Here is a 55,832-nt window from a genome sequence, read left to right as displayed (position 1 = left end):
TGAATTAAATAATGATAGATTGAAACCAGCATTCCGATACCGCTTAAGATCAATCCAGGGAAAGCCATATTCAAATTCTTCTTTAATAAAGCTGAACCGTGAATAATCACCAGCGGATACATTAAAATCCTTTGATACCAGCATAGTTCACACGGGGTATAGCCTAGTACCTGAGAAAAAAACAAACTTCCAAGTGTTGCTATAAGGGCGGCTGCCCACATTAAAAATAGTAAATTTTCATTCGCAGATTTCATGTCTCACGTTCCTTTCAACCTCTCCCAATGCTATTATACTAGGTATGAAAGGGAAAACAAATACTTGCTATAGAAATTCGAATGATGTAACCAAACTGTCACAAATGTGAACGTTCTTATTTAATGAAAAGCACTGGTGAATTTTCATTAGGGCATTTTTTGGAGATCTCCCTCTAAACCACTTCCGTGAATTATTTTTAGATGGCCGATCCACCATCCCACTTGCGAATAAAAAAATAATACCGGCCTATAAGCAGCACCGGCAGAATGAACCTTGCTAAAATGCACGCTACAGTGTTTTATTCAAGGCTTTCTTACTAATTGGTTGCGGTGAGCATAAACAGCTGCCTGCGTTCGATCTTGTACATTAAGCTTGCTCAAAATACTACTCACATGAGTCTTTACCGTCTTGATTCCTATATAGAGTGACTCGCTAATCTCCTGGTTGGTCATCCCTTCCCCGATACACATAAGCACTTCGAGTTCCCGCTTCGTAAGCTCATCATGAAGCTTCTTATCAGGATTTTGGAATCTAGTCATTAGTTTAGTCGCCACTTTGGGCTCTATGACGTTTTCTCCTCGGGCAGCTTTTTTAATTGCTTGAGCAATTTCATCGGCAGACGATGTTTTCAGCATGTAACTGAATGCTCCTGCTTCAAGCGCAGGAAATACTTTTTCGTCATCATAATAGCTCGTTAAGATAATAATCTTGCATGTCTCTGTATTCATAATTTCCTTAGTAGCTTCGATTCCTGTACCGTTTTCCATGATCAGGTCCATCAAAACGACATCCGGCTTTAGTTTCTTAACTAGTTCTGTTCCTTCAAAACCACTCGATGCTTCCCCAACTATCTCTAAATCTTTTTCCGTATTTAAATAAGCAATAACTCCTTTTCGAACGACATCATGGTCATCTACCACTACTACCCGAATCATGGGCCACCCTCCTCTAGTTGAGTTTGCATCGGAATACGCATCTCAATGTAAGTACCCTCTCCCACTCTGGAGCGGATTTTGAAATCTCCTCCAATTTCTTCGCATCGCTCTCGCATTGTTTTCAATCCATAAGACGTTTTATTAGATTTTTTCTCTTCAATTTGAAATCCAGTTCCATTATCACTAATGTGCAAGAATACTTCTCCCTGATAGGGAACCATTTCAATGGAAGCTTCACCTGCATTCGCGTGCCGGAGGATATTAGAAAGAGCCTCCTGGACCACGCGGAATACTTGTTCTTCCGTACTTTGCGGCAGCCCTTGTACGTTTTGAATATCCAGCTTAAATTCGAGCTTACATTTTTGTTTCAATTCTTCAATAAGTTTAATTATTCCTTCTGACAACGTGTCTCCCGATAAATGGACGGGTCGTAAATGGAGGAGCAGGGCCCTCATTTCTGTTTGTGCCTGAAGAGCCATTTGTGTAATTTCGTGAAGCTGTTCTTTCGCTTGTGATTGATTCTGATCAAACGACCGCTCACAGGCTTGTGCCATCATCGATAGAGCAAATAGCTGCTGACTCACCGCATCATGAAGATCTCTGGCCAGACGTTGACGTTCTTCAATGGTCGCTGCTTTATGAGCACTCCTGGCTAAATCACTTTTTTCATTGGCAAGCTTTAATAGTGACTTTCTTTGCTGATCCAGCTTTTCCCCAAGGCCATTCAGCTCGTCTCCAAGGTCGGCTATTTCATCATTTTCACTAAAATAAATTCTAGATGATAATTCACCTAGCGAAAATTGAGTGATCATGGTAGAAATATAATCGATTCGCTTTTTTAAGTCCCCGCTTGACCGGAATCCTGCATACAAAGCCATGACAAAACCTATCACTACATAAATAAGAATAAAGAAAAGGATGGCTCCAGCCGTAAGCCATTGCGGCTGAAACCAAACGTAAATCGATAAAAACACAGCAAGTAAAATAAAAATATTTAAAGTGAGCCCATAGAGATGCGAACGAATGTACATATACCGGATACTATTTAATTGTTTCAGCATTCACTCCATCCCCTTACACTTGATCAATACGAATTGAACCCACACTAAACTCGATGTATAAACTCAGCCGTCTAGCTGCTTGTTCGTAATCTTCCGTTTCATAAGTCAATTGGCGCTGAAGTCCGTTCGTACTCTCATTCACCACTTTGATATCCCCTGTGCGCATTTTGGCTTCCACTCGAAATGGCACATTTTTTGGAATGATCATTTTCACATCTCCGATCCAGCCTCTTACCGTGATCGGTGTATCCTTATCGGGAATAAAAGCTTTGGTGAAATCAAATTGGTAATCCCCAATTCCATTCCATAGATCCATAGGTTCGACTTTCCAATTGTCCTGCTTATATTGCTGACTTCCGATGAACATCTTATTTGATTTCGCGGCTGACTGCTTCCTTTTATTTTTTTTAAATGGATCTTCTTTTCCTTCCGAATCATAGTGAATCTCTAACCGTCTCTTCGTCTTTCCCCCCTGAAAAAATAAATGAAAACCAATATAAATAAATAGTAACGGCCAGAGCTTTAACACATCGCCAAGAGTGAAAGTAAGAACTTGTAAACGATCTAAAATTAACAATACTCCCAGCACCGTCAAGAAAGACCCCCATACCCATGATCCCCCTCTTCCACTCAAATGATCAGCCCACAGTTTTATCCCTGCCCCCGCTAGCAAAACAGGATAAATATTTTCCCAGCTGAAATTCATTTCCAGGGAAATAATGCCTACATTAGCTAGAAGCAGGAGTACCCCCACCGCTACTAGACCTAATGCTAATAAATAATTGCCCAGTCTATGCCTCATTTTAATCACCCTTTATCCATCCTTCTATAGTTGTTATTCTATTGATCGCCTTCCTACTCCTTTTATTTATTCGTAGGAGAAGCTTAAAATTTTCTGATTTTTAAAGTAAAGAAGAGCTATAACAGCCACTACTAATCCACCAGTAATGGTAATGAACTGAATACTTATACCGGCAGCAATTAAGCTTGAGGTGACCAGATAAGAAATGGGTACCAGTCCTGTAGATACTGTCATTAATAAACTGAGCACCCTGCCAATCATCGCCTGGTCGGTTGTTTGCTGGACCATAGTTATTAATGGAACATTAACAAATTGAAGCAAAAATCCAATACACAGAAACAATCCAGCATTGATATAAAGCCCAATACCTAAACCGCTTATTGCATATAATCCGCCAAATAACGTAATACTTGCCAGCATAAGATAGCCGGGTTTCTTTATCGCTCCAATTGAGGCTAATAAGATGGAACCGAAAAGAGCCCCTCCACCTAATGATACTTCTAAAGTGGTTAACCCCAAAGCATCTGCATGGAATACATCTTTAACCATGAGGGGGATTCCGATACTTAGCGGACCAGTTACAAAAAAATTCAAGAAGAGAGCCATTACCATGACGGATGCAAGAAAATTATGGTTTCTAACATAGGCGATGCCTTCTTTAAATTCGGACCAAGCCCCGATATTGTTTAGTCTTTCTTTCGTTTTATTCACTCGTATTTGAAAGACGGTGAGCGAGGAAAGCAGCAGCATAGCACCCGCCAGCATAAACACCCCTTTGAAGCCAACCAGATAAATAAAGCTTCCCCCTGCAAGCGGGCCTAAAATCGGGCTGATTTGATTGGTCATTTGGATAAGTGCATTTCCCTTTTGTAATTGCTCCCCTTCCAAGATAGTGGAAGTCAAAGAATTCACAGCTGGATGACTGAACGCATCACTCACCCCAAATAATGCCGCGAATGTTATAAGGTGCCAAGGAGCAATCTGATTGTTCATCACTAATATGAGAATGACCCCTACCAAGCAGGCTCTTGATAAATCTGAAAGGAAAAGGATCGTTCGTTTATTAAATCGATCAGCAATAATTCCTCCGGTAGTCATAAACAACAGTCTTGGAACAGAAGCTGCTAGAAATAAAAATCCGAATAACGAACGATTGCCAGTGATTGAAAGCATCAGCCACTCTACACCAATAAGATAAACATAATAACCTGGAGCAGAAAAAAACGCCCCTGTAAATAAGAATAAAAAATTCCGATTTTTAAATACACTCGTATTTTCTGAAGAAATCATCCCTGTCTGCTCTGCATTCCTCATCGTAATCGCGCTCCCCATTAGTTCTTACTCTTACTATAAGAAAATCTAGTAATCATTGTAACGAGCGCCAGTTGGTCCTCTTCTCCGTCTTGAGGCTGATTTTTTCAGAATTTCAGGTACATCTTGTCTGTCGTGTACGTTTAAAGGAACTAGATCCGGGAATATTGATTAAGGTACAATACTTACTTATGAAAGGATGTAGTTTTATGGATGAAAAAATGAAAGCACTAATTGACGGACTGAACGAAGATTTAGCTAACGAGTATTCTGCATCTATTATGTACACATATAACGCCGCGGTCGTTTCTGGACTGTACCGCTCTGTATTAAAGCCTTTCTTTGAAAGTGAAGTGGAAGACGAACAGGGGCACGCGCTTTACTTAGCTGAAAAGATCAGCACTCTTGGCGGAACTCCAACTACGACGCCTGCTGAGGTCAAACAATTTAAAGATGTAAAAGACATGCTGCAAGAAGCAAGAAATGCAGAATATGATACCATTAAACGCTATGAAGAACGCAAGCAGCAAGCGGAGGAATTAAATCTAACTGAGCTTTCTGTTAAGCTTGATGATTTAATTTCAGACGAAACGGGTCATATGGAAGAAATCGATCGTCTATTACAAGATTCCCGCTTACATTCTTAATCGAAAACCTTTAACAAAACCTAAATAAATGAATTTACTGATTAATAAAACCCGGACCACCGATTCTGATGGTCCGGGTTTTATTTCATTTACTAGTTCTCTTTATTTTGTATTGGCCGCCCAGCCCCTCGAGTCATAAGTCAATCGCCTGCGTGGATAAAGAGCGATCCACTCCGCCGCTTGATTTATGCTTGTCGGGCCTCCCAGGTCGGTTTCGCTTTTGACTTTTATTTTTCAGAATGCTCTGATATATTGTGGAGTATAGAGGGGGAAAAAATTTATGTGGGATAATTTATTTCAAGCAATAGATGAACACTATGAAAAAATGGTTCAGACTCGGAGGTTTTTACACCAGCATCCTGAGCTTTCCTTTCAAGAAACTGAAACAGCCAATTTTATTGCAGATACATATAAACGACTGGGCATCTCTTATCAAACACAAGTAGGCGGCAATGGAATAGTTGCGACTCTTGAAGGCGGCAGACCTGGTAAAACGGTCGCTCTGCGTGCGGATTTTGACGCCTTGCCTATCCAAGAAGAAAACGATGTAGCGTACAAGTCTCAACGTGAAGGTGTTATGCATGCTTGTGGACACGATGGTCATACTGCTGCTTTATTAGGACTTGCCGAAGCTGTACTTCCTTTTCAAGACCAACTTCCCGGTGCCCTAGTATTCATCCACCAACATGCAGAAGAAATGCCCCCAGGCGGTGCCAAAGCGATGATTGAAGACGGGGCTTTAGACCAGGTTGATGCAGTTTTTGGCACTCATCTATGGGCTAGTACACCCTTTGGGACGATTGAGACCTCTAAAGGAGCCTTTATGGCGGGAGCTGACAAATTTGAAATTACGATTCAGGGTAAAGGGGGACACGGAGCACAGCCTCATTTAACGAAAGATGCCATTGTTATTGCATCACAACTAGTTACTTCCTTACAGCAAGTAGTAAGCAGGAGAGTCGATCCATTAAGTACTGCTGTGCTTACGATAGGAGAATTGCAAGCTGGAAGGGCATTTAATGTCATTGCGGACACTGCTAAACTTACCGGAACAGTCCGGACTTTCGATGAAACGGTGCAGAAGGACATCTTAGAAGAAATGGATAAAATCATTCAGGGGACATGTCATGCAAGCGGCGCTGATTATAAATTTGACTATGATAAGGGATATCCTCCTGTGGTTAATCATAAGAAAGAAGCGGAAATCATTCTTAACCATGCTGATCAGGCTGACCCCGGACTAACAACCAGAGAAACAGCCCCCGCCATGGCAGCAGAAGATTTCGCTTATTATTTGCTCGAGAAACCCGGCGCATTTTATTTTACAGGGGCTCAGTTACCAGACCATAATTATCCTCATCACCATCCGAAGTTTGATTTTGATGAAAGAGCTCTGCCTCACGCGGCCAAAACGCTTATCCAAGCTTATCTTAATTATCAGGAAGCTAATAACTAATGGGACAGCAGACGGAGACGGCAGCCATTCATTGCCGTTTCCCCTAATTGGGAAAGCAGCCGGCCATTTGCTACGTAACCTACAAAAGCACCGATTCCCGGTACAAGTTGAAGAATCTTCACTAAATCCAGCGTATCTCTATATTCAATTTGCAAAGATTTCCAGTCCAGTTGTTTTCTTTCCAAAGGAACTTGATCCCAATTCAAAACAATTTCCCGGACTCGATCTCTTTCCCGATCACTCGAGAACGCCAGCATAAAAAGGTGAAGAAGATAAACTCTTTCCTCATATTTATTTACATCAAGTCCATAGATTTGACCCATATCAAATAAAAACTTCATTTTAATACTTAACAATAATGGAAAGTCCGCTGCTCCAAGCCAGAATCCTCCAAGTCCCGTACCTGCTCCCTCCCATGAGGCCAGCTTTTTGTATTGATTTAACCGTTCTTTAATCAGTTCCTCCTTTTGAGCAAAAGACCAGTCTGGATTCAATGAAATTGGCCGGATGTATTCCGATGAGGTCAAGGATAGTTCTATCATTTTCCTTATACTCTCCGTTACAATGACATGGACTTTGTCCGGAATCCGATTATTGATTGAAGACTGCACTCGCTTAGATGTGCGCTTCACTAGAGAGGACCTTTTTTCTAAAGAACGGCTCCACCGTATAGCTTCTTTGTAAACTTGAGTTTGATAATCCACGACTACCTTCTCCTTTTACTTAATTTCAAGAATCATGAGGATGCCTTCAATTAACGGGGATGTGGCCCTTTACGCTTTTTTATCATTCGTTCATTTGCTTACAACTGACATCAGAATTTTCGTGTTTCTTGAAGGGATTCGAAATCTTTTTATGGTCAATGTACGGAGGGAATCGGTGAGACTCCTAGGGGAATTGCGAGACCCCGAAGAGCATTGCTCAAGGAGGCTCAGCGAACGTCCCGCGAAAAGTGGAGTCCCTATACACTTACTCCAGTCTTAAATCTTCATACCAATTTTTGCTTAATATACCCTTGGACAAATGCCAGACTGAATAGTCCTCCTCCGATCCATACTACTAGCAATCCCGTCAAATTCCATTGAAAGATAAACAATAAACCAAACAACAGTGTCTGGAACAACATAAGCTTCCTTAGCCAATTTAATAACGCTGCTTGTTTCCATTCTTTTTTCAAAGGATATATATCAAGCCAGGCAATCGTGCGATGATGGTTCCATAGAGACATCATCTGAAATGCAGTTAAGTACAAGAATAGAATGGCAAATGAGATTTTCACCCATAAATTGGGAACAAACCATATTGCCAGTCCCCCAATTACTAGTAGCCTCACATACATCCCCAGATAATCACTGCTTCTTATAAAGGTAATCCTATATAAATAATCATACGTCCGGTCTTGACGAAAGTTCACGGATGACAAGAGCACCTTTACTATTCCGTGACGTTTCTTTACCGTGTTTTTCAGATGAGGTACATCTGTAAACATATTAGCAATCCGGTAAAATGCCCTCATTCTCGCCTGGTCTTTACTCACCAACAGATCCCATGGCAGTCCCGCTTTCTGGCGTGCCAGATAATACGTGTAGAGCATAAGGACCACAAGCAGTATTGTAAGGATACTTGCAAATACCCATTCTCCTATCGTCAAAAAGTAAAAAAGAGCACAGCTCAAAAGGAACTTAGCCACTTGGTCAAAAAATCTTGTCCGGGGATTCCTTTCTTTCAGCATCCACCAGTTGGACATCATATTCCACACTTTAACGACTAGCACAATTCCGATCATGATTAGATAGTACTTCCCTGCCTCAGGATAAGAAGCATGATAAAGCGGACCGAGAGCAGCAGCGATTAAAACTACGATATATAACTGGATAATAAAGCTGTAATATAAGCACCTTCTAAAATAATCCTGAAGCTGGTACTCCGCTGGCAGAAGAAACACAAGATCAGGTTCCTTTAATAACGTCCTTACCGGGCTGTAGCTTGCGATAAAGCCAAAGGCTATACCAACTACCCAAGCCGTCGGAAAAGAGTCAGGAAGCTCTGTGAGCCACCTCTGATAATAGAAAGAAAGAGCAGAAATAAAAAAAATCATAGCTACTGCAATATGGCCGTTAAATATATAGCGAAGATACCGGCTGGTTTCTTTCAAGTGGTCGGAAAATCGCTGGGTCCAAAACTGCTTCGCTTTAATCATTGGGATCTTCCTTTGTGAGCTGTACATAAATTTCATCCAAAGAAGCTCCAGGGGCTTTAAATGATTGCTGTAATTCAGCCAGTGTCCCCATTGCCCTGATCACGCCGTCGTGTAAGATAACAAAGCGGTCACAATATTTTTCAGCCGTAGCTAATATGTGAGTAGACATTAATATGCCGGCCCCTTTTTCTTTCATTTCTTCCATTAAATTCAAGTAAGACTGAATACCTAAAGGGTCTAAACCAACAAAAGGTTCGTCCACAATATAAAGCTCTGGTTCGATCAAAAAAGCACACATGATCATCACCTTCTGCCGCATTCCTTTTGAAAAATGAACTGGAAACCATTTTAATTTCTTCTCCATTCGAAATTCCTTTAGTAAAGGGGGCAGCCGCTTTTCAAACGTGGCCTCCGGTATGTTATAAGCCATAGCAGTAAGCTTAAGATGTTCATGCAGGGTAAGTTCATCATAAAGAATGGGCATTTCAGGGATATAAGCTAACTGCTGGCGATAAGTTTCAGGATTCTCTTCAAACGAAGTACCATTAATGGAAACTTTGCCTTTCTTCGCTTCCATCATTCCTATGACATGCTTAATTGTGGTACTCTTGCCGGCCCCATTTAAGCCAATTAATCCAATAATTTCTTTAGGGAAAACGTCAAAAGATATGCCATGTAAGACATTTTTATGGGTATAACCTCCATGAAGGTTATCAATATGTAATAACGATTGCATTTTAGAATCCCTCGTTTCATAAGCTTCACATTCTTTACAAATTTTATCACACTTTTATTAGCGCTTGTACTAAAGAACAGAAGTAGGTCTTAATCGAGTATTAATCCTTCAATATGATACAATGATACAAAACTTTACAAGGAGATGAGCACATGCCAGAACATAATGACTGTATCTTTTGCAAGATTATTAACGGAGAAATTCCTTCCGCTAAGGTTTATGAAGATAACGAGGTATACGCCTTTCTTGATATTAGTCAAGTAACAAAAGGTCATACGCTTGTTGTGCCTAAACAGCACACGAAGAATATTTATGAAGCAGACGACAAATTAGCGGAAAGTTTATTCGCCCGTATCCCTAAAATTGCGAACGCTATTAAGAAGACGTACCAGCCTGCTGGCATGAACATATTAAATAATAATGAAGAACCAGCTGGACAATCCGTCTTCCATCTCCATATCCACCTGCTGCCTCGTTACGGAGAACAAGATGGATTCCAGGCAAAGTGGAAGGTACATTCAGACGATTATTCCACTGAAGACTTGCAGGAAATTGCAGAAAACATCCACAATAACATTTAAGCTGCACTATTTTGTTTTTGAGATAAAGATTTGCTATAATCCATATATGCGCTCGCTTGCGGTCGACAGGACACGTTAGGAACGCAGAATAGAGTTGAGACTAGTTTGAGCTGAGGAGAGATGATTAAATGAATACAAGAATTTTAGTAATGCTTTCATTACTCATTGGAATTGGTACCGTTCTGCACTATATTATGCCGCCTTTTTTCTTTGGAATGCGGCCGGATATGATGTTAGCCATGATGTTTTTAGGAATCATGTTTTTTCCGGGTCTGCGTTATGTCATAGTTCTTGCAGCTGCTACGGGAATTATTTCAGCACTGACCACTACTGTTCCCGGCGGACAGCTAGCGAACCTTATTGATAAGCCAGTTACTGCCCTGACATTCTTTGGGTTGTATCTCCTGGTTAAGAAAAAAATGAATGATAAATGGACCCCGTCCATTCTTACAGCAGCTGGCACCATGGTCAGCGGCGGAGTGTTCTTGAGTGTCGTATTATTTGTTATCGGATTAATGCATGCCAGCTTTGCTGTTATGTTTATGACCGTTGTTCTGCCAACAGCACTGCTGAATGGCTTCTTGATGGCCATCATCTATCCGATTGCTCAAGGGATTATCAAACGTGCCCGCCTACCCCAATCCGTCAGCTATCGATAAGATCAATGAACTAACAGTGAATCGAAAGACTAAGGTCACTACAGTGGAGAGCCATGTAGTGACCTTATTAGACTCATGAATATCTGCATCTATCGACATGTTTTCTGTATCTTTTTTATTTATTTTAGGTTTCAATCATACATATTAAGAGAAAATAATAATACTAGGTGGTTGGAAAGGGGTTTTTATAATGCCAAACGGAAAATCGTTAGTTTTAGGAATTGTAGTAGGTGGCGTCGCAGGAGCGGCCTATACCTTGTTTAATACACCTTCCTCAGGCCGTGATTTCAGAGAAAATGCTCGTTTAAAAAGCGAGAACCTTAAGAATATGGTCTTTAGTTTGAAGGAAGATGGACTACAGCTTAAGGACCAAATCGCACAAACTTCAAAAGAAGGCGCAGAGTTGATTAAAGAACTATCTGAAGATGTAAAATCTTCGATAGAAAGCTGGAAGAAAACAGTTGAGCCCCACCAGAAGAATATCCAGAAGTATTTAGAACAAATTGAAGCCAGCTTAAAAGAACTTGAAGAAAAAGCGAAAGCTGAACAGCCAAATGGAGATGACACTCAGCCAAGTCATGAAGTGATCAATCATCAATAAAATTCAGCATCTAGACCCGTGTCTTCCAAAGATACGGGTCCTTTTTCTTATAAAATACCTCCATCCTGTTTTCCCGTACATGAAACAGGATTAGAAAAGACATACGTTTCTGCCTAAGCTTATTAAGCAATGATCTAGCTGCGGAGCCAGCTAAAAAAAGACCCGAACCCATGGAAATCCACGGTTCGGGTCTTTTTATTGAATCCTTTTGTTTTTATAACAGATATAATCATTAATCTCCACGCTGAGTATTCAAATTCTGAGTAAAACGGTCAATAATAATGGCTAAGATTACGATGCCAAGACCAGCTACGAACCCAGTCCCTACTTCTGCACGCTGTAATCCAGTAATAACCATTTGCCCTAAGCCTTTCGCACCAATCATGGATGCGATTACTACCATTGACAAAGCAAGCATTACAGTTTGGTTAATTCCTGCCATAATGGTCTTCTTAGCCATTGGCAATTGAACTTTAAATAGCTTCTGTATTCCTGTCGTTCCGAATGAATCTGATGCTTCAATTAACTCATGAGACACCTGCCGGATTCCCAAGTTCGTGAATCGTACGGTTGGCGGTGTCGCGAAAATGACGGAAGCAAACACACCTGGAACCATTCCTATACTGAAGAATGCTACTGCAGGAATTAAATATACGAACGCAGGCATAGTCTGCATAAAGTCAAGGACAGGTGTGAAAATACTTTGAACTGTAGAGTTCTTGGCCATCCAGATCCCCAGTGGGACTCCGATTATAACGGAAATTAAACTTGAAAAGATGACCAATGTAAAAGTGTTCATCAATTCTTCCCAAAGACCCTGATTGGCTATAAACCATAGTCCAATCACTGAGAATGCCAAAAGCCCGAATTTCTTGCCACTGACAAAAAACGCTAACACTGCAACAACAACAATAAATAGCCAGATCGGTATAGACATCAGCCACTGTTCAGCAAATAATTCGATAAAATCTCCAAAATCCTGCTTAATGAAATCAAAGAGAAATTCAAATGTATCCGTTATCCATTCAGTTGCGCTTGATACCCATTCTGCTACTGGAATTTTAGGAATCAGTCCCATTGATATTCACCTCACTTCCAGCTAATGCGGCAATAACGGCCCCTCGTACAATAATACCTTGCAGTTTCCCATCTTCTACTACGGCTACAGGAACTGGTGCATCATGAATCACGTTAAAGATCTCATTCATTGATGTATCTTTAGTAACTTTGGGGATATCCGTCCGCAAAATAGCTTTTAAATCCTTACGATCTGTTTTAGCTTCTTCTGATACATCATCCGCTGTCACGTAGCCGTGAAGTATACGCTTGGCATCCGTCACATAGATACTTGACAATCCTTCTTTGCGCATTCTTTCGAGAGCTGTGCGCGGACCATGTTTTTCAATGTCGACAGTTTCAGGACGTTTCATAATATGCTCTGCAGTCAGAACCTTAGAGCGATCCACATCTTCCACAAATCTTTCTACATAATCATTGGCAGGGTTCATAAGTATTTCTTCAGGTGTACCAATTTGTACGATGCGTCCATCTTTCATCAAAGCAATTCTGTCACCTATTCTAAGTGCTTCATCTAAATCGTGAGTAATAAATAAGATTGTCTTTTGCATGGACTCCTGAAGCTCTAACAGCTCATCCTGCATTTCTTTTCTAATTAATGGGTCTAGTGCAGAGAAAGCTTCATCCATAAGAAGAACTTCCGGATCATTAGCTAGTGCACGGGCTAATCCGACACGCTGCTGCATACCGCCTGATAATTGAGAGGGGAATTGATTAATATAGCCCCCAAGACCAACCATTTCTAATGAAGTTTGGGCTTTCTTTTTCCGCTCATCTTTATCCATACCTTGAACTTCTAAACCGAACTCAGCATTTTCCAAGATAGTACGATGAGGAAATAAGGCAAAACGCTGAAATACCATACTCAGTTTTTCACGGCGAATTTTTCTTAAGCTCTTCTTATCCATTTTCGCCAAGTCCTGACCGTCTATCATGACACTGCCTTCGGTGGGTTCAATTAAACGATTAATTAATCGAACCAAGGTAGACTTACCGCTCCCTGACAACCCCATAATAACGAAGATTTCTCCTTCTTCTACATTAAAGGTAGCACGGTTAACACCTACCGTATTTCCTGTCTTTTCTAAGATTTCATCCTTCGATAAATCTTGATCCAAATACTGGGTTGCCTTCTTGGCATTCTTACCAAATATTTTGGACAAGTCTTCTACTTGTATGATCGGCAAAGCTTCTCACCTCTTGTTTTAAGTTTATTATGTTACTTTCCGTCCAGAATTAATCCATCTTTAGAATCAGTCACCCTATATACTGTAACCGATTTGTAATAAAAAGTTCAAACGATATATTCTTTGAAATAAGTATAAAAAATATGTTCAGTTTAAACTGAACAAACTTACAGGGTGTGATTGCTTCATTTATCTTTTATATGCTTTGAATTACTCCTTTAATTGGGATTTCAGTATTATTCCCATATATAGTAATGTGAAGAGTAACAAAGATTGGCAAAGGAGGAACTTATGGTATTAAGAGAACACCAGTCATTAGAAGAAATGAATACCAAAGTGGTTCATGAATTTTCCAAAACTCTGGAAATGTTCGGGCTGACTCCAGCTGAGGCTCGATTATTCGTAACCCTTTATATAAATTCCGTTCCCATGACCCTCGATGAAATGAGTGAAGAGCTCGGGAAAAGCAAAACTTCTATGAGTACTGGGATTAGAAGTCTGGTCGATCAAGGACTCGTGGAAAGAGTATGGAAAAAAGGATTTAGAAAAGATCTGTACACAGCCGATCAAGATCTGTATAAGAAATTTATGACTTCCTATATTAAAAAGTGGCTCACTTCAGCACAGGAACGGGGCAATTCTTTAAAAGACCTCGAAAATCAATTACAAGAGGACTACAAAAACTACCCTGGACACACCTTGAAAGAAGCGGATCATCTGATGAAAAAAATGGAAGAGATGATACAATTTTACCAGTTAATTTCTACTACCTTTGAAGACCTTCACCTTGACCACAAATAAATATTTTTGACCCTTTTTATCCTGGCGGGTTACTCTCCGTAAGTTCGCCAGGTCTTTTTAGTATTTTAAAAATGCTAGATTCGAACATTATGGGTTGAAAATTTCCTAAACAATAATAAGATAGTAATATAACCAATATATCTAAGGAAGCTCGGCATTTCTTTATTGGGTAGTGTTAACCGATGTCAAAGAATTAACGTCAACCCTAGAGAAGGTGAGAAAAATGAAGGATAAAATCTCCAAACAAGAAGCAATATTTTACAGCCATAAGATGGCCCAGTTGTCCAAAGCACTTTGGAAAGCAATCGAAAAAGATTGGCAGGATTGGATCAAGCCCTTTAAGCTGAACATTAATGAGCACCATATTCTATGGATAGCTTATCATTTGGAAGGTTCCAGCATATCGGAAATCTCCAAGTATGGTGTGATGCATGTTTCAACAGCTTTCAATTTCTCCAAAAAGCTTGAGAAGCGCGGTCTTCTCCAATTTTCCAAACGTGAGAATGACAAGAGAAATACTTATATTGAATTAACTAAAGAAGGCAGTGAATTGCTTGAGGCTACGTTAAATGAATACAGCCCAGAAGATAATTCTGTTTTACGCGGTGCCCTTCCCATGACAGAAATGTATGGTAAACTTCCTGAGTTTCTGGACTTGTCCGCTTTAATTAAAGAGATTTATGGAAACGAGTACATGGAGATTCTTGAACGGTCTCTTGAAAATATTGAAGAAAAAAATCCTGTAAATGAAGAGCCTACAGATATTGAGTCCTACAAACAACAGCCTAAATCTTCTTAATTATCTATGTTGAATTCTTCACAAACTTGATAAAAATGAACCTACCCTTGAAATTGAACGCAGCCGGGTAGGTTTTTTTATGTCTTAATTTGCAGCAGCTCTTTTGCTAAAGCAGGATAAATCCCTTCTTCTCTCAGGGCAATTAAAGTGTCTTTAATCGGAAGCTTACAGGTAAGCATTCCTGCAAAATGTAAAAGTAAAGGGGTATAGTCCACCAGCCCCTCGCTGCGATCCTTTTCATAATTACTATGTAATTCTTCCACTAAGTGAAGGGTGTGTGTATATTCTTCTTCTGTCACTCCTCTTTCAATTACTAATCGAGTAAAGGGAAACTGATGCAGTTCTACCCCTTTAAGCAGTAATTGCAGATGAAAATGACACGACTCACAAGTCTCCTTTTTCTCCACAATTTCCCCTCCAAAATTATCGTTGCTGAATTATTAAAAAATTCTGACGAATTAGCGCTATGACGGTTTTTAAAGTTAATAAATTTTTTTGTGTAAAACCTATTGCTTTTTCTTTAGAAACATACTATTATTCCACTTGTGCGACTCACGAATTAAAGTACATGATAATTAATATCATATCGATAATAAATAGAAAATCACAGCATTTTTTGCAGTAAAGGAGGATTCTTCGATGAATTGCTGGAAATCAATTAACATCACTAAAGAATTCGGTTCAAATCGTGTTTATCTTATGTCTTTATTGACAGGATTACTGTCATTTCTTCTGCTGTATATTCCATTCTCAATGATTCATGGGACTCACAGCATGAAAGATCATGGATTCTTACCATTACTGATCGTCTTGTTCTTCCTACCATCCATGCACCGGCTTATGCATATTTTACCGTTGGTTCTTTTCTATAAACGACTGAAAGTGAAATTCAGAGTCAGAGGACGGATGGTCCCAACGTTCAGTTATCAGTGCAAATCTAAGCTATCTAAACAGACTTCTATTGTGATGGCATTGGCTCCAACTTTGTTAATGACGCTGCCTGCTCTTTTCATGGCTTGCGTATTTCCAAACTATTATGCCTATTTTGTTTTGTTTGCGGCAATGAACATTGGATTGTCCTTTACTGACTACCTTTATTTAAACCAATTCGCAAGAGCCCCCCGGCGCTGCATCATTGAAAATGCTAAAGAGGGTTATGACATTCTAATTCAGCGGAAAGAAGCTTAATCAAATCATCAGCAGAAATCAGGAACACAGCGCTGCGACAGAAAGCAGCGCTGTTTATCTTTATTAAGAGGTGTTTCTCCTGTTCAATCTGACTAAATTTTGATAGAGTAGTTCCATAGGGAATAAAGGAGGTTCTTCATCGTGGCTTACGGATTTATCATATACGCGCTATTTGTACTGTTTGTGTTTAACTCTCTCACTCATTCCTTATGTTTAAAAACGAAGATGTCGACAGAAAAGCAAACACGCGTGTTCAGGACAATTAATGTCCTCATAACCATTCTACTGATTTCATCCTATGTGGAAGTACTCAATACACTTTAAAAAAAACAGGCAGCGGCATAAGCCGCCGGCCTGTTTTTTTATGGGCTTTATCTTATAACCAAGCAGCACCCACAATGATAAGCAAAATAAATAGAACAACGATCAAGGCAAAACCGCCACCGTATCCGTAGCTCATTTTCTCACCCCCCTTGCTGCCAACTTAGAGTATTTTATGCAGGAAAATTTAAGACGGATAGGCATTAGTCTAGGACTTCATTTATTTTTCTGAATCCTGCTGGTACAGGCGAGGTAAAATATGTTATATTAACTCATGGGCTGTTTTTAGAATTACCTCTACGTCAATATACAATTAATCGTTTAGGAGTGTACGTAAATGAAGAAAGTTATCATCAGTGCTGCCTTAGCAGCAAGTGTATTAGGTTTATCTGCTTGTTCATCCGATGACAATGCAGATGATTCCAAAGTTGTCGTTGAAACAAGTGGTGGAAATGTAACGAAAGACGAATTTTATCAAGAACTTAAAGATAAAAGCGGAGATGAAGTACTCCAGAAACTAGTTATGGAAAAAGTTCTCTCCGATAAATATGATGTTTCAGATAAAGCGGTAAATAAAGAACTTAAATCCTTAAAAGATCAATATGGGGATCAGTTCCCAACAGTTCTTCAACAAAGCGGTTTCTCAAGTGAAGATGAATTCAAGAAAACCATTCGCTTAAGCCTGCTTCAAGAAAAAGCAGCATCTGAAGATATTGACATCCCAGAAAAAGAAATGAAAGCTTATTATGAGAAAATGAAAACACAAGTTCAGGCTAGTCACATCCTAGTTGCCGATAAAGAAACAGCTCAAAAGGTTGAAAAAGAGCTGAAGAATGGCAAGGACTTTGGTACATTGGCTGATAAGTACTCTACGGATGATGCTTCTGCTAAAAAAGGCGGTAAGCTTGGTTACTTTGGTCCTGGAGAAATGGCACCTGAATTCGAAGAGGCTGCTTACAATTTAGACGTCGGTGAGATCAGTGATCCTGTGAAGACCCAGTTTGGGTATCACATCATTAAAGTAACAGATAAAAAGAAAAATAAAGATGTAAAACCTTATGACAAAGCAAAATCAGACATTAAACGTACACTGGTTAGTCAAAAGGTTGATCAGCAGCAGCTTCAGTCTAAAATCACGAAAATGATGCAAAATGCTGACATTAAAGTGAAAGACGATCAATTTAAAGATCTCTTTAAAAAGCCAGATTCATCAGCTTCTAACGGAAGCGGATCTTCTGATGCAGGCAGCACTTCCGACAGCGGAAGTTCTTCTGATGACAGTAACTCTTCTGATAAATAGAACAAAGCAAAGCCAGGTGATTGCTCACCTGGCTTTTTTATAGACCTATTGTAGCTCGTTCTTTTTCTCTTTTTTCTTTCTCTTCCTCAATTCGTTCAAGGTAAATCTGTCCCTCTCTTTCAATAAAATGCTGTTCCATTTTATTTTCTGCCCTCATTGCTCGAAGTGCCATATAACCGCTTAAGAAAATGAATACAATACAAAAGAATACCCATATTGGAATGCCGAAGATCATGCGTAGTACCTCCCTGTCCCATTTGCTCTATGGTATGAGAAGAAAACCAACAATATGAATAGAATCGACTTATTTGTTTGCCAAATTCGGTTGTGCAACCGTTACTAACATTCTGCTGTAAACAAAAGCACTGACTAAAGCCAGTACTCCTAAAAGGCAAAAGGTAAACGAATAGCTAGTATAATTAGAGATTACAAGGCTCAATGGTGCGAGTAAACGGCCAAGTGTAAAGCGTAAGGAAGCTGCAGAGAAATATTGACCTCTCATATTTTCAGGAGCTAATTTGGATATAAAGCTCTCCTGAATCCCCACGACCATTAACTCAGCGAATGTAAAGATAGCCATGGCAAGGATGAATACCCAGACCGAAGATGTTAATCCATAAAGGCTGATTCCTGCAGTATACATAAGACAGGAAATAATAAATACTTTCTTTTCTTTAAAGCGATTCATCCATCTGGTAACAACGACGGTAAATAAAGCTACGAGCAAACCATTCTCAGCTAGAATCAATCCAAACGCCCTTTCTCCAGAGATGGTCCATTTAATTGTGCCTATATCCACAATTGTCTGAGCTTGAATAACCTCGCTTGTATAAACAGCAATTAATATATCCAGCTGCATAAAGGTTTGGGCTACTAGAATACCTGCTACAATAAATAGCAGAAAGTTGCGGTCCTTTGCAATCAGCCGGTAATCACTTAATTCATGCCAAATAACTCGAATCCAGCCTTTATTATGCTCCTTCACTCTTTCTTTAATGGAAATGGTTTCTTCTAAGTAATAAGATAATATCCAGGCAAGAACAGCAGTAATCACAACTCCTGATAAGAGCATTTCAAAACGATATGTATAGAAGATATAGCTCCCAATAATCGGGCCAATCACGACTGCGATATTTAATGAAGTATAAAACACAGCAAATATCCCCGCTCTGTGCTTCTCTGGAACTACGTCAGCCACCATAGCATGGGATGCCGGCCAGTAAAGAGCCCCAAACACTCCCAGCAAGCTGAAGGCGGCAAATGTGAGTAAGGAGGAATCTAGCCATGGTGAGTTTGCCAGGGCAAAGAAGCCAAACGTCAGACTTTCTCCTACTGCTGCATAAACCATCATCTTCTTCCTGCCGAAACGATCTGCACAGTACCCTCCTACTAAGCTTGCTGCCACAGAAAATGCTTGAGAAAGCACGAGGAGGACGCCGGCAAAGTCCTTCCCAAATGCTCGTTCAAAATAAATGGTCATAAACGGGAAAAATGACCAAAATAATAGATTCATCGTCCCTTCACCAACAAGACGAATCTTTAAGTTACGATCCCAATCTTTCCATTTCATCTTTTAATCCCCTACAATCCAAGACTATTTTTCTTCAAACTTAGGCTTATAAAATTTCCTTTGCTCCATAGGAAAAATTTTCTCCGTAAATTCTCCCGGAGCTGTTTTGTTGAGCGCTCTGTTTACCATATTCATTCTAGCATCAAGCATATCGATCTGGTGGAGAAGCTCTGCTTCACGAACTAACGGCGGCTTAGGACTCCCCCACTCTGCTTTCCCATGATGGCTTAAGATCATATGCTGAAGAATGGTCACTTCCTCGCCATCAATTTGCAGTTCATTCGCAGCAATTCGAATATCTTCAGACATCAACGGGATATGCCCAATTAATTTGCCTTCTAGTGTATAAGAAGGGGCTGCAGGACTGGTGAATTCCTTTAACTTACCTAAATCATGAAGAATAATCCCTGCGTATAGCAGGTCTTGATTTATATCAGGATATAGTTTTGCAAGTTCTCTTGCTAAATTCAACATGGAAACAATATGATGAGCAAGTCCGGATACATATTCATGATGATTTCTCACAGCTGCCGGGTAATGAAGCAGATCTTCTTGATGCTTCTTAACAAAATGCCTGGTTATCCTTTGAAGATTGGGATTCTTCATTTCAAAGATAGCTTCAGTTAGTCTATCCATGAGATCTTCTTTGTTCACAGGAGCTTTTTCAATAAAATCAGAAATTTGTAATCCATCAGTTGTTTGAGCTGGTCGGATATTATGGATTTTCAGTTGTGGTTTATTCCGAAACTTTCCCACTTCTCCCGCTACTTTAACTAGCTCCCCTTGCTGAAATAGTTCTTCATCCTCAGAACTTGCTTCCCATAGTTTTGCGTCGATTTCTCCAGTTGCATCTTTTAACAATAAGGTTAAAAAAGGGCGGCCATTACTTGCAACCCCTTTTGCGGCAAGTTTAATTAACAAGAAATGGTCGAATGATTCTCCAACTTGGTAATGAGCGATACCTTTTTTCACCATACTCCCTCCTCTTAAAGCTATAAAAAAACTGTTCCTTATTCATTCCTAATAAAATAAGCCCTTGGCTTATCATAAAGGAACAGGAACAGCTAACGTAATTACTCATTGTTATTATTTTGGTCCAGTTTCGGAACATAATTAAAGATCTCACCGGATTCTACAACATGGATGAACTTCATCAGCCAGCGATAGTAATTTTGTGCATACTCAAGTCTCTGGATATTCTGCTCGATTTTTTCTTTCAACGATTCATCCTCAGTGTTCACTTTAATCTGTCTTAATTCCTGAACAGCCTCATCCGCTTCTTCGATATTTGTCTCCGTATGGTGTCTCCAGCGGCTCCCAAATAAGGAAGTGAATGATTTATACCAGTCCTCTTCAGATTTATATAAATCTTTGCGGACCCCTTTTTTAAAGGATGGTTCAACCATCTTCATATCAGACAAAGCTCTTACGCCTGTCGACATACTCGTTTTACTCATTTCAAGTGCTTCTCTCATATCATCCAGCGTCATGGGGCTGTCGGAAAAATAAAGAACGCCGTATAATCTGCCAATAGAAGGAGTCACCCCATAGAGGTTCATGTTCTTGGCAATTACTTCAATAAACTTTTCTATTGTTTCTTCATATTTGATCCAGTCTTGCTTCTGTTCCTCTGGCAATGGATAACCCTCCAATTGCAATAGCTTGTATTAATCTTAAAACATTTTACCATTAAAACATTCAATTTGCGACCGTCTTCGCGCTTATTTTAAGGTTTGAGAATGGGAAGACTGCATAAGTTCACTAAGGTCCTCTCTCCAGGAAAACAAGATGATCTGATGACTGGCTGTCATCGTCTGCAGCAATTCCAGCATGACTTTTAACCTTTGTTCATCAAAGTGCACAAAAGCATCATCCAAAACAAACGGCAGCCCGGTTCTCTCCGCCATGACTTTACCTACTGCAAAACGCAGAGAAACATATAATTGGTCGCTCGTGCCTCTAGATAGCTCAGAAGCGTTGAAGACCTGTCCTAGAGAATTTTTGACCTGCAGATTGCTTTGATCCTTATCCAGGTATAACTTTACATACCTGGCAGACGTAACTTTCATGAAAAATTCTTGGGCAAGCTCTATAACTCTGGGGAAGTATTTCTTTTGATATTTCTGTTTTGATTCTTTTAACAGCTTTAAAGACATGCGATGAACGGCCCATTCGCGAGCAAGTTCGTTTAACTTTGACTTCTCCAGTTCAAATAGATGGAGATACTCCGAATGTTTCTCCGAATTTTCCAAACGCATAACAGAATTCTTGATATCCGCTAATTCCTCACGCAAGCTTTCCCTTTCTTTCTCATCCGCCTGCAATTGTTCTTCTTTCTGTTCAAGTTCATAACGTAAAGCAGATGTGCTGGGAGCAGTTTTCCAGACTTGAAAATCCTGCTGTTCTTCTTGAGATAGAAAGTGAAAAATTTGGTTTTTTAACTCTTCTTTTCGTTTTCGTAAAGCACATTCTTCTTCATAAAGACTTGCTTTAGAATAGAATTCTTCTTCATTATTCACTTGGGCTGTTTCGAATAATTGAATTCGCTTTTCTTCATAAGGTTTAAGTTTTTCCTGAATATCATCATAGGAATTTTGTTGATGTTCTAATTCTTGCTTAAGAGCTTCAATTTTTACTTTTTGTTTCTCCATACTGTCTAACCAATCAATAGATGTCTGAAGCATTTCCTCAATGCTTTTTTCATTCCATTCCCAATTGACGTCAGATAAAAACTTCTTTACCTCAGCCTCGATCTTATCCATCGTTTGTTCAAGGTTCTTCTCCTCGTCCTCTATTTCCTTTAAGGAATCCTTCATCTCTTTCGTCTTCGTGATCAGATGGTATAATTTTTCCCAATAAGCTAAATCCAATCCAGATAGAAATGGATAAAGTTGTTCTTGTTCATGGATCATTTGAAAATGCCGGCGGTTTAACTGCAGTAAATGTTTCTTTTTTTCTTCCAGCAGAATCTCCTCTTGATTCAACTGTTTCAGCTGAGTCTCCAAGGACTTCCGCTCTGCCTCTCTTTTCTGATTCTCAGAAAGGGCTTGTCTTATTGCGTGAAGGGAATATTCGTCCTCTTGCACTGCTCCGCCTTCCTGCTGTTTTGAGTGAAGCCAGCTTTCCAGCTTATTTGCTGATCGTTTCATCGATAGGCCGAAATAAAATAAACCCGCACTAATTAAAGTTCCTATTGCCAGTACCGGCCACTGGGAAAGATAGATACTTAACGTCAGTCCAGCTGTAAAAATCAGCAGAGCGGCAAGCTGCCAAAGATTACGACCCCTCCGGCGATTAAGGAGCAGCTCGTTCCATTGATTTATTGCTTCCTCAGTCAGAACAGAGGATTGTGAACTTTCCCAATCAGCGAGTTTTCTATTAAACTCCGTTTTCTCATTCTCTGAAAGAAGCTTCTGCTCGATTTCTCCCATTTCTATGGATATCCGCTGTTTCTTCCGGTTCAGCCGTTCTTGTTCTTCGGTCATACGTTCAGACTCATAATTTAAACTATCCTGAGTCTGTTTAATACTTCGCCATGTTTCTTCAATATAAAAAGGAAAACGATAATCAGCCAGCTCTTCTTCATTTACCGGGACATCCATAAGTTCGAGAGCACTTTTTAATTGCTGCTGCTCTTTAGCTTTACGCTGTTGCAGCTGATGCAGCTGAATCTTAGTTTGGTCAAAGATTTGCTTAGAATTGAGCAATTCCTCAGCACTTCTCTCCCCTGTATATTCAGATGAATGGCTAAGCTTTGCTAAAGCCTCGGCAGTCTGTTGCTTTTGAGAGGAGATCACTCGAGCCTCACTCTCAAGTGGAAGAATGGAATGGTTTAATTGTTCCAATCGTTCCTTCCCTTTTGGTGGAAAGTCAATAAGGGGACCTTCTGGTTGATTTTGGATAAGCTGATGGTATTCTTCAAGCAAAGGAACCGCCTTAATCACCTGGGAATGATTATAAATTTCTTTTCTTATAAGCTCGATCCGCTGATGTACATTTTCTAAACGTTCGCTTTGCTCTTCTTTTTTATTTAAAAGAGCGCGATATTCATCTTCCTCTGCTTCTGCTTCTTTTAAACGTTTTGCAAGACTTTCAACGATGGTCAGCTGTTGATTTATTTCAGGGTTTTTCCCTTTAGGTTTAAATAGCTCTTCTTCTTTCTTCATGAGCCAATTCTCTGTTCGATAAATGTTCTGGGTGCCTGTTAAGCCTATGTTCAGAAGGACTTCACCTAATTCTCTTCCGGTTAAACTGCGGAGCTGAATTAAATCTTCCGCGTTGAAAGTAAAGATGGACTCATAGACCGATCTGTTCAAACCACTGAGCAGCGCCTCTAGTACTTCCTCTCCTGCTTCTTCGCCGTTTTCAAACCGGCACAAGGCCTCTCCGTTCCTAATATCATGAATTCTTTCAATGAATACAGTCCCGTATTGATTCGATTGCAAGACCAGCTGTCCGCCCATGGGCCCGCCGGTCTTAGGCTGATAAAATTCTCTTTTCTTCGGAGGAAGCCCGAATAACATAAATAAAAAGAATTGCTGTAAGGTAGATTTCCCCGCTTCATTCCTTCCCGTTAACAGGTTAATCTCCTCTGTCTGAAAAGAAATCGAGAAATCCTGCCATTTTCCGAATCCATAAACTGTGGCTTCTTTTAACATCATGAGTTCGTCTCTCCATCCTTCAATAATAGGGGCAGCGTTTTCTCTTTAATACCGCTGATAATATCCTGCTTTTCCTCCTCAGTAAAAGGGGTAAGGTAAGCAGCGGCCCGTTTATGTTTGACTAAAGGTTTCAGCCATTCATTCCATTGATCCTCGGTTAGCTTCTCAACATCTCTAAGAAACTCTCCACTGAAATGGTTACTTTGAATCAGTTGTGCTTCATCAACTTCCGGCTGGTCGTTAATGTTAATCTCTGTTATAAACACCCAGCTGCTCTCATACACCTCTTCCTCATTGAGGACCTCTCTCCAATTCTCGATAACTCCTTCAGACTTCCACTTTTGCAGCCAGCCTGATTTCCCCTGAAAAGTAAGACTCAGCATTACCTTAGAATAATTCTCTTTAAGATTTGATTTTATCTGATTAACCAGCGGTTCGATCTCATGAGGAGATTCAAGAGAGAGATTGTCTGTAACTTGGTGTTCATACACAATACTTTGAAGCGGCAAAAATTCAAAAGCCCATTCTCCGAAAGAATGTTCCACAAGATAGCATCCCTTTTCTCCCTGTTCTTTGCGGGATCGACCTTGTATATTTCCAGGATAGATAATAGGAGGCTCAATTGAAAGGTGCTGACGCTTATGTATATGACCAAGTGCCCAGTAGTCCATTGACTGCTCCCTTAACTCTTCCAGTGAGAAAGAGGCATAGACATCATGATCGCCTCCAGGACCATCTAAGCTTCCGTGAAGCATAGCAATATGTAAAGGACAGGTAGGATCACGAGTAAATTCGGCCGCTTTGCGATCTGTCACCTGTTTTTCCACGTAACTGAAACCGTAAATATTTGCTGTATGGGTCCCTGCTATAATTAAAGGCAGTACCTCTACTGTTTCTTGCGTAAATACATGGACATTATCCGGGTACGTGACCGGGTGTCTCATACCCTTTAAATAATCATGGTTTCCATGAGTGATATATACTTGAATCCCTTCATTATCGAGCCTTCTAAAGCCATTTCGAAGGTGAATCTGAGCTTTAAGACTTCTCGTTGATTCATTGAATAAATCACCCGCAATCAAAACCATGTGAACTTTATGATGAATCGCCTGATCTATTAACCGGGTAAATGCTTCGAAGGTGCTGGCACGCAGCTGTTCGATGAGGGATTCCGGAACACCGCTTAACTGAGTAAATGGACTGTCCAAGTGTAAATCCGCACTGTGGATAAAACGGAGATGAGACTCCATAAACATCCTCCTTTTCTATCTTTTATTTTAACAAAAAGGGATAGCGAATGCACGTTCGCTATCCCTGGCAAATAAATATTCATTTACTTTCACTCAGCTATTGATTTTCTTTTCTGGATAGCTGCAGTGCTCGTTTAAAATCTTTTAAGGAAGAAGACTTCCCATACATAAGTACTCCCCCGCGGTAAACACGTGCACCGAGCATACCTAAAAGTACGATAGAAACGATAAGAATACCGATAGAAAGGGCAATTTCCCAAACCGGAATATCCAGCATGCCTACCCGCAGAAACATAATTAATGGGGTGAAGAATGGAAAATACGACGCTGCCTTAATAAATGTGGCATCAGGCATTCCTAAGCCGACAATCGCTAGGAAGAATGATGCCACTACCATCATAATCATGGGGGCAACGATTTGCTGAGCATCCTCCAAACGACTTACGAGCGAGCCAAGCATGGCGGCAAGGGTCGCATACAATAAATAACCAAGTATAAAGAATACAACAGCGAACATGATTGTAGAAGCCTTAGCATGGGTGACTCCAATCATATCCAGAAATGAACCACTGCCATTATTTTTCCCTAATTTAACCCCTGCGTAGCCGGCAAGGATGAAAATTGCAAATTGAGTAATACCTACTAAAGCAATACCGATAATTTTCGCAAACATCTGGGATACAGGCGAAACGCTGGAAATTAAAATTTCCATGACCCGGCTCGACTTTTCGGTTGCTACTTCCGTTGAAATCATGTTTCCATACATAACAACGGAAAAGTACATAAGAAAGAGCATGATATAGACTAGCCCGCGTGTTTGATCCAGTTCTTCTGCTGTTTTAGCACTTTCTTTCAACGGAACTAGATCAAAGGTAACCGGACTTGAAATTTCCTGTAAAGTCTTAGGATCTATGTCGGCCTGATTCGTGACGATTTCTGTTTTAAGCTGCTGAAGAGCTTGTTTAATCGGACCGCTGATATCCTGGGAAGCAATTTGATTCGCATAATAAGAAGCTTTAGGAAGACCATTTTCCGTCGGCTGAACTTGTAGAATAGCATCAAAATCTTCGTTCTGAACCTCTTGTTTAGCTTCTTCTAACGTACCGCTATAACCTTTAACACTTAAATCCTCCTCCCCAGAAACGCCTTGTTCAATAGCATCCACCCATTGAGGCTGGTCTGAGAGGACGGCCACAGTCTTTTCATTGTCTTTGTTAAAGGATTCAATGATCGATTGAATATTAGACAATCCAAAAATAAGGACTAAGCTTACTGCAGAAATAATTAGAAAAGACTTCGATTTCACTCGATTCGTGTACGTTTGAGCCAGCATGATAAAAAACTTATTCATAAGAGGCCCCCACTTTCTCAATAAAGATATCGTTTAATGACGGCTCTTCTAAATCAAAGGTCCGCACAAAGCCCCTGCCCTGCAAAGCTTGAAAGATTGGTTGAGAAGCTTCTTCATTCTCTACTTGAAGTTCGCAGCCTTCGCTAATTGGCTTATATGAAGTTACTCCATCCATCCTTTCTAAAAATGAAAGATCAAAGTCGGCTTTAATTCGTATATTTTTCTTTTCGTAGGATCTCTTAATTTCTTTGAGACCACCATGAAGAACTGGCTTTCCGTGGCGGAGAATACATAGATGCTCGCATAATTCCTCAACATGCTCCATCCGATGAGTAGAAAATACAATCGAGGTTCCCGCTTTCTTTAAATCGATCACCGCTTGTTTTAACATCTCTACATTGACAGGATCCAAACCTGAAAACGGCTCATCCAAAATTAATAACTTTGGTTTATGTAAGACTGCAGAAATGAATTGGATCTTTTGCTGGTTACCTTTTGATAATTCTTCTACTTTTTTGGTTTGATATTCTGGAACTTTAAAACGGTCCAGCCATGATTCTAGTTCTTTTCTAGCTTCCTGCTTGTGCATCCCCCTGAGTTTTGCCAAATAAACCAGCTGATCCTGGACTTTCATCTTAGGATATAATCCTCGTTCCTCGGGCAGATATCCAATTAAATGACTCTGGTCATAGCCAATTTCCCCGCCGTTCCAGGTAATTTCGCCTTCCGTTTGATCTAATAACCCTAAGATCATTCGGAATGTCGTGGTTTTCCCTGCTCCGTTGGCTCCTAAAAAACCAAACGCTTCTTTTTCGGGAATTTCCAAGGATAAGTGGTCCACAGCAGTAAACTTCCCAAACTTTTTAGTTACCTCATTTAAATAGAGTGTCATTTCCATTCTCCTTCCCCGCTATGTGTTACGATTAAATCAGTCCTGTGGTTTCAAAAATATAAAATTTCACTCAAAAAGCAGGATTTCTCTCGTTAGAAGACAAATTTAGATAAATGAACGATTGTTCTGGGAGGTAGTAATATGAAAAAATACTTTTTAACTGCATTTGAGCGTAATGGAACCAACATTCTAAATGAAACGTTTGAAGCAGAGAATGATGACCAAGCAAAAAAGATTGGCGGTGAAAAACTAAAGGAGCAGGGGATGGAGGAACATACACACCGCTGTACAGCTCCTGAAGGCCATTTAGTCCTTTTTCACCGTTAAAATATGGTCAATTTTCATGCCAAGCCGTATTTGAAAAATTGTTATTAGGCATTTAACTGCCTTCTCCATTAATCACATTTAAAGTCGCGTTCATGGACGCGACTTTATTTATTTGCTCCCTTTGAAGTTTGGCTTTCGCTTCTCCAGAAAGGCCTTTACCCCCTCCTGGTGGTCTTCTGAATGACGCAGCTTCCATTGAGACTGCCTTTCTTTCGATAAATACTGTAGAAGCTGATCCAGTCCGTATTGATGGTAGATCTGCTTTGTTGCTATCATAGACTGCAATGGTCTGCGGCTCCACTTTAAAGCAAGTGCCCATGCTTCTTCATGAACATCTCCATTAACGATAATATCAACTAGCTTATGATCGAAAGCTTCCTTGGCTTTCATTTGCTGACCTTCCCAGGCAAATTGTTTGGCAAGATGGACCCCTAGCCGCTGTTGCAGCCAGAAATGACCCCCTCCATCGGGAATTAACCCAATTCCAATAAAGTTCATTGAAATGGTTGCCTCTGGAACAGCCATTACGTAGTCGGCAGCGAGTGCGATGCTTAGTCCCAGCCCAACTGCTGGTCCATGAACTGCCGCTATTACAAGTTTCGGCATGGTGTAGATGGTTGTTACAATAGTTTCAATATTATCCATGATCTTATCGTAGGCAGCTGGATCTGCAGCTTCTTCCATCATCGTAATGTCCCCGCCAGCGCAAAAACCCTCTCCTGCACCAGATAGGATGACTACTTGTGCTTTCTTGTCTTTAATCTGATTTAGTAATTCTGCAAATTCTTCTAACATTTCTGCGTTTAAAGCATTAAGTTTTTCTCCTCGAGCAAGTTGTAAATGAACGACATTTTCCTTTTCTTCTAGTTTGAAATGCTTCATTTAAATACCCCTTTTTCTTGAATAAATCACACTTAATTGAATTCTTTATGCGAATGCGAAATTCCTGCATTGTTCGACAAAAATTAAATAATAAAACATTTATTCAATAAGGAATTCTCACTTTACCAAATTAATGCTCCCTATTCCTGAAGACTCAGTTTCGAGATGTTTTGAAGATTTCCTTTACGGTCACCAGAGAGTCGAGGTCGGGGAAATGACTCGCTTTCCATGGGCGGCCGGTGAGCTTCCTCGGGCAAATGGCCCTGTGGGATCTCACCTGTCCTATCCTCCCATAGGAGTCTCCCCATTTCCACGACCTCTTTATGATTATAAGGAGAACGGAAATATCAAAAGCATTGGACTAAGATAAGCAACCCCCTAATGAAAGTAAATCATGGAGAACAATATTCTGTGTCCCATCAAATGAACATTATAAAAAGGAAAAAGTAAGTCGTTGTTCAATCTATCCCTTTTTACTGAAGAATTGGTTACAAAGAAATCTTTTAAATTTCCAACTCATTATTAGGTGGAAAATTGGAATCATTTCGAAAGAATCATGAGGCAAAGTCCGGAGGGGGACGAGAAGACTCCTGCGGGAGAAGCATGACAGGTGAGACCCCGGAAGACGAAGTCTGAGGAGGCTCAGCGTATGCCCGCGGAAAGCGAATCGTCCCCCCCAGGGCTTTAACCACGCAATAAAGTCTCGAAATCGAGCCTTCCAGTATCCTGCACTATAATTGAAGACTCACTTCGAGCGAGTGGACTGATGCTTTGCTTATTGAAACCATATTCCGATCTGTTTTTTCTAAAAGATGATTATATATAAACGAACACGGACTCATGTAAAATCTCATAAAAAAACCACCCTCGAGAGGGTGGTTTTAGAAAATTACCTTATTCTTGTTCTTCGTTAGGGTCGCCGTAAAGCTCTTCAAGAGGTTTCGTGATAATGCGGCTTACGTCATTAATCACTGTATTTAAACGCTGTTCCTCTTCCATAAGCTTAGAGATCTGTGGATGCTGCTGAACAAGTTCTACTACTTTCTTAGCTTGTTCTACTTCTTCCTCAGAAATCTCTTCACCCTGCATTTGTTTCTGTTGAAGGCTGATTTGTGTCTGACGGAAATTATCAAACATTTCTTTCGCAGCTTCATCACTCATTACTGTTTCATAGGCGTCTTTTAAGCCTTGAAATTCTTCGCTGTTGCGAATTGCTTTCTCTAAATCATATGCATTATCGTAAATATTAGCCATAAGTTAAGGACCTCCTAAGTTTTCGTTCTTTGACTCCTCCCCCACTATAACAAACGATTTAGCTCATGTATAGGAATAGGACATTATCCTAGAAAGAGAACAATAAATCCCTGTAATAAACCAATGATTCCTCCTAACAGAGCACCTAAATAAGTAATCATTTTAAATTCACGCCGGGAGATTCCAAGCACCATTTCTTCCAAACGATCCACTTGGAAGGATTCTACCTCTTCCTGAACAATTTCGGATAGATGCATGGATTTCATTAGACCTTCTATACGATCAGATATAGCTGCACTCAACTGCTTCACAACATAGGGGACCAGGTCATTGAGAATTCTTGACCGGACTGGCTTACTCCATTCAGCAACCGAACGCGACATCCACTCCTCTATGGGAAGCGATTTAGCGACAGCTTGTCCTAGCGCTCGGCCGACTGCTGATTTACCAATTTTGGCTTCAAATTGACTAATTGGCTGGCTGGCAAGCTCATGAAGTTCATCCTGGAGCATACTGCGCAGCCAGTCATTCGTTTCTTGCGCTGATATATAGCGGATAATGGCAGGATACATCCGCTCCGTTAAGCTCTCCGATCCCATAAATGAAGAAATCATACTTCCAAAAAAACCTTGGTTCTCCAGGTAATTATTAATAAGCTCTGAGACCTTTTGCTTCCCTTCATAACTATTCAAGTATTCTTTTACTTTGAATTGGATATAGTCCGCAAGCTGACCGGTCCCTTTTTCCGCTTTTCTCATCCACTCATCGGACAGAACTTCTCGAGGAGATTTTTCTCGGTAATTTTCCATTACAGCATCATATCGCTCCGCCACCCAATGACTAATTTCTTTCTCCATTTTTTCTGAAGAAAGATCAATATCTGCCTTGGTGAGCAACTCCTGTACGGCTGCCGGGTGTTCCAATAGTCTTTTAACTTCTTCTTGGGCCCACTCCGTGATATTCGTTTGAAACTCGGGGTGTTCTAATTTCCGCCTTAATCCCTCTGCGGTTAATAAATGATCAACAACCATCCTCCCCAACTGCTTGGCAAGTTCCTGCTGGCGTTTAGGAATTAAGCCCGGGGTAAAAGGGATTTTATATTTCCCTATATAGCGTGCCTTATAAGGACGAAAAAGCATTTTAATGGCTAATGAGTTTGTCACACCGCCAATCAATGCTCCGATAATAATCATAAATATGATGATAAGAACTGGGTTCATAAGCTAGCCTCTTTTCTAAAATTCTGCTTATCCCAGTATAATGGAATTCATATAACGACGCCAATTAAAGCTTTATAAGATATCTTTACCTTCCAATATTTTCTAAATAAAAAAGACCAGGACATTATCCTGATCTTAAAAGTCAGCTTACTTCAGCATCCCATGAATAGTGCCGAACCGTGTAGCATGCTCCATTTCATCTGTCATCGCAATAAATAACGGTTGATAAGCGATTTGGTTTGGAATCATAAATATCATAGTCCGGTACATTTCAAACGCCTCAAATTCCGCTTGCTGAGCTTTCTTCACCCCATTTTGAAAGGATGTATATTCTATTTTGACTGGTTCAAAATGGTGATACTGCCCTGTTAATTGGTAATGAAGGTGTTGAAACAGCTGATAGTGCTTGGCTTCATCTTCTTCTGCATGTTTAATGTAATCTTTAAAGAAACGATTACTTGTATCTTCACCCAGCCTTTTGTAAAAATCATGAGCACTCCATTCATCCTCAATTGCTTTTTCGAGCATCTGAATAAAATTATTACTTTGTACCACTTCACCGCCCCCTCTATTTCATAATTATTTTAAGTGGGACAACTTTATGCCTGTACTTGTAGATTATTCCTGGAATAATTTTTCTCCAATTATTGGTTTTAGTGATCTTATCCTTCCATGGAAAACCTAAAGTAAGGAGGTGACATTATCATGGCGAAAAAAGAAAAAGAATGCGCTCCTGAAGGAAAAGATAAGTTTGAGTTAGATGTCGACCGGATGATTAATGAAGGAATGGCTGCGGGAATGACACGATCCGTTTATGGCCGAGAACAGATAAGTGAAACTCATCCTATTCCTAAACAAGAAAAAGAATGATTCAGTCAAGGCACTCACTTTCAAATGAGTGCCTTGAATCTTTTTTTACTTTATTGAAGTTACTACAATGATTTTTCTCCTTGACATGTGACATCGTGTCATATATTATTTATCCGACAGCCAAAATGACACGATGTCACATTAACGATAAAGGAGGTATCCTTTTATGCCTAAGCCCACCTTTTTTAATCTGCCAAAAGAAAAGCAGACAGTATTAATAAGAGCGGCGAAAAAGGAGTTTTCACGTGTTCAGCTTTATGAAGCTTCAATCGCAAATATCATTAAAGACGCTGGTATCGCGAGAGGGAGTTTTTATCAATATTTTGAGGATAAAGAAGATGCTTTCTTCTATTTATTAGAAGAACATTCTAAAGAAAATAAACAAAGATTTATTGAGATGCTAAAAGAAACGGAAGGACATATCTTTGATACGTTTACGTACATGTTTCAATCCATGATCAATAATTTCAATATTGAAGAGAACCACAATTTTTTCAAGAATGCTTTTCTATATATGAATCATAAGGTAGAGAATGCATTTACTCAGGAGGACAATAAAGAAAAATTCAAGCAGTTTTTCGCTCAGATGAGTGATTTAACCGATAGCAAAATTCTTAATATATCCGCGAATGAAGAAGTATTTCACGTGTGGCAGATTCTCATGGCGATCACTATGCGCAACTTGATTCAGCATTATGTACGAAACTTAACTAAACAAGAAGCCATTAATAATTTCACTACAGAACTTGCACTCATTAAAAAAGGGCTTTATAAAGCACCAGACGACCATTCATAGGGGGGAACGTTATATGGAAGACGTTAAAAAAAATCCACAAGAACAACCACAAGAGATAAACCGTAAGCTAATAGTTTCCGTGCTGCTTGTCAGTGCTTTTGTGGCGATATTAAACCAGACACTATTAAATACAGCACTGCCAAATATTATGAGCGACTTAAACATTACAGCGAATACAGCCCAATGGCTGATGACAGGATTTATGCTGGTCAACGGAGTCATGATCCCTGTTACTGCCTTTCTCATTGGAAAATTTACAACACGAAGACTTTTCTTTATCGCAATGGGACTTTTTACAGCAGGGACCTTGATTGCATTCATTGCCCCTAGTTTCCCAGTCCTTCTTATTGGTCGTTTAGTCCAGGCCGGAGGAGCCGGAATCATGATGCCATTAATGCAGACCGTCTTTCTGATGATCTTCCCTGTTGAAAAAAGGGGAACAGTAATGGGAATTGCCGGACTGGTTATTGCGTTTGGTCCAGCTATCGGACCAACACTTTCCGGTTATCTGGTTGAACACTACTCATGGCGTTCTCCATTTCTAGTCGTATTACCGATAGCTGTATTGTCCATTCTTTTCGGGGTGTTTGCACTTAAAAATGTAACAAAGCAAACAAATCCTACTATAGACATTCTGTCGATTCTTCTCTCTACTTTAGGGTTTGGTGGACTATTATACGGCCTGAGTGATGCAGGTAACGATGGCTGGGACTCGCCGCAAGTCTATATATCCGTTATCATTGGAGCCATTGCATTGTTCTTGTTTATATGGAGGCAGTTCAGACTTGAAACGCCGATTCTAGAATTTAGAGTCTTTAAATATGGGATTTTTGCCATTGCTTCTACCACGACAATGATTGTCATGATGGCTATGCTGGGAGCTGAGCTGTTACTTCCCATTTACATGCAAAACATGAGAGGATTTACTGCGTTTGAATCCGGGTTATTGTTATTGCCAGGAGCCATTGTAATGGGCATTATGTCTCCTATTACCGGTAGAATCTTTGATAAGTTCGGTGCCCGCTGGCTGGCTATGATCGGCTTGACTATCGTGGCAGTAACCACTTATCAATTTACAAACCTTACTGCAGATACGGCCTACTCGTCCATTCTTATTATTTATGCGATTCGAATGATGGGGATAGCCATGGTCATGATGCCTGTTTCTACAGCAGGATTAAACCAGCTGCCTAAGAGACTGATACCACATGGTACCGCCATGAACAACACGATGCGAACCATTGCTGGTTCAATGGGGACCGCCATGCTTGTTACCGTAATGACGAATACCTCTAAGAATTTCGATCCTGATATGAGCAAATATGCAGGTGAATCCTCTGCCCAGGTAAAACAGCAGGTCATGTCAGATGCGATGATTCATGGAATAAATATGGCCTTTCTTGTTGCAACAGGAATAGCTATTGCAGGGATTATTCTTTCTTTCTTCTTAAAGAGAACGGATCCTAACCTTGACGATTAAAGAATGAAGATGATAGTTCCTATGGGAAAACAAAGTGAAACTTCACTTCCTTTCCTGCGGGAACATGACTAATTTAAAGCAAGCAAGTGGATGAATTAGCACCCTCGTGTCATCCACACACAGAAGACCCGAACCAACGGAAATCAATGGTTCGGGTTTTCTAGCAAATAATATTCTATGTTTCATCCACTTGCTTTGCTTATTTGTATATCATTTATCGGCTTTTTACAATCATTTGAACAGCTTCGTTAATCAGTTCTTCAGCAGAGCCGCCTTCTTCCTGAGCTTCACGGATACACGTCTCTAAATTCTTGGCAACAATATATCCAATTGCCCGGTCCATAGCAGATCTTGCCGCTGAGAGCTGTGTGATGACATCCTTGCAGTCTTTTTCTTCTTCCATCATCTTTAAGACGCCTCGTACTTGCCCCTCTATCCTCTTTAAACGATTCTTGGTTTCTTGTCCATACCGCTGCTGATCTTTAATGTATTCCATATCTATTCCTCCTTAACCTAAATCCCAGACCCTATCTATACTATCTGACTCTCCACTGATTTTGCATTCAATGTGTATAATATTATAATAGTAGAAACTCTCATAAAAAGGAAGATCATCATGTCCATAATCAGTGAACTCAAAGATATCTACCCTTCTTTAATTCAATCCACCCCTCAAAATGAAGCCAATTTTGACGATTACTTCTGGTATCAGACGAATGACATGGAAACCATAGGAATATTAAGAATAGAAATGACCAATAGAGAAAGTCAAATGCTGCAAACCTTCTTATCGCCATTATTGACCACTCACTTAGTTGAAACAGAGCGGGAAAAAGAGTGGGCTTCCTATCTTTTTGGAAAGGAAGAAACGTTCAAAGCTGATTCTCCTGGCTATTATCGTTTTGTTTTCTTTTCCATCGGTGATGATACGGCTCAGCGGGATACCATTAGAGAAGCCTTGCAATCACTGTTTCCAAGTGTAATGCCCATCATCTGGGAAAATGACCAAAGCGGATTCATTGTAGAAGAAGCTCAAACTTTAGACGATGATCCCATCTCTTTTCAAAATGTGATCGACGTATTAATGAGTGATTTCTATACCTCCATTAAATTCTTTGTCAGTGAATTTTCTGCTGATCTAAAGGAAGCGCCGGCTATTTTCGAGTGGTCAAGAAACTGTTTTGAAAAAGCAAAACAGCACCGCATTGGATCAGTGGTTACTTATCAAGACATGATCCCCTACCTGTTTATCAACAGTTTATCTGAAGAAGATTCAAACCATATTGTACGATCAGTCTTTAAACAGGTAATAGATGACCGGGAACTTTTGCAAACCGTCCAAGTCTTCCTAGAATCGGGGTCCAATGCCAGCCTCGCAGCGAAAAACCTCTTTATGCATAGGAATAGTTTACAATATCGCGTCGATAAGTTTATTGAAAAGACAGGCATAGATGTGAAAGATTTCAAAGGAGCACTCACGACTTACTTAGCTTTAATGAAATTAAAAAGATAAACAAGGTGCACAAAGGGGAGCAGAATTCTTTGTGCACTTTGTCTATTTACCCTCCCATTAAACTTCGATAAGCTTATAACATACTCAAGAAAGCGATTTCAAACCACACAGGGAGGCTATACTTATGGCAGAGTTACAGCTCAATAATATTGAAAAAGTGTATGATAAAAAGGTTACAGCGGTTGAGGATTTTAATCTTCACATTAACGATAAGGAATTTATTGTTTTCGTAGGACCATCAGGCTGCGGGAAATCTACCACCCTTCGAATGATTGCCGGTCTTGAAGAAATTACAAGTGGTGATTTCATCATTGATGATAAACGTATGAATGATGTTGCCCCTAAAGACCGTGATATTGCAATGGTTTTCCAGAACTATGCTCTTTATCCGCATATGAATGTCTATGACAATATGGCATTTGGATTAAAGCTGCGTAAGATGGACAAGCAGGAAATCGACCGCCGGGTGCAAAATGCTGCTAAAATTCTAGGTCTGGAAGCCTTGCTGGATCGTAAACCAAAAGCCCTTTCTGGCGGTCAGAGACAGCGTGTCGCCCTCGGACGTGCAATTGTACGTGATGCAAAGGTATTCTTAATGGATGAACCTTTGTCTAACCTCGATGCTAAACTTCGGGTGCAAATGCGTGCAGAAATTCAAAAGCTTCACCAGCGGCTGCAAACGACAACTATTTATGTTACCCATGACCAAACAGAAGCCATGACGATGGCCACTCGGCTTGTGGTTATGAAAGATGGGATTATTCAGCAAGTCGGAGCGCCAAAAGAAGTGTATGATAAACCTGAAAATGTATTTGTTGGTGGCTTTATTGGTTCTCCTGCCATGAACTTCCTGCACGGAACGCTTGGAGAAGACCATATTATGCTCGGAGATATTCAAATTGCTGTACCCGAAGGAAAAATGAAACCTCTGCGTGAACAAAGTTATGTAGGAAAAGAAGTGATCTTAGGCGTACGGCCAGAAGATATGCATGACGAACCTTTATTTATAGATGCTAACGAAGATAAGAAGATCAAGGCGCAGATCGAAGTAGCTGAACTGATGGGATCTGAATCCTATCTTTACTCCAAATTGAATGATCAGGAATTTATTGCTCGAGTAGATTCCCGCTCAGATATCAAAGGCGGAGAAGAGATTGATTTGGCAATTGATATGAATAAAGTTCATTTCTTTGATAAAGATAATGAACAGCGCATTCGCTAATTACATCATTTCAAATCGCAGCAAATATTTGCTGCGATTTTTATATACCTATAATATCTTCAAGACCGCACTCGCTGCATATAAACAAATGAAGACAATCGTCAGTAGATTGCTTATCTTCACGTACTGTGTCAGTCCGTGTATGAACGATATTTGAACGAGATTCATTTAGAAAGTCCGTGATTCTCCCTCGATCTTCCATTTCCCCTTTACAGGCAGGACATCTATACGCCATTTCCTCCCAGCCATTACAAATCCCGCATTCTTGCATGAACTGTTCCCTCCTTGCAAAAAATAAGGAGAAAGGGCGCACCCTTTCTCCTTTGTCATTCGTATTTATTTTTGTTGTTGTCCACCGAACTGTTGTTCAGCCATTTGAACTAGACGTTTAGTGATTTCTCCACCTACAGAACCGTTAGAACGGGAAGTAGTGTCAGCACCAAGTTGTACGCCAAATTCTTGAGCGATTTCGTATTTCATTTGGTCTAAAGCTTGTTGTACACCAGGTACAAGAAGCTGGTTGCTTTGTTGGTTAGCCATGTTGTCTCACCTCCTGCGTGTAATAGTAGTATGATCAGTGATCATATTTTTTATCACACTTTTTTTTTGGTAATTACAGGTAATTATTATAGTGAGAAAACAATGGCTGAAATCCATCTGAACTTACTTAGCGGTAGGCTTCGTCATCGCTTTAGGATCAACATATTCTTCAAATTGCTCTGCGGTTAATACACCTAGCTCAACAGCAGTTTCTTTAAGAGTTTGATCTCTTTCAAAAGCCGTCTTAGCAACTTTCGCTGCATTTTCATAACCGATGTGTGGATTTAAAGCGGTAACAAGCATTAAGGAATCACGCAGGTATTTTTCAATTTGCTCATGATTCGGCTCCAGACCGCTTACACAACGTTCATCAAAGGAAACTAAACTATCCGCTAATAGCTGTGCAGATTGCAGGAAGTTATAAGCAATCACGGGTTTGAATACATTTAATTCAAAATTGCCCTGGCTGGCTGCAAAACCAATAGCTGCATCGTTCCCCATCACTTGAGCTGCAACCATGGTAACAGCTTCACTTTGAGTGGGATTGACTTTACCTGGCATAATGGAGCTTCCAGGTTCATTAGCAGGAATAGTGATTTCCCCAATTCCGCAGCGCGGGCCGCTTGCCAGCCAGCGGACATCATTAGCAATTTTCATGACATCAGCGGCCAGTGCTTTGAGTGCACCGTGGGTATGAACAAGTTCATCATGAGAAGTTAGCGCATGAAATTTGTTAGGTGCTGAAATGAAATCCTTCCCGGTCTCTTCGTTAATCTTAGCTACCACTTGTTCTGAGAAGTCTTCATGGGCATTCAGACCTGTACCTACTGCAGTTCCTCCGATAGCCAATTCTTTCACATAACGCACACTATCGATGATCATACTCTCGGTTTTTTCAAGCATACGGTGCCATCCGCTGATTTCCTGACCCAAGGTAAGCGGAGTAGCATCTTGTAAATGGGTACGTCCAATTTTCACGATCTCATTAAACGCTTCCATCTTTTCTTTCAGTGTTTCTTTTAATTGTGTAATGGAAGGCAGTAACAGATCTTCAAGCTTACGCACGGACGCTACATGCAATGCCGTCGGATAAGTATCGTTAGAGCTTTGAGATTTATTAACATCATCATTTGGATGTAAGGTGAGGTCACTGTTTTGTTCTTTCAGCCACTCATTCCCTACATAAGCAATCACTTCATTTACGTTCATATTGGATTGTGTACCGCTTCCCGTCTGCCAAACCACAAGCGGAAAATGCTCCGTCAATTCTCCTGATAAGATTTGATCTGCGGCATAGCCGATAGCATCAGCTTTCTTTTCTTCCAGAAGACCAAGTTCAAAGTTGGCTCGTGCTGCACTTTTTTTCAAAATGGCAAAGCCCTCAATAATTTCTACTGGCATTTTTTCATTGCCGATTGGGAAATTTTCTTTACTGCGCTGAGTTTGAGCAGCCCAATATTTTTCTGCTGGTACTTTTATTTCGCCTAATGTATCTTTTTCAATTCTGTAGTCCATGTAGATCCTCCCTTTACTAAATCTTTGTTTACTTTATTTATTGTATCAAGTTTCACGATAACAATCATTAACGCCCTTCCGTATTTTCAAACAAATTTCGATAAAATGTTATCAGACTATTTACACTTTTCAGTTAATGGTGTATAGTAAGTACTATCATTAAGAGAGGGGGCTGGAACGTTACTACATACGTGAGAATGGGAGGGATGGATAAGCGTTTGTAATCGTTTCTTGCTTAATCTTTTGGGTTAAAATCGTGGGAAAAAGAGCCTCTAAAAAGGGCTCTTTTTTTGCTGCCATGATGAAGCTTTCGTAGTTTAATTCTAGCTGTGAATACAGCTATGAACACGCGTTGATCAATCCAGTCAAGAAGAACTAAAATGGTAGTTGACCAGTTAAAAAATCATAAGAAAAATCACCTTTTTATTCCTATGTTAAGATAAAATAAGAGTGAGGTGATCCGATGCCAAATGTGTGGACTCACATTATATTTGCAGAAGATTTATGTAAAAAATTAGGCAGGAAAGATTTACTGGAAACTTCCGCGCCACTCCTTAATTACGGAGCCCAGGGGCCTGATCCCTTCTTTTATCACCACTTTTGGCCATTAGCAAAGGACCAGCATGTAAGTGAAGCAGGTATGAAACTCCATACCGAACAATGCGGCCCTTTCTTATTGAACATGATCAGAAAAGGAAGAACAATGGAAAATCAAGTCCAGGCCTTCATTCTCGGATTTGTGAGTCATCATTTACTTGACCGTAATACCCATCCTTATATCCATTACCGAGCTGGCTATGAAAAAAATAAGCATCAGCTGCTTGAAGTGAATATTGACACGCTTATGCTGAAGAAACAGCGTGGGCTGGATTCATGGAAAAGTCCCGCGTTTAAAAAGTTTTCTCTCCAACTAAAAAGGAAGCCCATTGCCCATCTGCTTGAATCCCTAATCGATGAGTACTACCCAGGGTTGTCCTCATCCTTACCTCGCCACTACTTACTTCAATCTTATCGAGATATGAAGCAGGCGCAAACGATATTATTTGATCCATGGGGATGGAAAAATAAAGTCTTAGGCACTATGGTTTCTTCCTTTTCCCATCAACCTATTTCGAATGATAAGGATTATTTAAACGAGCAGAAAACCTTCTGGAGACACCCAGCGACTAATGAAGCAATCCAGTTATCATTTTTGGAACTGTATGAGAGAGCTTTTTCAGAAGCGGCAGAATTATTTTCCATGATCCTGGACTATTGGAAGCGCGGGGAGTCTCCTCTTCTTCATAATATTGAAGAAAAACTCGGTAATATTTCATATGATACCGGCTTACCCTTGAGCCTGAATTACACAAACGTATACAGTGATCCAATTGTGTAAAAGTGTGATGACACTCAAAAGGTTCTAACGCAGCTGATCAAATGTGTATCATGTATGGACCATGCAGAAAATCCGAATCATAAGAGCCATGATTCGGATTTTTTACCGCTGAGAATCTTCAGTTACGTACGGGTGACGACCTCTGACGCTTTATTCGTATGTTCTTTCGCTTCCTTAGTGCCTTTCTCCACATCTACAAGCTGAAGTAATAGGATGCCTGCAATAAAGAATACCAGGAGTGACAATATTCCGAACCTGCTTGACCCCGTTAACTGACCGACAAGAGCAAACACAAACGGTCCGAAAATTGCAGCAAACTTCGAAGAAATCCCATAAAATCCATAAAACTCAGCGTGGCGGTCTCCGGGCACCATCCTTCCAAAGACTGATCTGCTTAGTGACTGTGCCCCTCCCTGGACAAAACCAACACAAATAGCAAGAATATAAAAGTGCAGCGCAGTGGTCATAAAATAGCCCAGCGCGACGATAGCCAAATAGATAACCAGGGACAGCATTAAAGCTTTCTTTGCAGTAATCTTCTTTGCCAGCCAGCCAAAAAAATAGGCAAAAGGAATACCTACAAACTGTGTAATTAATAGAGCGATGATCAAGGAGTTACTATTAATTCCTATATCTCTGCCATAGATGGTAGCCATCTTAATAATAGTGGAAATCCCATCATTATAAAGCCAGAACGCACATAGAAAAAGCGCGAGCTGTTTAAATTGGTTCATTTCTCTTAATGTTTTTACTACACGGGTGAATCCGATCTTAGCGTAGGATTCTGTCCGCTCAACCTTCACTTTTTTTTCTTCGACGATATTTTTAAACAAAGGAATCGAGAAAATGAACCACCATATCCCTACAGATACAAAAGCCAAGTGGGTTCCCGCCAAACTATTAGGTAAACCAAACCATTGGAATTTCAGGATCATTAACAAATTAATGGCAAGCAGAATCCCGCCTCCGATATAACCTAAAGCAAACCCTCCTGCCGAGACTTTGTCAATCGATTCATTATCTGATACTTCGGGTAAAAAGGCATCATAGAAGGCATTGCCGCCTGAGAAACCGATTGTACCGACAATCATTAAGAAAGACGCTAATAGGTAGTCGCCTTCCCCTACAAAGGCAAGCAGGACGCTTGCAATCATCCCCATAAATGCAAAAAACATGAGAAACCTTTTTTTGGCCGCTGAATAGTCACTGATTGCCCCTAATATAGGTGCACATACGGCCACGATTAAAACCGCTATGGATTGGGAATAACCCCAGTAGCTGGCAGCCAGCGATTCTTTTAAACCTTTTGCAGCTACGTCATAATAGAAAATTGGTAAAACGGCTGCCATAATTGTGGTAGCAAAGGCTGAATTACCGAAATCATACAGCATCCAGCTCCATACTGGTTTCTTCTTCATTATTTAGCCCCCATGATTAACCCCTGTTTTCTCTAGCTTAGCAAAATATATTCACAAATAGCTTAAATTATAGAAATTTTTACAAATATGAGGAGGAATCACATTGAAAATTGCCGTATTTGGAGGCACTGGCCGGGTCGGGCACAAAGTAATCAAGCAGGCACTTACAGAAGGCTTTCTGGTGAAAGCACTAGTTAGAGACGTACAGAAAGCTTCGTTGGAATTGAAAGGAGCAGAGCTGATAGAAGGAAATGCAAGGAATAAAGTCGATATAGAAAGAACTTTGCAGGGATGCGACCTCGTCTTCAGTTCTCTTAACACGGATAAAACAGATACTTTATCTGTGGCCATGCCTCATTTAGTGGAAACAATGATAAAGGAGAACGTCACCCGAATCATTTCTATAGGAACTGCAGGTATATTAAACAGCCGTTTAGAAGCAGGAAAGTACCGTTTTGAGTCTAAAGAATCGAAACGAACGACAACGTTTGCAGCAGAAGAGCATCTCAAAGTACTGCAAACCCTGCAGAAAAGCAATTTAGACTGGACAATCATCTGTCCCACTTATTTACCAGATGGACCTATGGAAAGAGAACCGCGATGGGAAATTGATTATCTTCCTGCAGGAGGAAAGAAGATTACTGTGGATGATACCGCCTTATTTGCATTTAATGAAATTAAGAACCCTCGTTTTTCAAGAAAACGAGTAGGAATCTGCTATTAAACGAGCAAAAAAAAAGAGTCCGGGATGCGGACTCTATTTTTTATAAGGTCGGAAACCAAAAAATTCTTCTAAGGTTCCTTTATTATTGTATATTTGTTTGGCTGCTTCTTTACCTACGTATCTTACGTGCCAGGGTTCATAGGAATAACCCGTAACATCCTCTTTGCCTTTTGGGTAGCGGATAACGAATCCATACTCGTGAGCGTGGTTTGCCAGCCACTCCCCTTCGTCGGTTTGACGGAAGGATTCTTCCAGCTTGAAGGACATCTGTGCAGAGGTTAAATCCATTGCCAAGCCTGTCTGGTGTTCACTGGTACCCGGTTTAGCTGAAACTTTGTTAGCTTCCTTTTCTCCATAAGCATTCACATTACTTTGATACACATTCTTCTGTCTTTCGTAAGAGCGGTAACCGGAAGCTGCTACCAGGTCAATGCCTTGCTCCTTAGCTGCAGCAAATAATTGCTCCAGAGCATGAGCCGCTTCTTTTCGCATTTGCTTCTTCGGCTTAAATTCATCGAAATAGAAAGGAACGTCGGGAACGGTAAGATCAGGTGGTGTATACCCCTCTGGGAGCGTCCTTTTTTTATTCACTACCACTTGTAAACTTTCAGGGTTGTCCACTTGAATCACTTTATCATCAGGGATCGACTGGGAGCTGCTATTTTGGTTCTTTTCAGAGTCTCCACCGTCTTCTGTACTCTCTTGACCATTTGCATTCTTATCTTTATCATTCGTATTATTTTTTTCTTCATCTTTAGAGCTTTGGCTGGTCGAATCTTGGGATGTCTGTTGACTACTTCCGTTTGTATCGTTTGTGGCTTCGGAATTATTCTTTCCACCGTCTGTCTGCTGGTCTAATGCACAGCCAGTTAAGGTGATACTTAATGCTGCTGCCAGAATCAATGGTTTCTTTTTCATAGTAACTACCTTCCTAACTCTCAAATCATTATTACTAATATAACATCAAGAGCAGGATATTGTACAAAAATTTCCTCATATGAATTTCCAGTCAAAAAAAGACTACTGTATGAACAGCAGCCTTGTATAAACGTTATTCCTTAGTATAAGGTTGATATTTTTCGCTTAGACGTTGAAATTCTTCACGGTCGTTATTATCGATGGCCATGTTAATCTCCTTGTCCAAGCGTTCTTTATTAAACTCGAAAATCATTTGATCTAACAGCAAGCGTGAGGCTAATCGAATACCAAAGGACAATTCTCGTTTTGCAGTAATCTCTCGACCTCTATATTCTGGGTCACGGCGTAATACGTATATCATCTTTTGCTTTCTCATGAGAAGACCCCCTTCATGCTTTTTTCCATTATGCAGGATTTAAAAGCATTTCGCAATAATTTTCTGAATATTTAGTATTATGATTCCCCTTTTTACATTATTTAAACCTGTCACAGCAACTTTTTAAGCTATTAAAAAGTTTTTATTGATAGTTTTACATTATTTTTGCTGTTGATCTATTTATAGGTGGGTTTGGTATTCTCTCCCATTGAGAAAAAAACTCGAACCATTGTCTTGCACTGGTTCGAGTTTTCATTGACAGCATTAAATGAGAGAATACGCAGCTAACCTCGCCCGCTTTTTCATGGGCATAGTCTCTTGTTAGTTCTCCACTATCCTGCGTAAGCGGGCACAGATTCTGGCAATCATCTAAGCATTCCTATTTCATTATTCAATTTGTTTGTACGAGTCAGTTCTGAATCATTTTTGGTTGACAAAATTCTCGGCGACTTCCAGCGTACGTTTGACTTGATGACGAACGGAAGCCTCTACATCTTCTTTCATATTGCCTTCGCCATCCACTGTTACACTCGTTCCGTACGGATTACCGCCTGCGGAGAAAACAGAGTCATCGCTGTATCCTGGCGCAGCTATGATCGCTCCCCAATGCATCATACTTGTATAGAGATTTAACAGAGTTGCTTCCTGACCTCCATGAGGATTTTGAGCGGAAGTCATAGCACTAACTACTTTATTAATTAATTTCCCTTGAAACCATAGCCCCCCTGCCTGATCAATGAATTGTTTCATTTGAGCAGGTAAAGAACCAAATCGTGTAGGAGAACTGAAAATATAAGCGTCCGCCCAATCAAGATCATTTGTAGTTGCTTCCGGCACTTCATCCTTAGTTGCTAAATAATGCTCTTTCCAGGCTGGATTTTGCTCCATTGCCTCCATAGGTGCGAGTTCAGGCACTCGGACAAGCTTTACCTCTGCCCCGAAATCCTTCGCCTGATCTTCCGCCCATTTCGCAAGCTTATAGTTGGTTCCTGTTGAACTGTAATAAATAATCGCTAATTTTACATTACTCATAGTATCACTCCTAGAAAATATAGTTTTCTTAAAGATACCTATTTCTTCCTAAGGCATGAATCAAATACACCATAGTACAGTTCCCTCTCATAAAAAACTCAAACTAAAGAATCTTCAATTAAAGATATTAAACGGTGAAAGACATAAAGCAGCCACTTCCACTCCTGCCCGTCTTACACAAAGGTACAGGTATGGCCAAACTCCGGATCATATGTACGAAGGGCACTAACAACGGAATACCTAACATCTATACTTAGGGCTGCCAAGAAAATTTGCGGAAAATAAAAATAACCTGACAAAACTGTCAGGGTTTATATGACTAATTCAACTGGCTGGGCATACGTCCAATAACAATTTCTCCAGCCTCGTCTGCTGGCAAGTTCCTCGAACGAAGACGTTTCACTATTATAGAAAGAAAGGATCGCTTCTTCAATTGACTGCACAGCAGGCTCAAATGAAAGCTCAATCGTTTTCGAGAATTTCATTCCTTGGTAAGACCCCTCAATTAATATGGTTTCTTGTTTCATGAAGATTCTCCTCTCTGACTAAGATAATTAATGATAGCTTACTTAACCATACCCTCTCTTTACTAAAATTAACCACTTAAATTTTCACCATAGGCAAAGATTCTTGCCACCACCAAGCAATATGGTTTGGGAAACCTTTTTTTCTCTAGACTCAATAGCGAGGAGTCTGATAAGCTAAGAAATGCTTTACAGTAAGATTCGGAGGAGCCTGTTCAATGACGGAATATGAAAATTTGAAAATGGGAGAAAAGGGAGCCTGGGTCAGTATTGTGGCTTACTTAGTTCTTTCAGCATTAAAGCTTGTCATAGCTTCTCTTGGTAATTCTGAAGCATTAAGAGCAGATGGGTTAAATAACACCACTGATGTGATTGCTTCTGTAGCTGTATTAATCGGTTTAAGGATCTCCAGAAAACCTCCAGATGAAGACCATCATTATGGTCACTTCAGAGCAGAAACCATCGCCTCTCTCATCGCTGCATTTATCATGATGACGGTTGGAATAGAAGTTATTATTGGAACGGTTCAGGATATATTAAATCATAAAACCACGGAACCTTCTTTACTAACTGGCCTTACAGCTATTGGAGCAGCAGTAGTTATGATCGGTGTATATCGTTATAACATCAAATTATCTAAGAAGGTAGACAGCAATGCTTTATATGCAGCTGCACAGGATAATAAATCAGATGCTTACGTAAGTATTGGTGCAGCACTTGGTATTTTCGGCGCCCAATTCGGTTTATACTGGCTAGACCCGCTTGCTGGTTTTATAGTTGGATTAATCATCTGTAAAACCGCCTGGGATATTTTCAGAACCGCCAGTCACAGTCTTACTGATGGTTTTGATGAAGAAGAAATTGAAACGATTAAGAACTCGATTTCGGAACATCCCGATGTATGGGCAGTAAAAGATGTGAAAGCCAGACTTCAGGGAAACCAGACCCTGGTTGAAGCAACTATTCATGTAAATCCAGATTTTTCCATAAAAGAAGCCCATGCGATCACCGATGAATTAGAGGAGAAATTAAAAAAAGAAAGAGAAATTTATTACGCTCATATTCATATTGAACCCTATGTAAAAAAAGAGCGGTGAGGTTATGAGACCCTCACCGCTTATTCGTTTGCAAAATATTTATTTAAACTGCGGATATCCTTCCAGCCATAAGCCGTTTCTTCATATGTGCCCTTTCCTATTGTAACTTTCTCTGCCTCCACAGGATGTGCTCCGCATTTTATATAAAACTTACTAGAAGGATTATGTGTCAGCACCCAGACAAGCAATGAGCGGTAACCAGCTCTCTCCATAGATGCAGCAAAGGCTTCTAATAATTGGCTTCCATACCCTTTTCCCTGATATTCATCAAGCAAATAAATAGAATAAATCTCTCCATCGTACCCATAATTTTTTGTCCGCTCTTTCCCTCCAGAAACAAACCCCACCACTTCATGATCATTGTTTTCGATCACATAGGCGATTTGACCATTCACAGGTTTTCTAAGAACAGTTTCCCAAAGGGTGACTCGATTTTCCAGCGTTATATTACTTAGATCTCTTTCATCAATTAAGTCTTTATATGTAGATTTCCAGCTGCTTACATGGATATTGGCGATTGTTTCTGCATCTTCAAATTTAGCTTCTCTTATATGAGCCATGTCCGCTTCTTCCCTTCTAAAATGATCTCTCTTCTATTTTATCAGAAAAAATGGTGCCACGCTTATGGCACCATTTTTCCTTACTGACACTGAAAACTGGAGATCTGTCTCGTATCTAAACCTGTATAAAACCATTGGCGTTGGACGCGATTCCATCTGAATCCTGCTACAGATGTTCTGCCAATAAAGGTAGGGTAGAACCAAAATGACCGTCCATTATTCAGCCGAACCCATGTGTAGCGGTACAAGCATCCCCAAAAAGATCCGGGATCTACAGCGGTTAAGCTGGGACCTTGATTTCCTGGCGGTGCAAAAGGCGGTGGTGGGAGCTGTCCTGCTCCAAACGGAGGCTGACCTGGGCCAAAACCCGGATTGCCTCCTGGAGGTCCTGGAGGTCTGCCACCTGGACCTCCTCCCCCTGGGCCTGGTCCGAAACCTCCCTGGCCAGGACCGAAAGTTCCCGGATAGGGACCTCCTCCAGGAAATCCTTGCTGTCGGTACATAACGATCAATTCCTTTCGCGAAAGTATCCTTATAGATTATGCACCGTTTAGGCGGGTGTGCTTAGATCGTCATGAGAAAGACAGCGGCAATTGCACCTAATACTACGAAAATAATATTCAGGTTCAGCCAGGCTATGAACACGGCAAACAAACCAGCAATGATTCCAACCTGCGGCGCTTCTGGCTTAACACTAATAATTCCTGGGAAAATCAATGCTCCAAGGGCAGCATACGGAATAGCATTCAGCCAAGCGTCCACCCATTTGGGGAATACAGCTTGATTGATAATAATGACCGGTAGAAAGCGTGGTATCGCAGTTACAATCGCCATCCCAATAATCATCCAAATGATCATACATCTTCCTCCTCATCATCTAAAATAAACACACCGATCAAAGCTCCTAATAACGTTCCAAGAATAATCGACCACCCTTGTTCCATTCCTAACCGTTGACAGATAAAATTAATCAGCATGGCAAGCAAGGCAATTCCAGCTAACCTGTATTGCTTTTTTACAGAAGGAATTAATAATCCTATAAACATGGCAAAGAGAGCGATCCCCATGCTTTCACTTAATCTTGGTGGAATAACATCGCCAAGAATCCCTCCAAGGTAAGAACCACCTGTCCAGGAAGAATAAGCCGTGAGGAACAGTGCAGCATAAAACCATCCGCCGTAGTCTTCCTTTGCTTCCTTTCTATAAAGAGTGGATACGGTAAATGTTTCATCCGTCAGGCCTAGACTTAATGGCAGTTTAGCTTTCAGAGAAATATCTTTTAACCGATTTACAAATGATAAACTCATTACAAAATGACGGAAATTCAAAACGAAGGTGGCGATAACCACCTCCATTATTCCTGTGCCTGCTGCCACCATGCTTACAGCTAGAAATTGAGCAGCTCCAGCGAAAACAGCCATACTCATGAAAGTTAGTTCCCAGGTGCTTAAACCCGATTGTCTCGCTAATACACCGTAGGTCAAAGCGATCGGCAGATATCCAAGCATAATGGGTAATCCAGCCACTACCCCTCTGCGAACCATATGGAATTGATTAGAAGTTTCTGTCTTCCTAATTGCCCGCATATTCATGATTAATCCTCCACTACGTTAAATTTGTATTATTATACCAAAACACCCCGACCCCTGTAAGATATAGAGAAAAATTCATTGACTTTCCCCTTAACCTCCTTTATATTTACATTAATTACTTCAATACGTAAAAGCGTCTAAGTAAAAAAGAAAACATTCATTGGTGTTCCATAGTAAAATAAGTAAAGAGCAGTTCAAGAGACTGGATGGCTGCTGTAAATCCAGGCCTTGCTTATTTGAATTACAGAACGAATTACCAGCCGATGAGAACGAGAGTGGATGAATTTTCATCAATAAGGGTGGTACCGCGGAGTTGCGAGCTTCGTCCCTATTTACTTAGGGACGAAGCTTTTATTATGAAATAAAGGAGGAAGAATCATGCTACACTTGCAGCCTAAAAAGCTCCCCCATGTTATAGAAGCAAGTCTATTGTTAATCGCCATTATAGGTGTAATCAGTTACTTTATCATTAAACTTCAAAGTGTCCCTCATGTACCAATATTAATTGCTATCTTAATTATGATCACCTATGGTTTGCTGAAAAACATGTCCTTTAATCAGCTTCAGCACGGAATGATCCAGGGGGCCCAGACGGGGATGGGGGCTGTCCTTCTCTTCTTTCTAATTGGAATCCTTATTTCCAGTTGGATGGCAAGCGGGACGATCCCCGCCTTAATGACGGCAGCCTTTTCTCTAGCGGGCGGTCCATGGTTTCTAGCGATTACATTTGCAGTAACCGCGATTGTCGGCGTAGCTTTAGGCAGCTCATTTACTACGGCAGCAACCATCGGGGTCGCCTTTATCGGCGTAGCAGAATCTATGGATGTATCTCTTGCCATGACAGCTGGCGCTATCGTGTCTGGTGCTTTTTTTGGCGATAAAATGTCTCCATTATCCGATACAACAAACCTAGCCTCCACTGTAGTCAAAGTAGACTTGTTTGAACACATTAAAAATATGTGCTGGACCACAATCCCTGCCTTTATCATTACCTTTCTTCTGTTCATGTTCTTATCGACTAATAAAACAGGAGGCGAACAATTATCCTCCTTTCAATCAGGAATTGATCAAACTGGTTTAGTGGACTGGAGTTCATGGATCCCTGTTGCTATTCTTGTATTGCTTACTGTTTGGAAGCAGCCAGCATTTATATCCTTAGCTGTCAGCAGTCTTGCTGCCACACTCATTGCCGGGATGCGCGGAGTGATGTCCTGGGGAGCCTTATGGACATCTTGGTTCGATGGGTATACTGCTGATACGAATAATGAAGCAGTCAATCAATTACTTACTAGAGGTGGAATGAACGGAATGCTGTTTACCATTTCTCTAGTCATACTAGCTTTGGCCCTTGGAGGATTATTCTTTGTCACAGGAGTCATACCTGCTGTTCTGCATAAACTTCAACAATCGTTGACCACAGCTAAAACTGCTACTCTCTCGGCTGCTTTAACAGCAATCGGTATTAATATCGCCATTGGCGAGCAATATTTATCTATTCTGTTGACGGGAGAAGCCTACCAGGATATTTACGAAAGAGCAGGACTTGCTAGAAAGAATCTCTCCAGAACACTAGAAGATGCAGGAACCGTCATCAATCCTTTGGTTCCCTGGAGTGTATGCGGAGTGTTCTTATCAGGAGTGCTCGGGGTTCCAGTCATCGATTATTTACCGTTTGCTTTCTTTTGTTTGTTATCACCAATTTTGACCATTATTTTTGGGCTGACAGGAAAGACACTGACACCCAGTCCCTCTTCAGCCGAGTCTCTAAAAAAAATTAATTAAAAAACCGCCAGGACCAAGCAATCCAATAGAGCTTAAAACCCGAACCAATGGAATGGTTCGGGTTTTCATGATTAGCAAATATGCAACGTCAAAACTCTGTTCTACTCAGAGTCTCTCTTTCAAGTATTAACATTCCTTCAAATGCAGGATCCTCTCTGCTTCTTCCATTCTTTACGCAGTAGTGAAAAACAATGATGGTCATAATAAGTCCCTTTATATAAATGTTTATCTCTGAAAATCCCCTCATCAGAAAAGTTGAGCTTGGAAAGCAGATTTTTGGATCTTGAATTTTCCAAAGCTATGTAGGCATGAATTCGATTCAAATTCATGGAGGTAAATCCAAAAGCAAGCAGCGACTGAAGGGCTTCATTCATATAACCCTCTCCCCAGTAGTCCGGTAGTAAATCATAGCCAATCTCCGCCATATGATTCACCTGATCCCATTCATGATATCCACATGTGCCGATTAAGACACCTTTTGTTTTGAGTTCAATTCCAAACCGATTGAACGGTCGCTCTTCTTGTGGAGAATACCACTGTATAAATTCCTCTGCCTGCTTCTTCTCCTTAAAGGGCTCTTCATCATAGAGATACCTGCCAACTTCTTCATTAGAGAACAAGGTGTAAATAAAAGACTCGTCATTCTCGGTCAATACTCTTAAACGAAGCCGTTCGGTCTCAAGCTCTGTATGAAACATAATTTTTTCTCTCTCCTTAAATGACTAATGCATGATATATTCCTGTTTGAATCCCCTACTCCGCCTCCCAGAAGAATTCCATCTAAATGAACCACCATGTATAGAAAACGCCTGACCATATAAACTATAAAAAAGGAGTGGAGGTTATGGAAGAACATTCCTCAAATGATATACAGGCCACTGATGAATCCTGGCATATGGGACATGCAGAAGCTGAGGAGATTTTGGAGGACCTTGCTTTTTACCGGACACTAATTGCAAATGTTATTTTTATAGGAAAAAAGGGATCTAAAGACTGGGTGCTGGTAGACTGCGGCATCCCACACTACGGAACAAGAATTATAGAAGCGGCAGAAAAACGATTTGGCAGCCAGCCTCCGAAGGCAATCCTGATAACCCACGGACATTTTGATCATATCGGATCTGCTAAGAAGCTTGCCGAGCATTGGGGGGTAAGTCTGTATGCCCATCCAATGGAAATGGATTATCTGACTGGAAAAAGAGAATACCCTGTAGGTGATTCTACAGTAGGGGGAGGATTGTTTACCATTATGTCTCCCTTTTTCCCTACCCATGCTCCAGATCTAGAGAAATGGGCAGAACCACTTCCTGAAGATGGAACGATTCCATTCTTGCCTCAATGGCGGGCCATTCATACACCGGGACATACACCGGGACACTTATCGTTCTTTCGGGATAAAGACAAGGCACTGATAGCTGGGGACGCAATTATAACTGTAAAACAGGAATCAACGCTCGCCGTCTTTATTCAGCATCAGCACGTCCATGGGCCACCTGCTTATTTCACTCCTAACTGGGAGGAAGCAGAACATTCAGTTAAAAAACTAGCTGCTCTGCGTCCTCATACAGCTGTAACTGGTCACGGCCTGCCCATGGACGGGGAACTATTAGCAGACCAATTAGATGAACTTGCCGTGAATTTCAAAGAATTAGCTATTCCTAAACACAAGAAACATCTTCACTAGCTTTATAAAACCCTCGCGCCAATTCCTTATAGGTAATTGGCGCTATTACGTTTTCTCTTGGTTGAGCTCTTCTTCCTCCAATAAAGCAGAAAGTTTAGCAAGCCCTTCTGCCAGCCTCGGACTAGGCCGGCAATACAGCGACTCTTCCAGCACATGAATTTGATTTTCAGTTACTGCCTTTATACTCTTCCAGCCCGGCCGTTTCTTCAGAAGTTCCGGATTCATTTTCTCTTCTTTCACTCCTACCCACACCATACAAATATGATCAGGATTTCTTCTTTTTACTTCATTCCAATCGGTTTGCACACTGGCGGAACTCTCTGTAGCAAAAAGGTTATACCCTCCTGCCAGCTCGCTGATCTCCGTCAGCCAGTTTGGATTTCCTGGAGTAAATATTGGTTTCGGCCACCATTCCCAGTAAAGTGACGGTGTTGTTTTTCTTGCGGCGGCTTTTTCCTTGTAAAAATGGATCTCTTCAAGAAATTCTGCAGCTTTCTTTATTCCTATTTCAGGCACACTTATTGCGTTGCCCACTGTTCGAATATCATTTGCAATTTCCTCAATGGAATTTGGATTTAAAATAATATAAGGAAGTCCTTTTTCTTTCAATCCTTCAATATTCTTTTCCATACCTGGGACACTGAGTGAAGCCAAGACGAGGTCAGGATTTAACTGTTCTACTTTTTCTATATCAATCGATAAATCCGGTCCCAATTTAGGAAGGGAATGAACTTCTTCAGGATAATCAGAATAATTGTCGACACCAACCAACAACTCTACTTTGCCCAAATAAGCGATAATCTCAGTATTGCTAGGGCAAATCGACACAATTCTCATAATTTCACCTCATTTTTCAGAATAGCCTGATGTTTCATTTTCTTCCATTATAGCTTATATTTAACTTAAGAAAAAAGTTGAAAGGAATGAACCCAGGTGACCACCACTTTATATGATAGCTCAAGGGGTATTGTGGAATTTACATACCAGGGCAGCGGTCCAGCGATACTGCTCCTTAAAGGCGGCCACTCCACAAGAGACACAAACTTATCGCACAGCAGTTTGGTTTATGAAGGGTATTCATTGTTAACCATTTCAAGACCCGGATACGATTATACAGAGGTTTCCACCGGCAGAACACCTGAAGACTTTGCCGCTACCATAATAGAAGTACTGGATCATCTTCAAATAGAAAAAACTGCAGTCATTGCGATTTCTGCAGCAGGGCCGACAGGGGTAGCTTTAGCTGCCGAGTACCCATCACGAGTTACGAAGCTGATTATGGAAGCCGCCCTAACCCGCCCTTTGGAAAAAGAAATGGCTATACTTGGCAAGCTATTATTTGGGCCAGCGGAGAAAGTCTTTTGGGGCAGTTTAAAGACGATGCTGAAGTTCTTCCCTGATCTGGTGATGAAGCAGATGACTGCTGAACTGACGACGGAAGATGCGGAGGAATATGTGAACCGCTTATCCCCAAATGATCGCCGGTTTATCTATGACATGCTTGCCACTTCTCAATCCGGCAAAGGATTTTCTTTAGACTTAACTCATGAAACACCTGATCTTAGTAAAGTACAAGTCCCTGTATTAGGCATGTATTCACAGAAAGATAAAACCGTCCAGTATACGAATGCTCAATTATTAAAGTCAAATGCTCCAAATTGTGAAATTTTCGAAGTCGATTCGGACAGTCATTTAATTTGGATTGGGAAGCACGCCAGTCATGTATGGGAAAAACGACTAGAGTTTTTAAGCCATTGAACAAGCGAGGAGGATCAAATTGGAAGAAATAAGAGTAAACCAAATTTTAGATCGGTTTCTAACGTTTTATGATAAAGCTACTATTGAATGCGCCCATTCTGAACGAAGATATCAATTGTGGAAGAAATATTACGGTTTCGCAGCTGTACCTCCTGGAGATATTGGAGAACAGCTTGCTAGAGAAATGCTTGACTATGCTTGGGATAAATATTCATTGGTGTACGATAAAATTAAATATTGGGAAGCTGATTTACTAAGAATTCATGAGCTGACTCTGCTAGTGAAAGAAAAGCTTCAATATTCCGACTCCCTGGATTTAGAACTACTCTTTTTTGTGGGGACCTTTGAATCTGAACCGTTCATTAAACGCAATCAGAACAATTCATTAACTATCTGTTTCCCAGTGGAATCAGATTGGAGTGATTTTCGATTAGCTCAGGAACTAGCGAATGCCGTGCATTGTATGAAGTCCGGTCTCTCCCCGAATCTAAATCGTTCACTTGCTGAAGTTATATTCCAGGAAGGTTTGGCTCTCCATACAACACAGCAGGTCATGACGCTGGATACGAACAGAGAAACAAATTTACTATGGGGACATGATAAGTGCAGTCAAGAGCCCAACAGGATAATGATGAATCTCATTCCTTATTTACATCGCAGTGATTATGAAGCCATCTATTCATTTACCAAAGGGACAGGAGCTTCCGGGTACGAAAGGGAAGCAAACTTTACAGGCTGGATGCTGGTGAAATATTTAATTAAAAAGGGATATACTCTTCCTGAACTTTCCGCTATTCCAAGCAGTGGAGTTAATAAATTTGTGGAACAGTCGCTATTTTCATTACTTGACCATGCGTATCTTATTCAGCCTCAAGATTAATTTTTTTAAAATAGCACCTATCTTTTTCCAGAAAGATCTGCTATACTTTGATTAATTATTGTTGTTCGATAAGATTCATAAAAGAGAAGATGTATCGCAATGATGTCGTCTTGATTGAATTATGAAGAGCAAGAATAGTAATACAATGTGGAGATACATCCACGCAGGAGGTTTTTGTACATGGTAGAAGGTACAGTTAAATGGTTCAACGCAGAAAAAGGTTTCGGTTTCATCGAAGTAGAAGGTCAAGACGACGTATTCGTTCACTTCTCTGCGATCCAAGAAGAAGGTTTCAAATCTCTTGAAGAAGGCCAAGCCGTGACTTTTGAAATTCAAGAAGGTCAGCGCGGACCACAAGCAGCTAACGTTCAAAAAGCATAAATCACAAAGGCTCCCCCTAGTGGGAGTCTTTTTTATGAGAAGATTTATTTTCTTGAATGAGGCCCAATTTCTAGAGCTTCCCCCCCAGTAACTTTCCCATTTTATAGGTTCGCCTCTTAGATGGAAAAGTAAGGAATAAGCAACTCCAGTCACCGCTGTCATCGTTAATAAATTCTTTTTTCCTTTCCCCCTTTCTTTTTCTTTGGGCGTCTGTTATACTAAAGTTAATTATTGTTGTTCGGATAAGAATCAGAAGAGAAGATGCTTCAAAGTGATTTCGTCTTGATTTAATATGAAGAGCAAGAATAGTAATATCTTGTGGATTATATATCCACGCTGGAGGTTTTCGTACATGGTAGAAGGTACAGTTAAATGGTTTAATGCAGAAAAAGGTTTCGGTTTCATCGAGGTTGAAGGTCAAGACGACGTATTTGTTCACTTCTCTGCGATTCAAGAAGAAGGTTTCAA

General features: G+C 40.5%; 64 protein-coding genes (1 of these 64 running past the window's edge). 25 read left to right on the top strand and 39 right to left on the bottom strand.

What is annotated here, in order from left to right:
• The 5 genes from Q7A53_RS06905 to Q7A53_RS06885 all read right to left on the bottom strand — a co-directional run.
• Positions 1-254, bottom strand: the 5' portion of a protein-coding gene (locus Q7A53_RS06905; protein ID WP_411788406.1) for a disulfide oxidoreductase. It extends 175 nt beyond the left edge of the window; the window shows 254 of its 429 coding nt (coding positions 1-254); it begins with the start codon at positions 252-254; its stop codon lies off the left edge, out of view.
• A 303-nt stretch (positions 255-557) separates the two neighbouring features.
• A complete protein-coding gene (locus Q7A53_RS06900) occupies positions 558-1,190 on the bottom strand; it encodes a response regulator (RefSeq protein ID WP_411788405.1) in 633 nt (210 codons plus the stop codon).
• Positions 1,187-2,251, bottom strand: coding sequence for a histidine kinase (locus Q7A53_RS06895; RefSeq protein ID WP_411788404.1), 1,065 nt, complete (start codon positions 2,249-2,251; stop codon positions 1,187-1,189). Before Q7A53_RS06895 ends, Q7A53_RS06900 begins: the two co-directional genes overlap by 4 nt.
• A gap of 13 nt (positions 2,252-2,264) precedes the next feature.
• Positions 2,265-3,053 carry a cell wall-active antibiotics response protein LiaF gene (gene liaF, locus Q7A53_RS06890; protein ID WP_411788403.1) on the bottom strand — a complete coding sequence of 263 codons (789 nt, stop codon included), beginning with the start codon at positions 3,051-3,053 and terminating at the stop codon, positions 2,265-2,267.
• A gap of 66 nt (positions 3,054-3,119) precedes the next feature.
• Positions 3,120-4,385: an MFS transporter gene (locus Q7A53_RS06885; protein WP_411788402.1), complete on the bottom strand. Its 1,266-nt coding sequence runs from the start codon at positions 4,383-4,385 to the stop codon at positions 3,120-3,122.
• A 188-nt stretch (positions 4,386-4,573) separates the two neighbouring features.
• On the opposite strand from Q7A53_RS06885, the gene Q7A53_RS06880 reads away from it, so the two are divergent.
• On the top strand, positions 4,574-5,011 hold the full coding sequence (locus Q7A53_RS06880) for a ferritin-like domain-containing protein (protein ID WP_411788401.1): 438 nt from the start codon (positions 4,574-4,576) through the stop codon (positions 5,009-5,011).
• A gap of 280 nt (positions 5,012-5,291) precedes the next feature.
• Positions 5,292-6,467 (top strand): M20 metallopeptidase family protein, encoded by a 1,176-nt coding sequence (locus Q7A53_RS06875; protein ID WP_411788400.1) that lies wholly within the window; start codon positions 5,292-5,294, stop codon positions 6,465-6,467.
• On the opposite strand, the gene Q7A53_RS06870 is transcribed toward Q7A53_RS06875, so the two are convergent.
• The 3 genes from Q7A53_RS06870 to Q7A53_RS06860 all read right to left on the bottom strand — a co-directional run bounded on the left by Q7A53_RS06870 (position 6,464) and on the right by Q7A53_RS06860 (position 9,403).
• Positions 6,464-7,171, bottom strand: a complete 708-nt coding sequence (locus Q7A53_RS06870) for an EcsC family protein (RefSeq protein ID WP_411788399.1) — start codon at positions 7,169-7,171, stop codon at positions 6,464-6,466. The two genes, Q7A53_RS06875 and Q7A53_RS06870, sit on opposite strands and share 4 nt — an antisense overlap.
• Positions 7,172-7,455: 284 nt before the next feature.
• Positions 7,456-8,667, bottom strand: a complete 1,212-nt coding sequence (locus Q7A53_RS06865) for an ABC transporter permease (RefSeq protein ID WP_411788398.1) — start codon at positions 8,665-8,667, stop codon at positions 7,456-7,458.
• Positions 8,660-9,403 carry an ABC transporter ATP-binding protein gene (locus Q7A53_RS06860; RefSeq protein WP_411788397.1) on the bottom strand — a complete coding sequence of 248 codons (744 nt, stop codon included), beginning with the start codon at positions 9,401-9,403 and terminating at the stop codon, positions 8,660-8,662. The genes Q7A53_RS06865 and Q7A53_RS06860 overlap by 8 nt, the downstream gene beginning before the upstream one ends.
• 152 nt (positions 9,404-9,555) lie before the next feature.
• Here Q7A53_RS06860 and Q7A53_RS06855 point away from each other — a divergent pair, with 152 nt between their 5' ends.
• From Q7A53_RS06855 to Q7A53_RS06845, 3 genes are all read left to right on the top strand, one after another.
• Positions 9,556-9,984 (top strand): HIT family protein, encoded by a 429-nt coding sequence (locus tag Q7A53_RS06855; RefSeq protein ID WP_411788396.1) that lies wholly within the window; start codon positions 9,556-9,558, stop codon positions 9,982-9,984.
• A gap of 128 nt (positions 9,985-10,112) precedes the next feature.
• The gene (locus Q7A53_RS06850) at positions 10,113-10,643 is read left to right on the top strand and encodes a tryptophan transporter (protein ID WP_411788395.1); all 531 of its coding nucleotides are present in this window, start codon (positions 10,113-10,115) and stop codon (positions 10,641-10,643) included.
• A gap of 190 nt (positions 10,644-10,833) precedes the next feature.
• On the top strand, positions 10,834-11,244 hold the full coding sequence (locus tag Q7A53_RS06845; protein WP_411788394.1) for a YtxH domain-containing protein: 411 nt from the start codon (positions 10,834-10,836) through the stop codon (positions 11,242-11,244).
• A 232-nt stretch (positions 11,245-11,476) separates the two neighbouring features.
• Here the strand turns inward: Q7A53_RS06845 and Q7A53_RS06840 are convergent, their stop codons facing one another.
• On the bottom strand, positions 11,477-12,322 hold the full coding sequence (locus Q7A53_RS06840) for an ABC transporter permease (protein ID WP_411788393.1): 846 nt from the start codon (positions 12,320-12,322) through the stop codon (positions 11,477-11,479).
• Positions 12,306-13,508: a quaternary amine ABC transporter ATP-binding protein gene (locus Q7A53_RS06835; RefSeq protein ID WP_411788392.1), complete on the bottom strand. Its 1,203-nt coding sequence runs from the start codon at positions 13,506-13,508 to the stop codon at positions 12,306-12,308. Before Q7A53_RS06835 ends, Q7A53_RS06840 begins: the two co-directional genes overlap by 17 nt.
• A 291-nt stretch (positions 13,509-13,799) precedes the next feature.
• Between Q7A53_RS06835 and Q7A53_RS06830 the strand changes: the two genes are divergently transcribed.
• Positions 13,800-14,309 (top strand): GbsR/MarR family transcriptional regulator, encoded by a 510-nt coding sequence (locus tag Q7A53_RS06830; protein ID WP_411788391.1) that lies wholly within the window; start codon positions 13,800-13,802, stop codon positions 14,307-14,309.
• Positions 14,310-14,532: 223 nt separating this feature from the next.
• Complete coding sequence (locus tag Q7A53_RS06825) at positions 14,533-15,108, top strand: HTH-type transcriptional regulator Hpr (RefSeq protein ID WP_411788390.1); 576 nt, start codon at positions 14,533-14,535, stop codon at positions 15,106-15,108.
• A gap of 77 nt (positions 15,109-15,185) precedes the next feature.
• Here the strand turns inward: Q7A53_RS06825 and Q7A53_RS06820 are convergent, their stop codons facing one another.
• A complete protein-coding gene (locus tag Q7A53_RS06820; protein WP_411788389.1) occupies positions 15,186-15,515 on the bottom strand; it encodes a DUF1878 family protein in 330 nt (109 codons plus the stop codon).
• 232 nt (positions 15,516-15,747) lie between these two features.
• Here Q7A53_RS06820 and Q7A53_RS06815 point away from each other — a divergent pair, with 232 nt between their 5' ends.
• Positions 15,748-16,296: a DUF3267 domain-containing protein gene (locus Q7A53_RS06815; RefSeq protein WP_411788388.1), complete on the top strand. Its 549-nt coding sequence runs from the start codon at positions 15,748-15,750 to the stop codon at positions 16,294-16,296.
• Between the two features lie 141 nt (positions 16,297-16,437).
• Positions 16,438-16,620 carry a hypothetical protein gene (locus tag Q7A53_RS06810; protein ID WP_411788387.1) on the top strand — a complete coding sequence of 61 codons (183 nt, stop codon included), beginning with the start codon at positions 16,438-16,440 and terminating at the stop codon, positions 16,618-16,620.
• Between the two features lie 52 nt (positions 16,621-16,672).
• On the opposite strand, the gene Q7A53_RS06805 is transcribed toward Q7A53_RS06810, so the two are convergent.
• Positions 16,673-16,756, bottom strand: coding sequence for a YjcZ family sporulation protein (locus tag Q7A53_RS06805; RefSeq protein WP_244713881.1), 84 nt, complete (start codon positions 16,754-16,756; stop codon positions 16,673-16,675).
• 198 nt (positions 16,757-16,954) lie between these two features.
• On the opposite strand from Q7A53_RS06805, the gene Q7A53_RS06800 reads away from it, so the two are divergent.
• Positions 16,955-17,917, top strand: coding sequence for a peptidylprolyl isomerase (locus Q7A53_RS06800; RefSeq protein ID WP_411788386.1), 963 nt, complete (start codon positions 16,955-16,957; stop codon positions 17,915-17,917).
• A gap of 37 nt (positions 17,918-17,954) precedes the next feature.
• Here Q7A53_RS06800 and Q7A53_RS06795 read toward each other — a convergent pair whose 3' ends face one another.
• The 8 genes from Q7A53_RS06795 to Q7A53_RS06760 form a co-directional block, all read right to left on the bottom strand.
• Positions 17,955-18,152 carry a sporulation YhaL family protein gene (locus Q7A53_RS06795; RefSeq protein ID WP_411788385.1) on the bottom strand — a complete coding sequence of 66 codons (198 nt, stop codon included), beginning with the start codon at positions 18,150-18,152 and terminating at the stop codon, positions 17,955-17,957.
• Positions 18,153-18,221: 69 nt separating this feature from the next.
• Entirely contained in the window at positions 18,222-19,487 is a 1,266-nt protein-coding gene (locus tag Q7A53_RS06790) for an MDR family MFS transporter (protein WP_411788384.1), read from the bottom strand.
• 24 nt (positions 19,488-19,511) lie between these two features.
• Positions 19,512-20,459: a 3'-5' exoribonuclease YhaM gene (gene yhaM / locus Q7A53_RS06785; protein ID WP_411788383.1), complete on the bottom strand. Its 948-nt coding sequence runs from the start codon at positions 20,457-20,459 to the stop codon at positions 19,512-19,514.
• Between the two features lie 101 nt (positions 20,460-20,560).
• A complete protein-coding gene (locus Q7A53_RS06780; protein WP_411788382.1) occupies positions 20,561-21,124 on the bottom strand; it encodes a GbsR/MarR family transcriptional regulator in 564 nt (187 codons plus the stop codon).
• A gap of 84 nt (positions 21,125-21,208) precedes the next feature.
• On the bottom strand, positions 21,209-24,148 hold the full coding sequence (locus Q7A53_RS06775) for an ATP-binding protein (protein ID WP_411788381.1): 2,940 nt from the start codon (positions 24,146-24,148) through the stop codon (positions 21,209-21,211).
• Positions 24,145-25,398: a metallophosphoesterase family protein gene (locus Q7A53_RS06770; protein WP_411788380.1), complete on the bottom strand. Its 1,254-nt coding sequence runs from the start codon at positions 25,396-25,398 to the stop codon at positions 24,145-24,147. Before Q7A53_RS06770 ends, Q7A53_RS06775 begins: the two co-directional genes overlap by 4 nt.
• A 97-nt stretch (positions 25,399-25,495) precedes the next feature.
• The gene (locus Q7A53_RS06765; RefSeq protein WP_411788379.1) at positions 25,496-26,749 is read right to left on the bottom strand and encodes an ABC transporter permease; all 1,254 of its coding nucleotides are present in this window, start codon (positions 26,747-26,749) and stop codon (positions 25,496-25,498) included.
• Entirely contained in the window at positions 26,742-27,641 is a 900-nt protein-coding gene (locus Q7A53_RS06760) for an ABC transporter ATP-binding protein (RefSeq protein ID WP_411788378.1), read from the bottom strand. The genes Q7A53_RS06765 and Q7A53_RS06760 overlap by 8 nt, the downstream gene beginning before the upstream one ends.
• A gap of 141 nt (positions 27,642-27,782) precedes the next feature.
• Between Q7A53_RS06760 and Q7A53_RS06755 the strand changes: the two genes are divergently transcribed.
• Complete coding sequence (locus Q7A53_RS06755) at positions 27,783-27,968, top strand: YhzD family protein (protein WP_411788377.1); 186 nt, start codon at positions 27,783-27,785, stop codon at positions 27,966-27,968.
• A 108-nt stretch (positions 27,969-28,076) separates the two neighbouring features.
• Here the strand turns inward: Q7A53_RS06755 and Q7A53_RS06750 are convergent, their stop codons facing one another.
• From Q7A53_RS06750 to Q7A53_RS06735, 4 genes are all read right to left on the bottom strand, one after another.
• Positions 28,077-28,850 (bottom strand): enoyl-CoA hydratase, encoded by a 774-nt coding sequence (locus tag Q7A53_RS06750; protein ID WP_411788376.1) that lies wholly within the window; start codon positions 28,848-28,850, stop codon positions 28,077-28,079.
• 894 nt (positions 28,851-29,744) lie between these two features.
• Positions 29,745-30,104, bottom strand: coding sequence for a YlbF/YmcA family competence regulator (locus tag Q7A53_RS06745; protein WP_411788375.1), 360 nt, complete (start codon positions 30,102-30,104; stop codon positions 29,745-29,747).
• A gap of 83 nt (positions 30,105-30,187) precedes the next feature.
• On the bottom strand, positions 30,188-31,324 hold the full coding sequence (locus Q7A53_RS06740) for a DUF445 domain-containing protein (RefSeq protein WP_411788374.1): 1,137 nt from the start codon (positions 31,322-31,324) through the stop codon (positions 30,188-30,190).
• 147 nt (positions 31,325-31,471) lie between these two features.
• Positions 31,472-31,879: a ferritin-like domain-containing protein gene (locus Q7A53_RS06735; RefSeq protein WP_411788373.1), complete on the bottom strand. Its 408-nt coding sequence runs from the start codon at positions 31,877-31,879 to the stop codon at positions 31,472-31,474.
• Positions 31,880-32,029: 150 nt separating this feature from the next.
• On the opposite strand from Q7A53_RS06735, the gene Q7A53_RS06730 reads away from it, so the two are divergent.
• From Q7A53_RS06730 to Q7A53_RS06720, 3 genes are all read left to right on the top strand, one after another.
• Positions 32,030-32,194 carry a hypothetical protein gene (locus tag Q7A53_RS06730; protein WP_411788372.1) on the top strand — a complete coding sequence of 55 codons (165 nt, stop codon included), beginning with the start codon at positions 32,030-32,032 and terminating at the stop codon, positions 32,192-32,194.
• 166 nt (positions 32,195-32,360) lie between these two features.
• Positions 32,361-32,990, top strand: coding sequence for a TetR/AcrR family transcriptional regulator (locus Q7A53_RS06725; RefSeq protein WP_411788371.1), 630 nt, complete (start codon positions 32,361-32,363; stop codon positions 32,988-32,990).
• Positions 32,991-33,003: 13 nt separating this feature from the next.
• Positions 33,004-34,470, top strand: a complete 1,467-nt coding sequence (locus tag Q7A53_RS06720; protein WP_411788370.1) for an MDR family MFS transporter — start codon at positions 33,004-33,006, stop codon at positions 34,468-34,470.
• Between the two features lie 214 nt (positions 34,471-34,684).
• Here the strand turns inward: Q7A53_RS06720 and Q7A53_RS06715 are convergent, their stop codons facing one another.
• Entirely contained in the window at positions 34,685-34,966 is a 282-nt protein-coding gene (locus tag Q7A53_RS06715; protein WP_411788369.1) for a metal-sensitive transcriptional regulator, read from the bottom strand.
• Positions 34,967-35,086: 120 nt separating this feature from the next.
• On the opposite strand from Q7A53_RS06715, the gene Q7A53_RS06710 reads away from it, so the two are divergent.
• The gene (locus tag Q7A53_RS06710) at positions 35,087-35,983 is read left to right on the top strand and encodes a PucR family transcriptional regulator (protein WP_411788368.1); all 897 of its coding nucleotides are present in this window, start codon (positions 35,087-35,089) and stop codon (positions 35,981-35,983) included.
• A 124-nt stretch (positions 35,984-36,107) separates the two neighbouring features.
• Complete coding sequence (locus Q7A53_RS06705; protein ID WP_411788367.1) at positions 36,108-37,205, top strand: ABC transporter ATP-binding protein; 1,098 nt, start codon at positions 36,108-36,110, stop codon at positions 37,203-37,205.
• Between the two features lie 40 nt (positions 37,206-37,245).
• Here Q7A53_RS06705 and Q7A53_RS06700 read toward each other — a convergent pair whose 3' ends face one another.
• The 3 genes from Q7A53_RS06700 to fumC form a co-directional block, all read right to left on the bottom strand.
• Positions 37,246-37,476 carry a hypothetical protein gene (locus tag Q7A53_RS06700; RefSeq protein WP_411788366.1) on the bottom strand — a complete coding sequence of 77 codons (231 nt, stop codon included), beginning with the start codon at positions 37,474-37,476 and terminating at the stop codon, positions 37,246-37,248.
• A gap of 65 nt (positions 37,477-37,541) precedes the next feature.
• Positions 37,542-37,745: a small, acid-soluble spore protein, alpha/beta type gene (locus Q7A53_RS06695; protein ID WP_411788365.1), complete on the bottom strand. Its 204-nt coding sequence runs from the start codon at positions 37,743-37,745 to the stop codon at positions 37,542-37,544.
• 123 nt (positions 37,746-37,868) lie between these two features.
• Positions 37,869-39,260: a class II fumarate hydratase gene (fumC, locus tag Q7A53_RS06690; protein ID WP_411788364.1), complete on the bottom strand. Its 1,392-nt coding sequence runs from the start codon at positions 39,258-39,260 to the stop codon at positions 37,869-37,871.
• 463 nt (positions 39,261-39,723) lie between these two features.
• On the opposite strand from fumC, the gene Q7A53_RS06685 reads away from it, so the two are divergent.
• Positions 39,724-40,638: a zinc dependent phospholipase C family protein gene (locus Q7A53_RS06685; protein WP_411788363.1), complete on the top strand. Its 915-nt coding sequence runs from the start codon at positions 39,724-39,726 to the stop codon at positions 40,636-40,638.
• Between the two features lie 122 nt (positions 40,639-40,760).
• Here Q7A53_RS06685 and Q7A53_RS06680 read toward each other — a convergent pair whose 3' ends face one another.
• The gene (locus Q7A53_RS06680; RefSeq protein ID WP_411788362.1) at positions 40,761-42,056 is read right to left on the bottom strand and encodes an MFS transporter; all 1,296 of its coding nucleotides are present in this window, start codon (positions 42,054-42,056) and stop codon (positions 40,761-40,763) included.
• Between the two features lie 103 nt (positions 42,057-42,159).
• On the opposite strand from Q7A53_RS06680, the gene Q7A53_RS06675 reads away from it, so the two are divergent.
• Positions 42,160-42,780 (top strand): NAD(P)-dependent oxidoreductase, encoded by a 621-nt coding sequence (locus tag Q7A53_RS06675; protein ID WP_411788361.1) that lies wholly within the window; start codon positions 42,160-42,162, stop codon positions 42,778-42,780.
• 33 nt (positions 42,781-42,813) lie between these two features.
• Here Q7A53_RS06675 and Q7A53_RS06670 read toward each other — a convergent pair whose 3' ends face one another.
• The 4 genes from Q7A53_RS06670 to Q7A53_RS06655 form a co-directional block, all read right to left on the bottom strand.
• A complete protein-coding gene (locus tag Q7A53_RS06670) occupies positions 42,814-43,698 on the bottom strand; it encodes a M15 family metallopeptidase (protein WP_411788360.1) in 885 nt (294 codons plus the stop codon).
• A gap of 133 nt (positions 43,699-43,831) precedes the next feature.
• Positions 43,832-44,074, bottom strand: a complete 243-nt coding sequence (locus Q7A53_RS06665) for an IDEAL domain-containing protein (protein WP_411788359.1) — start codon at positions 44,072-44,074, stop codon at positions 43,832-43,834.
• 420 nt (positions 44,075-44,494) lie between these two features.
• A complete protein-coding gene (gene wrbA, locus Q7A53_RS06660) occupies positions 44,495-45,106 on the bottom strand; it encodes an NAD(P)H:quinone oxidoreductase type IV (protein ID WP_411788358.1) in 612 nt (203 codons plus the stop codon).
• A 311-nt stretch (positions 45,107-45,417) separates the two neighbouring features.
• Positions 45,418-45,633, bottom strand: a complete 216-nt coding sequence (locus Q7A53_RS06655) for a hypothetical protein (protein WP_411788357.1) — start codon at positions 45,631-45,633, stop codon at positions 45,418-45,420.
• 215 nt (positions 45,634-45,848) lie between these two features.
• Here Q7A53_RS06655 and Q7A53_RS06650 point away from each other — a divergent pair, with 215 nt between their 5' ends.
• Entirely contained in the window at positions 45,849-46,727 is an 879-nt protein-coding gene (locus Q7A53_RS06650; RefSeq protein WP_411788356.1) for a cation diffusion facilitator family transporter, read from the top strand.
• 20 nt (positions 46,728-46,747) lie between these two features.
• Here Q7A53_RS06650 and Q7A53_RS06645 read toward each other — a convergent pair whose 3' ends face one another.
• The 4 genes from Q7A53_RS06645 to Q7A53_RS06630 all read right to left on the bottom strand — a co-directional run bounded on the left by Q7A53_RS06645 (position 46,748) and on the right by Q7A53_RS06630 (position 48,879).
• Positions 46,748-47,287, bottom strand: coding sequence for a GNAT family N-acetyltransferase (locus Q7A53_RS06645; RefSeq protein ID WP_411788355.1), 540 nt, complete (start codon positions 47,285-47,287; stop codon positions 46,748-46,750).
• An 80-nt stretch (positions 47,288-47,367) separates the two neighbouring features.
• The gene (locus Q7A53_RS06640) at positions 47,368-47,790 is read right to left on the bottom strand and encodes a hypothetical protein (RefSeq protein WP_411788354.1); all 423 of its coding nucleotides are present in this window, start codon (positions 47,788-47,790) and stop codon (positions 47,368-47,370) included.
• 61 nt (positions 47,791-47,851) lie between these two features.
• Complete coding sequence (locus Q7A53_RS06635; RefSeq protein ID WP_411788353.1) at positions 47,852-48,145, bottom strand: AzlD domain-containing protein; 294 nt, start codon at positions 48,143-48,145, stop codon at positions 47,852-47,854.
• Complete coding sequence (locus tag Q7A53_RS06630) at positions 48,142-48,879, bottom strand: AzlC family ABC transporter permease (RefSeq protein ID WP_411788352.1); 738 nt, start codon at positions 48,877-48,879, stop codon at positions 48,142-48,144. The genes Q7A53_RS06635 and Q7A53_RS06630 overlap by 4 nt, the downstream gene beginning before the upstream one ends.
• Positions 48,880-49,257: 378 nt before the next feature.
• Here Q7A53_RS06630 and nhaC point away from each other — a divergent pair, with 378 nt between their 5' ends.
• Positions 49,258-50,661 (top strand): Na+/H+ antiporter NhaC, encoded by a 1,404-nt coding sequence (gene nhaC, locus Q7A53_RS06625; protein WP_411788351.1) that lies wholly within the window; start codon positions 49,258-49,260, stop codon positions 50,659-50,661.
• A 137-nt stretch (positions 50,662-50,798) separates the two neighbouring features.
• Here the strand turns inward: nhaC and Q7A53_RS06620 are convergent, their stop codons facing one another.
• Positions 50,799-51,359: a GNAT family N-acetyltransferase gene (locus tag Q7A53_RS06620; RefSeq protein ID WP_411788350.1), complete on the bottom strand. Its 561-nt coding sequence runs from the start codon at positions 51,357-51,359 to the stop codon at positions 50,799-50,801.
• Between the two features lie 146 nt (positions 51,360-51,505).
• Here Q7A53_RS06620 and Q7A53_RS06615 point away from each other — a divergent pair, with 146 nt between their 5' ends.
• The gene (locus tag Q7A53_RS06615; RefSeq protein ID WP_411788349.1) at positions 51,506-52,345 is read left to right on the top strand and encodes an MBL fold metallo-hydrolase; all 840 of its coding nucleotides are present in this window, start codon (positions 51,506-51,508) and stop codon (positions 52,343-52,345) included.
• Between the two features lie 45 nt (positions 52,346-52,390).
• On the opposite strand, the gene Q7A53_RS06610 is transcribed toward Q7A53_RS06615, so the two are convergent.
• Positions 52,391-53,182 (bottom strand): cobalamin-binding protein, encoded by a 792-nt coding sequence (locus Q7A53_RS06610; RefSeq protein WP_411788348.1) that lies wholly within the window; start codon positions 53,180-53,182, stop codon positions 52,391-52,393.
• A gap of 96 nt (positions 53,183-53,278) precedes the next feature.
• On the opposite strand from Q7A53_RS06610, the gene Q7A53_RS06605 reads away from it, so the two are divergent.
• The 4 genes from Q7A53_RS06605 to Q7A53_RS06590 form a co-directional block, all read left to right on the top strand.
• The gene (locus tag Q7A53_RS06605; RefSeq protein WP_411788347.1) at positions 53,279-54,103 is read left to right on the top strand and encodes an alpha/beta fold hydrolase; all 825 of its coding nucleotides are present in this window, start codon (positions 53,279-53,281) and stop codon (positions 54,101-54,103) included.
• 19 nt (positions 54,104-54,122) lie between these two features.
• Positions 54,123-54,983, top strand: coding sequence for a hypothetical protein (locus tag Q7A53_RS06600; protein ID WP_411788346.1), 861 nt, complete (start codon positions 54,123-54,125; stop codon positions 54,981-54,983).
• A gap of 180 nt (positions 54,984-55,163) precedes the next feature.
• On the top strand, positions 55,164-55,364 hold the full coding sequence (locus tag Q7A53_RS06595) for a cold-shock protein (protein ID WP_411788345.1): 201 nt from the start codon (positions 55,164-55,166) through the stop codon (positions 55,362-55,364).
• A gap of 352 nt (positions 55,365-55,716) precedes the next feature.
• A partial coding sequence (locus Q7A53_RS06590; protein WP_411788446.1) for a cold-shock protein occupies positions 55,717-55,832 on the top strand: 116 nt, incomplete at its 3' end.

This window comes from Halobacillus rhizosphaerae, assembly GCF_046719735.1.
GTDB lineage: Bacteria > Bacillota > Bacilli > Bacillales > Halobacillaceae > Halobacillus_B > Halobacillus_B rhizosphaerae.
The sequence above is the reverse complement of the archived record's forward strand: the minus strand, read 5'-3'. Positions and strand labels throughout refer to the sequence as shown.

Bases quoted from the DNA above. Each gene is read 5' to 3' on its own strand.
- Q7A53_RS06900 (WP_411788405.1), bottom strand. From the start codon at position 1,190: ATGATTCGGGTAGTAGTGGTAGATGACCATGATGTCGTTCGAAAAGGA.
- Q7A53_RS06895 (WP_411788404.1), bottom strand. From the start codon at position 2,251: ATGCTGAAACAATTAAATAGTATCCGGTATATGTACATTCGTTCGCAT.
- liaF (WP_411788403.1), bottom strand. From the start codon at position 3,053: ATGAGGCATAGACTGGGCAATTATTTATTAGCATTAGGTCTAGTAGCG.
- Q7A53_RS06885 (WP_411788402.1), bottom strand. From the start codon at position 4,385: ATGGGGAGCGCGATTACGATGAGGAATGCAGAGCAGACAGGGATGATT.
- Q7A53_RS06880 (WP_411788401.1), top strand. From the start codon at position 4,574: ATGGATGAAAAAATGAAAGCACTAATTGACGGACTGAACGAAGATTTA.
- Q7A53_RS06875 (WP_411788400.1), top strand. From the start codon at position 5,292: ATGTGGGATAATTTATTTCAAGCAATAGATGAACACTATGAAAAAATG.
- Q7A53_RS06865 (WP_411788398.1), bottom strand. From the start codon at position 8,667: ATGATTAAAGCGAAGCAGTTTTGGACCCAGCGATTTTCCGACCACTTG.
- Q7A53_RS06860 (WP_411788397.1), bottom strand. From the start codon at position 9,403: ATGCAATCGTTATTACATATTGATAACCTTCATGGAGGTTATACCCAT.
- Q7A53_RS06855 (WP_411788396.1), top strand. From the start codon at position 9,556: ATGCCAGAACATAATGACTGTATCTTTTGCAAGATTATTAACGGAGAA.
- Q7A53_RS06850 (WP_411788395.1), top strand. From the start codon at position 10,113: ATGAATACAAGAATTTTAGTAATGCTTTCATTACTCATTGGAATTGGT.
- Q7A53_RS06845 (WP_411788394.1), top strand. From the start codon at position 10,834: ATGCCAAACGGAAAATCGTTAGTTTTAGGAATTGTAGTAGGTGGCGTC.
- Q7A53_RS06840 (WP_411788393.1), bottom strand. From the start codon at position 12,322: ATGGGACTGATTCCTAAAATTCCAGTAGCAGAATGGGTATCAAGCGCA.
- Q7A53_RS06830 (WP_411788391.1), top strand. From the start codon at position 13,800: ATGGTATTAAGAGAACACCAGTCATTAGAAGAAATGAATACCAAAGTG.
- Q7A53_RS06825 (WP_411788390.1), top strand. From the start codon at position 14,533: ATGAAGGATAAAATCTCCAAACAAGAAGCAATATTTTACAGCCATAAG.
- Q7A53_RS06815 (WP_411788388.1), top strand. From the start codon at position 15,748: ATGAATTGCTGGAAATCAATTAACATCACTAAAGAATTCGGTTCAAAT.
- Q7A53_RS06805 (WP_244713881.1), bottom strand. From the start codon at position 16,756: ATGAGCTACGGATACGGTGGCGGTTTTGCCTTGATCGTTGTTCTATTT.
- Q7A53_RS06800 (WP_411788386.1), top strand. From the start codon at position 16,955: ATGAAGAAAGTTATCATCAGTGCTGCCTTAGCAGCAAGTGTATTAGGT.
- Q7A53_RS06795 (WP_411788385.1), bottom strand. From the start codon at position 18,152: ATGATCTTCGGCATTCCAATATGGGTATTCTTTTGTATTGTATTCATT.
- Q7A53_RS06790 (WP_411788384.1), bottom strand. From the start codon at position 19,487: ATGAAATGGAAAGATTGGGATCGTAACTTAAAGATTCGTCTTGTTGGT.
- Q7A53_RS06775 (WP_411788381.1), bottom strand. From the start codon at position 24,148: ATGATGTTAAAAGAAGCCACAGTTTATGGATTCGGAAAATGGCAGGAT.
- Q7A53_RS06770 (WP_411788380.1), bottom strand. From the start codon at position 25,398: ATGGAGTCTCATCTCCGTTTTATCCACAGTGCGGATTTACACTTGGAC.
- Q7A53_RS06765 (WP_411788379.1), bottom strand. From the start codon at position 26,749: ATGAATAAGTTTTTTATCATGCTGGCTCAAACGTACACGAATCGAGTG.
- Q7A53_RS06760 (WP_411788378.1), bottom strand. From the start codon at position 27,641: ATGACACTCTATTTAAATGAGGTAACTAAAAAGTTTGGGAAGTTTACT.
- Q7A53_RS06755 (WP_411788377.1), top strand. From the start codon at position 27,783: ATGAAAAAATACTTTTTAACTGCATTTGAGCGTAATGGAACCAACATT.
- Q7A53_RS06750 (WP_411788376.1), bottom strand. From the start codon at position 28,850: ATGAAGCATTTCAAACTAGAAGAAAAGGAAAATGTCGTTCATTTACAA.
- Q7A53_RS06745 (WP_411788375.1), bottom strand. From the start codon at position 30,104: ATGGCTAATATTTACGATAATGCATATGATTTAGAGAAAGCAATTCGC.
- Q7A53_RS06740 (WP_411788374.1), bottom strand. From the start codon at position 31,324: ATGAACCCAGTTCTTATCATCATATTTATGATTATTATCGGAGCATTG.
- Q7A53_RS06730 (WP_411788372.1), top strand. From the start codon at position 32,030: ATGGCGAAAAAAGAAAAAGAATGCGCTCCTGAAGGAAAAGATAAGTTT.
- Q7A53_RS06725 (WP_411788371.1), top strand. From the start codon at position 32,361: ATGCCTAAGCCCACCTTTTTTAATCTGCCAAAAGAAAAGCAGACAGTA.
- Q7A53_RS06720 (WP_411788370.1), top strand. From the start codon at position 33,004: ATGGAAGACGTTAAAAAAAATCCACAAGAACAACCACAAGAGATAAAC.
- Q7A53_RS06715 (WP_411788369.1), bottom strand. From the start codon at position 34,966: ATGGAATACATTAAAGATCAGCAGCGGTATGGACAAGAAACCAAGAAT.
- Q7A53_RS06710 (WP_411788368.1), top strand. From the start codon at position 35,087: ATGTCCATAATCAGTGAACTCAAAGATATCTACCCTTCTTTAATTCAA.
- Q7A53_RS06705 (WP_411788367.1), top strand. From the start codon at position 36,108: ATGGCAGAGTTACAGCTCAATAATATTGAAAAAGTGTATGATAAAAAG.
- Q7A53_RS06700 (WP_411788366.1), bottom strand. From the start codon at position 37,476: ATGCAAGAATGCGGGATTTGTAATGGCTGGGAGGAAATGGCGTATAGA.
- Q7A53_RS06695 (WP_411788365.1), bottom strand. From the start codon at position 37,745: ATGGCTAACCAACAAAGCAACCAGCTTCTTGTACCTGGTGTACAACAA.
- fumC (WP_411788364.1), bottom strand. From the start codon at position 39,260: ATGGACTACAGAATTGAAAAAGATACATTAGGCGAAATAAAAGTACCA.
- Q7A53_RS06685 (WP_411788363.1), top strand. From the start codon at position 39,724: ATGCCAAATGTGTGGACTCACATTATATTTGCAGAAGATTTATGTAAA.
- Q7A53_RS06680 (WP_411788362.1), bottom strand. From the start codon at position 42,056: ATGAAGAAGAAACCAGTATGGAGCTGGATGCTGTATGATTTCGGTAAT.
- Q7A53_RS06670 (WP_411788360.1), bottom strand. From the start codon at position 43,698: ATGAAAAAGAAACCATTGATTCTGGCAGCAGCATTAAGTATCACCTTA.
- Q7A53_RS06665 (WP_411788359.1), bottom strand. From the start codon at position 44,074: ATGAGAAAGCAAAAGATGATATACGTATTACGCCGTGACCCAGAATAT.
- wrbA (WP_411788358.1), bottom strand. From the start codon at position 45,106: ATGAGTAATGTAAAATTAGCGATTATTTATTACAGTTCAACAGGAACC.
- Q7A53_RS06655 (WP_411788357.1), bottom strand. From the start codon at position 45,633: ATGAAACAAGAAACCATATTAATTGAGGGGTCTTACCAAGGAATGAAA.
- Q7A53_RS06650 (WP_411788356.1), top strand. From the start codon at position 45,849: ATGACGGAATATGAAAATTTGAAAATGGGAGAAAAGGGAGCCTGGGTC.
- Q7A53_RS06645 (WP_411788355.1), bottom strand. From the start codon at position 47,287: ATGGCTCATATAAGAGAAGCTAAATTTGAAGATGCAGAAACAATCGCC.
- Q7A53_RS06640 (WP_411788354.1), bottom strand. From the start codon at position 47,790: ATGTACCGACAGCAAGGATTTCCTGGAGGAGGTCCCTATCCGGGAACT.
- Q7A53_RS06635 (WP_411788353.1), bottom strand. From the start codon at position 48,145: ATGATCATTTGGATGATTATTGGGATGGCGATTGTAACTGCGATACCA.
- Q7A53_RS06630 (WP_411788352.1), bottom strand. From the start codon at position 48,879: ATGAATATGCGGGCAATTAGGAAGACAGAAACTTCTAATCAATTCCAT.
- nhaC (WP_411788351.1), top strand. From the start codon at position 49,258: ATGCTACACTTGCAGCCTAAAAAGCTCCCCCATGTTATAGAAGCAAGT.
- Q7A53_RS06620 (WP_411788350.1), bottom strand. From the start codon at position 51,359: ATGTTTCATACAGAGCTTGAGACCGAACGGCTTCGTTTAAGAGTATTG.
- Q7A53_RS06615 (WP_411788349.1), top strand. From the start codon at position 51,506: ATGGAAGAACATTCCTCAAATGATATACAGGCCACTGATGAATCCTGG.
- Q7A53_RS06610 (WP_411788348.1), bottom strand. From the start codon at position 53,182: ATGAGAATTGTGTCGATTTGCCCTAGCAATACTGAGATTATCGCTTAT.
- Q7A53_RS06595 (WP_411788345.1), top strand. From the start codon at position 55,164: ATGGTAGAAGGTACAGTTAAATGGTTCAACGCAGAAAAAGGTTTCGGT.